This is a genomic window from Serratia sp. Je.1.23.a, assembly GCF_051129805.1.
In the GTDB taxonomy this organism is placed as follows: Bacteria; Pseudomonadota; Gammaproteobacteria; order Enterobacterales; family Enterobacteriaceae; genus Serratia; species Serratia liquefaciens.
In genome coordinates this window covers 167,229-224,899 of sequence record NZ_JBCPSR010000008.1, presented here as the reverse complement: position 1 = coordinate 224,899, position 57,671 = coordinate 167,229, and the positions used below count along the sequence as shown (strand labels likewise).

Below are 57,671 nucleotides of genomic sequence, written 5' to 3'. Positions count from 1 at the left end.
ACGCCCAACTGCTGCGTGCGCTGCACCACCTGTTCCACCGGCTGTTTGCCCCACAGCAAATCCTCGTCATCCAGCGTCAGGAAGGCGATATCGGTGCAGGCCAGCACTTCGCGATAAGCCTGCTGCGTTTCTTCCCGGTTTTGCCACAGCCGCGGGCGATAGTTGTTATCGAAAATGACTTTGCCACCGTTGGCGCGGCACTGGCGCAGTAATGCCAGCAGCTTGGTGCGGCTGGCCGCGTCGAGGATCGCCACGCTGATGCCGCTAAGGTATAGATAATCGAAGTGGGCCAGTTGTTCGCATAACGTCTCCGCCTGTGGGCTGGTCAGCCAGTAACGGGCGGCGGCGTCATTGCGCCAGTAATAGAAAGTGCGTTCGCCGGCCTCATCGGTTTCGATCACGTACAGGCCCGGCAGCTTGTTTTCCAGCCGTTGAACCAGGCGCGTATTGACCTTCTCCTGTTGCCAGGCGTGCAGCATCTCATCGCTGAAACTGTCGGTGCCGAGCGCGGTAACGTAATGCACCTGCAGCGTGCTTTCTGCCACCTGGCGGGCGATGTATACGGCAGTATTTAGCGTATCGCCGCCAAAGCCGCGGCTAAGGTCCGCGCCTTTTTGCGACAGTTCAATCATGCATTCGCCGATCACGGCAAGATTCTGGGTGGTCATAGTCAACGAGCCCTGGCTGAAAGAAGAAGGTGAATGAATGCGAAACCCATCCAGTCTCAAGGCAAGGGGCGAGGGAGTCAACGAAAATAAAACAACGTTTTAATTTAATTATGACAAAGATCGGGAAACTGAAAAATTTCCCGATCCGCAGACAAGAGTCCGCCGTTATTTAGCGGCTGCGCGCAGCTCGGTGACGCATTTGCCGCCGATGCCCCAGTTGTCGGTTTCTACTTCATCGATGACGACCACGGTGGTGGCCGGATTCTTCCCCAGCGTATCCACCAGCAGTTGTGTCACGCCGGCGATCAGCTGTTTCTTTTGCTCCGCTGTCGCACCTTCACGGGTAATTTTGATATTTACGTAGGGCATGTTTTTTTCCTTGGTTTTTTGTTATCGCTATTCACTGTAGAAGGCTTTTGCCGCCGCTTAAAGTTTTATCGCCTGCTGCCGATAAACCCAGGGAAGCAATCACGCAGACTGAGCGTTTTCATGTCCCTTCGATGGCGATAGTCCCAATGACAACCAAGATGATTTCTGGTCTGCTGGCGCCATTCCTTGCCGTATGCACACATATAAAAGCACAGCATTTTTGGCGGCAATGCCGGCGGCAGTATACTTTTCAGCCGATCTACCGCACCTGTGGCACTCTGCTGGCACTCGAACTGCTGACGGCGGTGTCTCATCCTGACGCACCGGACAAACCGCTGTCGCCGGAGCACTATTTTGCTGCCCTTGACGTGCGCAAGCGCCTGCAGATCATTCAGGAACAGCTGACGCTGCTCCAGCACTGGCAGCCGTTGTTGACCCGTCACGCGTTGATGGTGTCGGTCAATATCGACGGCATTGCATTGCAGGCGCTTCAGCGGCACGACGTGTTGCAACGACAGATTGCCAGCATGCCTTATCTGCGCTTCGAGCTGGTGGAGCACGCGGGAATGGCGTTGAACGGCCCGTTGCAGCAAATTGCCGGGGCCGAGCGGCTGTGGTTGGATGACTTCGGTAGCGGGTTGGCGAATTTCTCCGCCGTCAGTACCTGGCGCTATCAATACATCAAGGTGGCGCGTGAATTGTTCACCCTGCTTAAGCAGACGGAGGATGGCATTCAACTGCTCTCCACGCTGGTCAGAATAATGAATCAGCACAGCGAAGGAGTGATTGTAGAAGGAGTGGAAACCGAGCAGGAATGGCTGCTGGTACAGCGCTCTGGTGCCCTGGCGGCGCAGGGGTACTACCTTTCCCGTCCGGCCCATTTCGACACTCTGCAAACCTTGCCCAGATTGTTTTCCGCGCCGACTGCCTGATCCTCGTCCCCTAAAGCGTGAACTCTGGCCTATCCTCGGCTAGGCTTGATAACAGTTGCTTATCAATTGTTGGCAAGTTTCGCGTTCAGGGAGCCATTATGACAAAAACAGGAAAGGCGTTCACTTGGGTGGGCGGTATTGTGCTGCTGATCATCGTCGCGTTGGTGATCTTTGCGCTGGCCTTCGACTGGAATCGCCTCAAACCGACCATTAATGACAAGGTGTCTGCCGAATTGCACCGTCCGTTCGCTATCCGTGGCGACTTGGGTGTGGCCTGGACGCGCGACAAAGATGAAGGCGGTTGGCGTGCCTGGGTGCCATGGCCGCGTATTCATGCCGAAGATATCGTGCTGGGTAACCCGGAAAATATCCCGGGCGACACTATGGTCCAGTTGCAGCGCGTCGAAGCCAGCATCTCGCCACTGGCGTTATTGGGTAAAGAGGTGCTGATCCCGCGTATTTGGCTGAAGCAGCCGAACGCGAGCCTGCGGCGTCTGGCCAATGGTGAGAATAACTGGACCTTTAACCTGGCCGGCGATCCCAATCAGCCCCCGTCCGACTGGACGGTGAACGTTCATGACATCGTATTCGATAAGGGTCAGATTGCTTTCAAAGACGCCACGCTGAAGGCCGATTTCCGCGCTGAGATTGACCCGCTCGGCAAACCTTTGCCGTTCAGCGAAGTGACGGGCAGAAAAGACGCCAGCAAAGCCACCACGCCTGACTATGTTTTCGGTTGGAAGGTGAAGGGGACCTATAACGGTGAGCCGCTGGCGGGCAGCGGCAAGATCGGCGGTATGCTGTCGTTACAAAGTGCCGACTCGCCATTCCCGCTGCAGGCAGATGTGCGTTCCGGCTCAACCCGGGTGGTGGTAGCAGGTACGCTGTCCGACCCGATGAACCTCGGCGGGCTGGACTTGCAGCTTAAATTCTCCGGTGACAGCCTGGGGAATCTGTATGGCCTTACCGGCGTGCTGCTGCCGAATACTCCGCCTTACTCCACCGATGGTCACCTGAGTGCTCGCCTGCACGAGAAAGGCGGAGCCGTATTCCAGTACCAAAAATTCGACGGCAAAATCGGCGACAGCGATATTCACGGTGATTTGACCTATGTCGCCAGCAAACCCCGGCCGAAGCTAAGCGGTGAGGTATTGTCGAAACAGCTGCGCTTCGCCGATCTGGCACCGTTGATTGGCGCGGACTCCAACACCGAAAAAGCCGGACGCGGCGAAAAAAGCCGTCAGCCGGCCGGCAAGGTGCTGCCGGTAGAAAAGTTTGAAACCCAAAGCTGGAAGGTGATGGATGCGGACGTCAAATTCACCGCCAAGCGCATTGAGCACGGCAGCTCGCTGCCGCTGAGCGACCTCTATACCCATCTGCAGTTGAACAACGGCGCCATCCTGATGGATCCGCTGCGGTTCGGCGTGGCGGGCGGTAACCTCAACGCCACCCTGCGCCTCGACGGCAGCAAGAATCCGATGCAGGGTCGGGTGGATATGCACGCGCGGAAATTCCAGCTCAAGCAACTGTTGCCGAACGTGGGATCGATGAAACGTAGCCTGGGGCAACTGAACGGCGATGCCAAACTCACCGGCACGGGCAACTCGGTGGCGGACTTGCTGGCGACCAGCAGCGGCGATCTGCGGATGGTGATTAACAATGGGGTTATCAGCCGTAGCCTGATGGAAATTCTCGGGCTCAACGTCGGTAACTATCTGGTAGCGCAGCTCTTTGGCGACGACGTCGTGGGCATTAACTGTGCGGCGGCGGACATCGGGATCAGCACCGGCGTGGCGGCACCGCGGCTGTTTGTGTTCGATACCGAGAACGCGATTATCAATATCAGCGGCAATACCAATCTGGCCACGGAGCGGCTGGACCTGTCCATCGATCCGGAAAGTAAGGGGATGCGCGTGCTGACGCTGCGTTCGCCGCTGTATGTGAAAGGCACCTTCGCACATCCGGACGCTGGGGTGAAGGCTGGTCCGCTGATTGCGCGCGGTGCTGCGGCAGTGGCGCTGGGCGTGGTACTGACGCCGGCAGCGGCATTGTTGGCGCTGGTTTCGCCGAGCGAAGGCGGTGAGGAAAACCAGTGCGGACAAATTCTGCAGCAGATGAAGAAGAAAAAATGATCGCTAATGGCCCGCACTGCGGGCCATTTTTATTGCAGAACCCGGCAGTCGTGATCCTGAATTTCTTCCGCCGAGGCCAGGGTAAACGGCAGCAGGCTGCGCTCGGTGGCCAGCAGCAGGAAGTCGCCGCCCGGCAATGCGGTCATTGCCAGGCCAAAACTGCCCATACGGCCTTTGGATCGTGGTACCCCTTTCGCCAGCAGGCGGAAAGCCCCCTGTTTTTTCAGATCATTAGCGGTGACCTTGCGCACCAGATAGTCATGCCCCAGTAAACCGCCGGGCATGGGTTCCCACTGTTCACTGTATTCTGTCGCATATCGCGCCAACTGCGTTTTTACCGCCGGTAACAGGCAGGAGATATGAATATGCAACTGATTCTGCGTTCGGCCATATTGCGAGTTAATCGCCAGCGAAATATCGGCGTCATCAATCTCTTTGCCGTATTTATCCGCCATAAAATGCCGCGCTGCCCAGGCTTGCTCAAAGAAGTTTGGGGTGGTGGCTTCCAGCACCTGCGGGCTTTCAATGCCGGTGATTTTGGCCGTTGGCATCAGTAAATACTGCAGTGGCCCGTTGCGATCCTTAAACACCACAAAACCGGCCTGTGGGTCGACCTGCGCGCAGGGGGCAGGGTTGTTATGCGTTTGTTGGTTGGGCAGGCACTGTTGGCTGACGATACGCCATAGCGCGTTTGAATTGGAGGGTATTAGCCAGAACCAGCCAGCCAGCGCAATGGCGATCACCACCAATGGCACAACGTACCAAAACAGTCTGCGGCGCAGAGACATTATTGATTTCCATTTCTGTCAAAGAGGAAGGGTTCAGCATAGTCCGATTTTATGACAGGAGACAATACGGGAAGTGCGGCCCGTCTGATGGGGGCCGCGTAAGCAGAGCAGGGTTACAGTGACTTGTCTCGGGTCTCTTTCATCAACAGCAGGGCAATCAGCGTCAGGCTGGCCATGGCCGCCAGGTACAGACCGACATAGAACAGGCCGTAGTGCGTTGCCAGCCAGGTGGCGATATAAGGCGCTACCGCAGCCCCGAGGATTGACGCGACGTTATAGGAGAAGGATGCGCCGGTATAGCGAACCTCCGTCGGGAACAGCTCCGGCAGCAGCGCGCCCATCGGGCCGAAGGTCAGCCCCATGATGCTCAGGCCGCACAGCAGGAAGCCCATCACCAGCGCCTGGTTTCCGGAACCCAGCATGCTCGGGAACAGGAAGGCGAAGGCGATCATCAGCAGAGTAATGACGATCATGGTCTTGCGACGGCCAAAGGCGTCAGCCAGCAGACCGGCAATCGGTACCATAACGCCAAAGCCGATCACCGCCACCATCAGCATCCACAGGAAGCTGTTGCGCGAATAGCCCAACCCCAGCGGCTGCGGCGTGGTGCCGTAGGTCATCGAGTAGACCGTCATCAGGTAGAACAGCGTATAGGTTGCCAGCATGATGAAGGTGCCGAGGATCGTCACTTTCAGGTGCTTGCTGAGCAGGGTGCCGAGCGGAATTTTCACCTGCTTGCCGGCTTTTGCCACCTTGGCGAATACCGGTGTTTCATGCAGTGACACTCGTACGTACAGCCCGATCAGCACCAGCGCGGCGGACAGAATAAACGGCACGCGCCAGCCCCATTCCATAAACTGCTGGTCAGTCAGCAACCAGGAGAGCAGCAGGAAGGTCCCGTTGGCGAAGAAGAAGCCGATAGGCGCGCCCAGCTGCGGGAAGGAACCGTACAGCGCCCGTTTTCTGGCCGGGGCATTCTCGGTGGCCAGCAAGGCTGCGCCGCCCCATTCCCCGCCCAGGCCCAGACCCTGACCGAAGCGCGCCAGCGCCAGCAGGATTGGCGCGAAGATACCAATGGTTTCGTAGCTTGGCAGCAGGCCGATCAGCACGGTGGAAATCCCCATGGTCAGCAGTGAGGCGACCAGGGTCACCTTACGCCCAACGCGATCGCCGAAGTGGCCGAACAGCGCCGAACCAATAGGGCGCGCAACGAAAGCGACGGCGAAAGTGGCCAGCGACTGCAGCGTGGCGGTCGTGGGATCGCCCTGTGGGAAGAAGATATGCGGGAAAACGATCACCGCAGCGGTGGCGTAAATGTAAAAATCGAAAAACTCGATAGCGGTCCCGACCAGCGAGGCGACAATCACTTTTCCGCGTGAGTTAACCGGTGTTGACGCGTCGTCGGCGTCCAGAGTTGGTGCGATGGAGGCTTGCATAATATTTCTTATATTTTGAATTTGTAAAAATCCATCTTAGTCACAGCAAAATGCCTTTTCAATGACGAAACTTTGTACAATGCGGCGATTAACCGGTTAAAAAGCTTAATGTTTCATCACTGCGTTTCCGCATAGATTTTAACGTTGCCAAATGAATGATTCGCAGACTGAACATCTGTAAAAGGCGAAAAGAAAAGTTAGGCTGTAGTTTGTTATGCTGGTTTTGGCAGGTGATCGGGTTTCTTATTGGTTTTATATGCTGGTTTAATTGCTTGAATGCAAAATAAAAAACCGGCCACAGGAAAGTGGCCGGTATGATTGCGTTGATTTACGGCGCGGATTGTTCTGAGGTTGGCAGGGTTTTATCCTCTTTATATTGCGCGGTGGCGATCCAGGCGGCGCAAAACAGCGTCAGACGGGCGAAGAAATAGAAAAACGCCATCAGCCCAATCACCGAACCAAAGGCTGCCCCGGAAGGGGATTTAGCCACCTGTGGCAGCGTCATGGTCATCACAAACTTAATCACTTCGAAACCGATAGCGGCAAGCAGCGTGCCCCGCAGCAACGCCTTTTTCTTCGGCTTATGCCGTGGCAGCATCCAGAAGATCCACAGAAACAGCAGGTAGTTGGCAAAGATGGAGATCGACAGCGCAATCAGCGTCATGGCCGGTCGCAGCCATTCTATGCCTTCCAGACCCAGCGCCTGCACGATCGCCGCCTGCGCCGAACCGGCAATGGAGGTCAACGTCAGGGTGATAATCAGCGCCACCACCAGACCGGTGAGCGAGATAAAATCGCGGGTGTATTTGAAATAGATTTTTTCCTGATCCTGCGGATTGCGCTCCCAGACGTCACGCGACTGTGCACGGATCGCCTCTCGCAGGTTGCCCATCCAACTGATCCCCGAATACAGCGCCAGCGCCAGGCCGGTCAGCCCCACGGTGGTACGTTGCTGAATGGCGGTATTGACGGTGTTTTTCAGCGTGCCTGCCAGGGTCGGATCGCTGATGCTGCCGACGATTTTATTGATCAGCCCGGTTAGCAGGTCCGGATTGGATGCCAACACAAAACCGACGGCGGCAAATGACACCATCAGAATCGGGATCAGCGAAAGAAACGAGAAATAGGTGATGGCAGCGCCGAATTGGCTGCCCAGGCGATCGTTAAAGCGCTCGGTGGCGCGCAGCAGGTGAGCGATGCTTGGCCAGGCCTTGATGCGTTCGACCAGGCGTGAAAATCCGGAAATGCGCCGGTCAAGGGTCTGGTGGCCGGTCTTGATGTCGATCAGCGGTTTTTGCGGCGCTTCACTGTTGGGCTGACGGGGGTCTTTATCTGATCCTGTAGGCATTACGTCACGATATCCTTAACGATAAATAGGCTGTCTCAATGTTGATTATAGCCAAAAGGCTCGCCGTTTTGGCCGCCGGGGCTGGTAACCGGCTAATTTGTGAGCTTAGCGCGTTCACTCCCCCGGTGAAATGTTACAGCCTGCCGATAGGTAAAATTCTTATGTCAGCCGCGTTCCAGCGCGGTTTTTTTCATTCTCCGACCTTCAATTTTTATCTGTTTCATCACTAAGAAAGCGTTTACTCATGATGTGGCGCGACGGTTTACCAGTCGCCGCGCAACTGCAGCCGTAGGGGCTGGAACGGTTTCAACTGTTAACACGAGAGAAAATGGAAGGTCATATGAAATTACTTAATCACCCCACCTGTCGCCCGTTTACCGAAGCGGGCAATTTGACCCAGATATCCGCCTACTATGAGGAGGAACGGCACATCATGTGGATGCTGCTGCGTGCTGAACCGCGCCCTTGCTTCAATCAGGCGTTAATCGAAGACATCATGACGCTGGCGCAGGCAGCAAAAGAGTCTTCATTGCAGTTTGATTTTTGGGTCACCGGATCGCTGGTGCCCAATATGTTCAACGTCGGTGGCGATCTGCAGTTCTTTGCCGAGGCCATTAAAAACCGCAAGCGCGAGGCGATGATGGCTTACGCACGTGCCTGCATTGACTGCGTGCATGCGGCGGCGCGCGGGTTTGATACCGGTGCGGTCAGCATTGCGATGGTGGAGGGCAGCGCCCTGGGGGGCGGCTTCGAAGCGGCGTTGGCGCACCATTTCGTGTTGGCACAGAACAACGCGCGGATGGGTTTTCCGGAAATTGCGTTCAACCTGTTCCCCGGCATGGGGGGATATTCGCTGGTGGCACGCAAGGCAGGTATGCGCCTGGCGGAAGAGCTGATCTGGGGGGGCGAGTCGCACACCGCGGAATGGTTTGAAAGCCGTGGCCTGGTCGATCAGTTGTTCCAGCCCGGCGATGCTTATGTGGCGACCCGCACCTTCATCGATACCATCCGGCCAAAATTGAACGGGATGCGCGCCATGCTACGCGCCCGTCAGCGGGTATTGCAGCTCACGCGTTCGGAGCTGATGGATATTACCGAGGATTGGGTGCATTCGGCCTTCACCATCGAGGAGAAAGATCGTGCCTATATCGAGCGTCTGGTTATGCTACAAGACCGCCACACGCTAAACCTGCGTCGTGCAGGCTAAAATTACCCGGCCCGCATCAGGCTGAGGAGGGATGCGGGCAATAAGATTGCAGCCAATGTTCCAACTGGTCCGGGAGCATTGGCCGCGCAAACAGAAATCCTTGTTTCTCATCCACACCGACTTCATCCAGAAACTGATTTTCGCTTTCGGTCTCTACACCTTCGGCAATCACCCGGAACCTGAGCGCTTCGGCCGCCGCGACGATGGCCCGCACCAGCGACTGCGAAACCGGATTGCAATTCACCCCACGCACGAAGCTTTTATCCAGCTTGATGGCATCCAGCGGAATGCGTGCCAACTGGGCCAAAGAAGAGTAGCCGGTGCCAAAATCATCGAGATGCACCTGCGCTCCCAGATCGCGTAACCGCGTGATCACTTCGCGGGCACGTTTTTCATCCTCAATCAGGCTGCTTTCCGTGAGTTCGAAGTCGAGCAGGCAGGGGGCCAGGTGATTGCACTGCAATACCTGAGCGAGATCTTCAACGATGGAATCATCAACCAACTGCCGTGCGGAAAGATTCACTGCCACCCGCAGATTCAAGCCTTGTCGCTGCCACTGTGCGGCCTGTCTGGCGGCGGTTTGCAGCACCCAGCGCCCGAGTGGGCCTATCAGACCGGATTCTTCGGCATAAGAGATAAACTGCAACGGTGGGATCAGGCCGCGCTCGGGTGAATCCCAACGCACCAAAGCTTCTACGCTGCACACCTTGCCGCTGAGCGCCTCGATTTTGGGCTGGTAGTACACCACCAGTTGATCTTGTTCCAACCCCTTTCGCAGGTTGGTATCCAGCCACATGTATTCCGCGACGCGTTTGTTCATTTCCGGCGAGAACACGGTATAGGTGCGTTTGCCGTGCTCTTTGGCGACGTACATGGCGGTATCAGCACTGCGGATCAGGCTGTCGAGATCGTTGCCATGTTCGGGGCATAGCGCAATGCCAATCGAACAGCCGGTATAGACCTCGATAAGGCCGATACGAAAGGGGGTCTTCAAGCGGTCGATAATGCGCTGTGCCAGCCGTTGCAGCATCTCGCGGTCGGCCTGCTGGGCAAGCACCAGAAACTCATCGCCCCCCAGGCGAGCCAGGGTTTGGTCTGGCGCGAGACAGCCAAGCACCGCCAACGACACCTCCACCAATAAACGGTCGCCGAACATATGGCCGTAGGCGTCATTCACTTTTTTAAAGTTGTCGAGATCGAGATACACCAGACCGACATGATTGCCGTCGCGTGCGGCGATTGCCTGGGTGATTTTGTCCTGAATGGCATTGCGATTGGGCAGGCCGGTAATAATGTCGGTATTGGCCAACACCCGCAGTCGTTCCTGAGCGCGACGCTCTTCGGTGATGTCGGTGCCGGAGCAAATCAGGAACACCTCATTTTTACCGCTGCCGCTGTGGACGAACTTGTTGCGAAACAAGAACAGCCGTTCCCCCTTCACCGTTTTGATCCAACGTTCCACCTCATAGGATGATCCGTTGCGAAAAAAACCGGCGATGTTTCGCCGCGATGCCGCCGCTTCTTCCGGGCTCATAAACAGCTGAAAGACGTTTTTACCAATAACATCATGTTCGTGCAGGCCGGTGTACTCTTCGCTCAGTCGGTTAAAGCGCTGAATACGACCATGTTGGTCAACAATCACAATCACCGAATTGGCTTCTGACACCACCTGTTCGGCAAAAGACAGGCCGTGTACCAGATCGCGGGCGACCGATTGGGTGTCGCTGAAGGCCGAGGCGGTACCCGCCCATTCCTGATTATTGATCCTGCGCCCGACCAGATGCAGATGTATCGGCTCACCCCCCAGCGTGATGGTGATATCAAGGCTGGCGGTAATGCCGGTCAGACGGCGGATTTTGGCTGCCTGCATGGCGCTGAGCGCCACGGCCATATGGGTTTTGCCTTTCACTGCCGACAGCGCCAGGGCATTGCTGTCAAACGCCAACCGCCAATATGGGCTGTTGGTGCCGAAGTGGGCATTAAGAAGCATAGGGCCTTGGTCTGCGAACATGATGATTCCTCAAAATGGCACGACAGCCAGCCTGTGCGATGGGCACAGCAGCAAATTCTGGCTCGGTAGTGGCCGTAGTGCACGTATCTCCATCATATAACACGTTTTTCACGGGCAGAGGATGAAACTATTATATAACCAATAATTAGTTTTGCAGTGTAAACGTCGCGTTGCCGCCGCTGCAGAAGGCTGCGTTGCGCAGCGGATCCTGACGATCTCACTGGGGGTGGATACAATCTTAAGTGTAAGTGAGAACCTGCGCTTTCGAGAGATTCGTACGATTGCTGCTTTCGATGCCGTCGTCATCTTGTTGCAGGACGGTTGCAGTGGATAAGCCTAAATTATAATAAAGACGGGCTTTGACAGGAATAACCCCATCGGGGGGAAAGCAAAATCAGGTGATCGTCAGGCCAGGGGAAACCAAAATTTCCAGATAATAAACAACATCTCCATAATTCATTCATTATTGTCGAATAAACCTGTTTCGGGCTTTAATAAATTTACACACCATCGCATTACTATATGTTTATCGGCCTATTATTATCTCCGACGAAAGATGAGCCTGTTCACGTACAGCGCTCCTGATGAAGAATAATTTTAAGGAAATGATCATGCGTAAACTGACCGCTTTATTTGTCGCTTCTACTCTGGCTCTGGGTTCTGCTTCCATGGCTTTCGCTGCAGATACGACAGCGGCACCTGCGACGACAGATGCCACTCCGATGAAAATGATGCACCACAAGGGCGAGGGTAAAGGCGGGCCATTCGCCGGTCTGAGCCTGACTGAACAGCAGCGCCAACAAATGCGCGATATCATGAAAGAGTCGCATCAGAAACGCGGTGCGGGCATGAAAGAGGAGCGTCAGGCCTTGCATAGCCTGGTCGCCTCCGACAGCTTCGATGAAGCCAAAGCGAAAGCCCAAATTGACGCCATCAGCAAAACTCAGTCCGAGCATATGCTGGAGCGCGCCAAAGCTGAAAATAAAATGTACAACCTGCTGACCCCAGAGCAGAAAAAACAATACAATGAGAATTATCAGAAACGCGAACAGAAAATGATGGACCACATGAATAACATGAAGTCGAAAATGACGACTGAACAGAAATAATTTCATGCGGTAAGTAAAAAGGGCCAGATTAATTCTCTGGCCCTTTTTTTGGATTAAAGAACCTTTCCGTTGATAAGGCCCGTGGAAGAAACTCATTCGGCACGCCAGTAACCGAGCGGAATTGTTCGATCACGATCTGGGCAAAACGCGGGTCATTAATATGATAAGCGGTTTTTACCAACACATCTTTTGCTGGTGGGCCGCACAGTGGCTCCCGAAACGGCTGCCGCGGCGCGTCCAATGTGGGTACACCGCAAGCCGGGATCATGAAGCGCACTTCGCCTGTGCAGGCATTTATTACTGGCGAAAGCCATTTTTCCGCAAGGTGAAGAAGATGCGATGAACAGCAAAAAACCGTTAGCATGATAATCCAATTTTCAATGGTCTGCTCCGTGTAAACCAGCATATTTCACTGAGTGAATATTGATAATTCTTATAATTAAAAGAAATAATAAACGCATTTTATGCTTTTTTTTAATGGTCGACGGAGGCGAGTTTGTCGGCTTTTGTTATTTGATTTATTTCTATTTATCATTTAATTAGCTTTTCATCTCGCCAAGATGGGCTCATTCTTCTCGCCCGTTTTCGGTCATTCAAAATCCTTATGTCTTTCCTTCCTTTTTTCTAACAATGACGTTCCCCCGTTAGGCGTTTGCCTTATTGACCCATAAGGCGCGCTTGAGATTGTTGTGCTTTATTTATTTGGTGTTACGAAACTGTTACACAAAAAACCAATAAAACATTTGCAAACAACAATGGACGGTATCTGGGATGGAAAATAAACGTAGAGGAGTCAAGCCTGTTCAGGCGGCCTTCGGCTGGCCTGAAATTGGCGTTAGCCGCGCCCAGTGGAGCGCGATGCTTTTTTGCCTGGCAACCATCGGTGGGGCGCAGGCTGCGCCCTATGTAGAGAGCGGAAAGCAGGGCGATCCCGCCAGTTGGCGCAGTAAGGAATTTAATGCCGAATGGGGCCTGGGGGCCATCCACGCCGATCAGGCCTACGCCGCCGGTTATACCGGAAAAGGCGTTAAGCTCGGTATTTTCGATCAGCCGGTATATGCCAAACACCCGGAGTTCGGCAGTCAGGACAAAGTGATCAACCTGGTCACGACGGGGATTCGCGAATATACCGACCCCTATATCCCGGTGAAGAAAGGCGATGCATTTCGCTATGACGGCACGCCAAGCGTGGATTCCGACGGCACTCTCGGCTCGCACGGGACCCACGTAGGCGGCATCGCCGCCGGTAACCGCGACGGCGGCGAGATGCACGGTGTGGCGTTTAACGCGCAAATCATCAGTGCGGAGAACGGGGATCCGGGGCCGGAAGACGGCATCATTCTCGGCAACGATGGCGCGGTATATCAGGCAGGTTGGAACGCATTGATCGCCAGCGGTGCACGCATCATCAACAACAGCTGGGGTATCGGCATTACCGAGAAATTTGATCAGGGTGGCAAGGATCCAGCCTATCCGCATTTCACCCTTGCCGACGCGCAGAAACAGTTCGACCAAATCAAACAGATCCTCGGTACTAAAGCCGGTGGTGCTTATCAGGGGGCGATCGATGCGGCGCGCAGCGGCATTGTCACCATCTTTGCCGCCGGTAACGATTACAACCTGAATAACCCGGACGCGATGGCCGGTTTGGCCTATTTCGTGCCGGAGATCGCGCCGAATTGGCTGTCGGTCGCCAGCCTGCAGGATCCGAATAACACCGGTGATTACAGCATCAGCAGCTTCTCCTCCCGCTGTGGCTATACCGCCAGCTTCTGTGTTTCCGCTCCGGGCAGCAAGGTGTACAGCTCGATTATCGAAGGCAACAGCGTAGATAACCTGACCACCGGCTATGCCAAATACAGCGGAACCTCAATGGCCGCACCGCACGTGGCAGGCAGCATTGCAGTGCTGATGGAACGCTTCCCCTATATGACCGGCGCACAGGTGGCTTCGGTGTTGAAGACCACCACGGTTGATATGGGCGCGCCGGGCATCGATGCGCTTTACGGCTGGGGGATGATTGATTTGGGCAAAGCGATCCACGGCCCGGGGATGTTTGTCACCGAACAGGATATCCCGGAGGAGTTCCGCGTGAGCGGTGCCTACGGCCCGGAGCAATTTGTGGTGAATCTGCCAGGCATCGGTGCAGTACTGGACAAAGGCAAACCTACCGAGCGTGTGTGTGACGATATTCATTGCGGGTTGGATGTCTGGAGCAACGATATTTCCGGCCATGGCGGCCTGACCAAATTGGGCATCGGCACACTGGTGCTGACCGGCAATAACCGCTACGCAGGGCCAACCCTGGTCAATCAAGGCCTGCTGGCGGTAAATGGTTCGGTGACTTCGGACGTGACGGTGCAAAGCGCCGGCGTGCTGGGCGGTTCCGGTACGCTAGGGTCGTTAACTGCCCGTAGCGGCGGTACCGTGGCGCCGGGCAATTCGATCGGCACGCTGAACGTGACTCGTGACGTCAGCTTCGAACCAGGCTCCCGTTACGCGGTGGAAGTGGCAGCGAACGGCCAGAGCGATCGGATCCAAAGTAACGGATCGGCAACGATCGGCGGCGGTGAGGTGGCGGTGTTGCAAGAAAAAAACGTCAATCTGCTTTCGCAGGGCAACGCAGGCAGTCTGATCGGCCGGCAGTTCAACATTCTCACCGCCCAGCAGGGTATCAGTGGGCAGTTTACCTCCACATCTACCTTCTCTCCCTTCCTGGGGGCCGAACTGACCTACCAGCCGAATCAGGTAACGCTCAACGTCGGCCGTAATGACACCAGTTTCGCCAGCGTGGCAGCAACGCAGAACGAGCGGGCGGTGGCGGCAGCGGCAGATGCGCTGGCGGCGGGTAATCCGGTGTTTGAAAGCATCCTCAACGCCGGTTCGACGGGGGAAGCGCGGCAGGCGTTCCGCCAGCTGTCGGGGCAGATCCACGCGGATATCGCTTCGGCACAGGTCAACGACAGCCGCTACCTGCGCGACGCGCTGAACGGCCGTTTGCGTCAGGCGGAAGGGCTGGCGACCTCGCCGGACATCAAGGCTGACGATGACGGTGGCGCCTGGGCGCAGCTGTTGGGGGCCTGGGACCACGCGTCGGGCGATGCCAACGCCACGGGCTATCAGGCATCCACCTACGGCGTGCTGGTGGGGCTGGACTCGGCGCTGGTGGACGAATGGCGGTTAGGGGTCGCGACCGGTTATACCCGCACCTCGCTGGACGGCGGTTATGGCTCGAATGCTGACAGCGACAACTACCACCTGGCGGTGTACGGCGGCAAACAGTTTGGTGAACTGGCGCTGCGTGCCGGTGGGGGTTACACCTGGCACCGTTTCGATACCTCACGCTCGGTGAACTACGGCATGCAGTCAGATCGCGAAACCGCGAAGTACAGTGCGCGCACCGAGCAGGTGTTCGCCGAAGCGGGATACAGCATAAAAGCGGCCTGGGTGAATCTGGAGCCGTTTGCCAACCTGGCGTACATCAACTTCCAGAACAACGGCATCGCGGAAGATGGTGGGGCAGCGGCGCTGCACGGTGACAAACAACACACCGACGCGACGGTCTCGACGCTGGGGCTGCGTGCGGACACCGAGTGGCAGGCGAGCAAAACCACTGCGGTGGCGCTGCGCAGCGAGCTGGGTTGGCAGCATCAGTACGGCGATCTGGATCGCGGTACCGGGCTGAAGTTCAACGGCGGCAGCTCACCGTTCGTGGTGAACAGCGTGTCGGCGTCGCGTGACGGTGCGGTGCTGAAAGCCAGTGCGGAAGTGGCGGTGAACAAGAATGCCACGCTGTCGCTGGGCTACGGCGGGCTGCTGTCGCAAAACTACCAGGACAACAGCGTTAACGCCGGTTTTACCTGGCATTTCTGATCTTAAAAAACAAACGCAACAACCGTCCCGCTGGGGCGGTTTTTACCAAAAACAACAAGGGATAAGGGAATGAAGCAATCTGCAGGAAACAACAAACCGGCATTGGCGCCGACATGGAAACTGAACGCCCTGTTATGCGCGTTGTTGGCCGCCGGTGGTGCACAGGCCGCGACCTATACCGAAGGGGGGAAGAGCGGCGATCCGGCCAGTTGGCGCAGCAATGAATTCAATGCTAACTGGGGGTTGGGGGCTATCCATGCCGACGAGGCTTACGCGGCAGGTTATACCGGCAAAGGGCAAAAGGTGGGGATCTTCGATACCCCGGTGAACCAGCATCCGGAATTTGCCGGTGACGGCAAGCTGACTAACGTTGTCACCGAAGGCTATCGCGCCTATACCGATCCGCATCGTGAGGGGATTAAGGCCGGCGATCGTTTTTACTTTGACGGTACTTTCCATTTTTACAGTGGTTCACAGGGGCAGTTAAGTAACCACGGCGTCCACGTTGCCGGTATCAGCGGTGCCAACCGTGACGGCACCGGCATGCACGGCGTCGCCTTTGATTCGCAAATCATCAGCGTCGATAACGACAATGACGGCCCGGCCTACGGTGAGTTCCTCGGGCTGGATGGCAGCGTGACCAACGCGGGCTGGCAGGCGATGATCAACAACGGCGTGCGGGTGATCAACAACAGTTGGGGCGTCAGCATTCCGGATTTTCTTTCGGATAATGGCAAGAAACCCGATGCGCTGCATTTCGAGCTGAAGGACGTGCAGGAACAGTTTGATCAGGTGAAACCCTTGCTGGGCAGCCTGGCGGGGGCGGGTTATCAGGGGGCTATCGATGCGGCACGTAAAAATATTCTGGTGCTGTTCGCCGCCGGTAACGACGGTAACTACAACCAACCGGATGTGATCAGCGGCCTGGCCTATTTTGTGCCGGATATTGCGCCTAACTGGCTGTCGGTTGCCAGCGTCGCGCAGGATGACGCCTCCACCAACAGCGTGCTTTATACCATCAGCAGCTTCTCTTCGCGTTGCGGCTATACCGCCAGCTTCTGCGTCTCCTCGCCGGGCAGTAAAATCTACAGCACCGTAGCCAACGGTTCAGATCCGAACCAGTTGGTCTCCGACTATGGCAATAAAAACGGTACCTCAATGGCGACGCCGCACGTGACCGGCGCAGTCGCCGTATTGCTGCAGCGTTTCCCATACATGACGTCGGCGCAAATTGCCGATGTGCTTAAAACGACCGCGACCGATATGGGGGCTCCGGGCATCGATGCCTTGTATGGCTGGGGGATGATCAATCTGGGCAAGGCGATTAACGGTCCGGGCATGTTCTATACCGTCGATGATATCCCCGAGGAGTTTCGTATTCCGGACCCGACGGGCGTGGCTTACGGCTCGTCGCAATTTGTCGCCAACATTCCTGGCATGGGGGCAATCATCGATGAGGGTACGTTGCATGCCAGAGTCTGCGATGACTACCACTGCTCGCTTGAAGTGTATTCCAACGATATTTCCGGCCATGGCGGCCTGACCAAAGAGGGCCAGGGGGCGTTGGTACTGACCGGTAACAACACCTACTCCGGCCCGACGTGGGTCAATACCGGCCTGCTGGCGGTAAATGGTTCGGTGACTTCGGACGTGACGGTACAAAGCGCCGGCGTGCTGGGCGGTTCCGGTACGCTAGGGTCGTTAACTGCCCGCAGCGGCGGTACCGTGGCGCCGGGCAATTCGATCGGCACGCTGAACGTGACTCGTGACGTCAGCTTCGAACCAGGCTCCCGTTACGCGGTGGAAGTGGCACCGAACGGCCAGAGCGATCGGATCCAAAGTAACGGATCGGCGACGATCGGCGGCGGTGAGGTGACGGTATCGCTGGAAAACAGCAGCAACCTGCTGTCGCAAAACGAGGTTCGCAGCCTGCTGGGTCAGCAGTACAACATTCTGACCGCCCAGCAGGGTATCCGTGGGCAGTTTGACTCTGTGGCGCCGAACTACCTGTTCCTGGGCACCGGCCTGACCTATCAGCCAAATCAGGTAACGCTCAACGTCGGCCGTAATGACACCAGTTTCGCCAGCGTGGCGGCAACGCAGAACGAGCGGGCAGTGGCGGCGGCGGCAGATGCGCTGGCGGCGGGCAATCCGGTGTTTGAAAGCATCCTCAACGCCGGTTCGGCGGGGGAAGCGCGGCAGGCGTTCCGCCAGCTGTCGGGGCAGATCCACGCGGATATCGCTTCGGCACAGGTCAACGACAGCCGCTACCTGCGCGACGCGCTGAACGGCCGTTTGCGTCAGGCGGAAGGGCTGGCGACCTCGCCGGACATCAAGGCTGACGATGACGGTGGCGCCTGGGCGCAGCTGTTGGGGGCCTGGGACCACGCGTCGGGTGATGCCAATGCCACGGGCTATCAGGCATCCACCTACGGCGTGCTGGTGGGGCTGGACTCTGCGCTGGCGGACGAATGGCGGTTAGGGGTCGCGACCGGTTATACCCGCACTTCGCTGGACGGCGGTTATGGCTCGAATGCTGACAGCGACAACTACCACCTGGCGGTGTACGGCGGCAAACAGTTCGGTGAACTGGCTCTGCGTGCCGGTGGGGGTTACACCTGGCACCGTTTCGATACCTCACGCTCGGTGAACTACGGCATGCAGTCAGATCGCGAAACCGCGAAGTACAGTGCGCGCACCGAGCAGGTGTTCGCCGAAGCGGGATACAGCATAAAAGCGGCCTGGGTGAATCTGGAGCCGTTCGCCAACCTGGCGTACATCAACTTCCAGAACAACGGCATCGCGGAAGACGGTGGGGCGGCGGCGCTGCACGGTGACAAGCAACACACCGACGCGACGGTCTCGACGCTGGGGCTGCGTGCGGACACCGAGTGGCAGGCGAGCAAAACCACTGCGGTGGCGCTGCGCAGCGAGCTGGGTTGGCAGCATCAGTACGGCGATCTGGATCGCGGTACCGGGCTGAAGTTCAACGGCGGCAGCTCACCGTTCGCGGTGAACAGCGTGTCGGCGTCGCGTGACGGTGCGGTGCTGAAAGCCAGTGCGGAAGTGGCGGTGAACAAGAACGCCACGCTGTCGCTGGGCTACGGCGGGCTGCTGTCGCAAAACTACCAGGACAACAGCGTCAACGCCGGTTTTATCTGGAAGTTCTGATCCAACACATTTCATTTTCGGGATTTAAACCCACAGGGCCAGCTTGCTGGCCCTATTTTTTTGCATGGTTTCCCCGCAGGCGGCGGTGTGGAGCGGCAGGGTTAAGGTAAAAATAAGGCAAGAAAAAACCGAGACCCTTGCGGATCTCGGTTCAAATGCGGGTAAAACAGATTAGCGCTACGGCTCAAGTTTCGGTGAGGGTCTGTTGCATACATTCTCTCAGTACAGCAACCGAAATGAGCTTTCCCTGGTGTTATTGTGATTATTGGTGATGCGATTTCACTATTGTTATATTTTTATTGTGGTGTTGCTGTGTGTCTCTTCTGATACCATGTTTGACTATATAATGTGGTATGTCAAGCAATGTTTAGATAATACATTGTACCATATACCAGTTTTAGATCGCTTTTTTGCACGGCAAGTATGAAAACGACTGAAAAAACAGCAAAAAAAATCGAAGGAAAAAATGGATAACAATCATCAGAAATTCGATTCACAGTCGATTGCAAACCGGGTCAGGGAACTGTTTGTACATTATGGGATTGGTAAGCGGCAGCATGCCAAGGAGCTCAGCCGTATTCTGGATCTGAGTTTTTCGCATGCGCATCGCAAGCTGAAAGGGCAAAGTCCCTGGACTCTGGAGCAGATTAACGACGTCGCGGCGGCATTAGGGGAAACGCCGGCTGCGATCGTAGATACCGGTGCTGAACATGACGTCTCCGCGCAAACTATTGCACGTGATGCCATCTTTTACGTGGGCGGGGTGGAATTAGCCTGCGTCGGTTATATCGGCCATGAGCTGATTGGCGGGCGGACTGCGGAATATGTCGCACTGCAGCAGGCTGGGCAATGGGGCATTTATCGCGCGGATGATGCACCGCAAGGGCAACGCTATTGTGTGGAACTGATAGAGGTTCGCCCCGCAGCCGTCGAAGACGAGCGTTTGAGCATTGCGGTGCTCGATGATTCGCATCTGGCGGCCGATGAGTTGACCAAATACCTAAACGGGCGCGGTTTCCATGCCGTGGCATTTTACGACGTCAGCAGCTTTTGTCAGGCACTGCAGCAAAGTCTGTTCGATGGTTACGTGGTCGACTGGTTGATCGGTCAGGAAACGGCAGATCGCTGTATTGAAACCATCCGCGCGTCGGATAACCCTGACGCGCCGGTTTTAGTGCTTACCGGTCAGTTGGGTACCGACCAGCGGGAGTCTGAAATCGCCAGGGCGATGCGTGACTATGATGTGCTGGGCCCTTATGAAAAACCCGTGCGGCTCCACGTTATCGAAGCCGCACTGTTGCGGTGCTTCAACCTTTAGCAGCGAGCAGTGAAGCCAGTGCGGATGACAAGGCGTCCAGCCGAACCGGTTTCATTAAATAGTTGTCGAACAGCGCCCGCTGTTCGACAGACAGTTGCTCAGGGGTGTAAGCGCTGATGCCGATAATCGGGATATGGCGGTTGGGGCCACGTTGGTCACGCAGTTTTTTAGCCAGTGCGGCCCCATTGATTCCCGGCATTTGCAGATCCAGCAGCAACGCGTCGTAAGGACGCCGTAGCAGTTTTTGCAGCGCTCTTTCAGACGAGTTGCACAGCTCATGCTGATAGCCGAGCTTGTCCAGCAGCGCCGAGAAGGCGTCACTCACCGATTTATTGTCATCGACGACCAAGATATGCTGCTGTTTCTGCGGCAAACTTTGCTGGTGGAGCGGTGTTTCACCCAACTCCTCCTCGTTACTGACTTCTACCGGAATGCTGACGATAAAGGTGCTGCCTTTTTTGATCTCGCTGTAGACGGTAATGGTGCCGTTGAGCAGCGTCACCAGCCCGTGCACAATCGCCAACCCCATGCCGACGCCGCCATACTGGCGGGTATGTGATTGATCAAGCTGGGTGAAGGGCCGGAATATCTGATCCAGCATTCCCTTTTCGATACCAATCCCGGTGTCGGTGACCTCAATAATCAGCGAACTGCCGGTAGCCTGGCTGCGCAAGCAACTATGCAGCGTGATGGTGCCGCTTTCGGTATATTTGAACGCATTGGTCAGCAGATTGACGATAATTTGCCGGATGCGCAGCGGATCGGAATGTATCTGCAGATGGCCGCATTCCACTTCACACAGCAAAGTGACCTGATCTTTCTGGCGCAGCGTTTTGATTTCATTCGCCGTTTCTTCAACCAGCCGCTGGGCATCGAAGGGAGCGATACGCAGTTCCATCATACCGCTGTCGAGATGGGCGTAATCGGTCAGGTCTTTCATCTGACTTTCAATTTGCTGTGCGGCGGTTTCCAGCCTTTGGAAAGTGTCCGCGTGCTCGGCCGATACCTGGGTATTCACCAGCACATCAATGGCGGACATGATGCTCTGTAGCGAGGTGCGTAGCTCGTGACCGATGGCGCCCAGAAAGGCATTTTTGGTGCGGGTGGCTTTTTCCGCCTCAATCGCCTTGGCCTGCTGGCGGATAGTCAGGCGCTGCTGACGCAGCACAATCAGCGTGATGGCGATCAGCGCGATCACTGAAAACATCACGATCACCAGACCATAGAAAATGATGTGTCGTTTCTCGATATAGTCTTCGTAGGCCGCGGTGCGCTGCTTCACTTCGGCATGATCGGTCAGGTTAGCCATCTCAATCGCATAGGGCTTGATTTGCTTCATCGCCTGCGAAATCAGAGAGAAATCAATTTTCGGGCTGTTCAGCAAATTATCAATCTGATCCATTTTCTCGCGCATGTGCGTGACCACTTCGGGATAACCCGGTTCGGCATACAGCGGCTGGGTGGATTCGGAGACCGTTTCCAGCACGTAAAAACGCGAATAAAGGATTTCAAATTTGAGCCGAAGGTCTTCGCTATCCACCTGCGGTGCGTTTTTCAACTGTTCGACCAGCGTGTCGAATTCCGCCAGCTTGATCGAGAATTTGGCGATCGACCAGGAGTAATTTTCCTGCGTGCCGGCGATAGCATACAACCCTTTTTTCGACAGGGTCGCGCTGTAGTAATACAGCGTCACCGTAGAGGCAACCAGAAACAGTGCGGCAAAGATAGCCGGGATCGCCAGCCTGCTGCCGCTTTTAAACCCTGTGAGCTTCATTTGATTACGATCCTGTCCACTTGCCAGATGAAGCGCGAGTTGTAGAGCGGAGAATTTAACTCAGGCCCGGCGGCATCCCTCGGGTAAACCAAAAACAGCGGGCCGAAGTTTCTGATCTTCAGCATGACGCCGTCCATTTTGTAAGCCAAAATCATGTTGTATTTTTCGACATCGGACAGCGGCACGTCGATGTAATAATCGTTCAGCGCATAAAATGTCAGCGTGCTGCCTTTGGCGCCGACGCGCGCCAAAATGTCCGCCACGCCAATCCCCTCGAACTTTCTTTGCGGCGTCCAGGAGGTAGAGGTGGTGATGCTGCGCACCGGCATTGCCAACAGTTGTTTATCGGTAAACAGATAGCTTTTCTTTACCGGATCGGTGGTGTTTTCGATGTTTCCCGCGACTTCCAGGGTGAAACTTAGCGCGCTGGTTTGAAGGATGGCCAGCGCAAAAAATGCCCACAGCGTGTTTTTAAACAGATTGAACAGCATCAATGTTCTCCAGAGTCGCGGATGCTTGCATGAGCCTTGCCCATATATCAGGCAAAATAATGGCAGAAAATAGAGGGTGGTGTCGAAGTAAAGGGTAAAGAGGACCAAAAGAAAAGGCCAGGGGGTTAACCTGGCCTGAGTTTTAGCGGGTGCCCATGCTTAGCGCATGGTCACAAACTCTTCTGCGGCGGTCGGGTGGATCGCCACGGTGTTGTCGAAGTCTTTCTTGGTCGCACCCATTTTAATGGCTACGGCAAAGCCCTGCAGGATCTCGTCCATGCCGAAACCGATGCCGTGCAGGCCGACGATTTTCTCTTCTTTACCCACGCAGACCAGCTTCATGCGGCACGGTTGACGGTGCTGCGTCACGGCGCTGTACATGGCGGTGAAGGAAGATTTGTACACTTTCACGTTGTCCGCACCGAATTTCTCAATCGCTTCCGGTTCGGTCAGGCCAATGGTGCCGATCGGCGGGTGGCTGAACACCACGGTGGCGATGTTGCTGTAATCCAGGTGCTCTTCCGGCTTGTTGTTGAACAGGCGTTCGGACAGGCGACGGCCTGCGGCTACGGCAACCGGAGTCAGTTCGACGGCGCCGGTGTTGTCGCCTACGGCGTAAATCCCTTTTACGTTGGTGTTTTGGTATTTATCGACGTCGATGTAGCCTTTTTCGTTGGTTTTCACCCCGGTAACGGCCAGGTTCAGGTTATCGGTTGCCGGTTCGCGGCCAATCGCCCACACCAGGCTGTCGACGGTGAATTCCTTGCCGTTTTCCAACTGCAACGTCAGGCTGCCGTCGGCGTTTTTGACGATGGCTTTTGGCACGGATTCCGTGTGCAGGCTTGGCCCTTCGGTGTTCATCACTTCCACCAGGGTCTCGACAACCATCGGGTCGAAAGTCCGCAGTGGCGCGTGTTTACGCACGAACAGGTGGGTTTCAGCCCCCAGCGCGTTCAGCACGCCAGCGATTTCTACAGCGATATAACCAGCACCCACCACCGCAACGCGTTTTGGCATGGCGTCCAGATCGAAGAAACCGTCTGAATCGATGCCGTATTCTGCACCCGGAATGTCAGGGTGGCTTGGACGGCCGCCGGTGGCGATCAGGATATGGTCGGCAGTGATTTTTTCACCGTTCACTTCCACCGTGTGGGCGTCGACAAAGCGCGCGAAGCCTTTGATCACGTCGACTTTGTTTTTACCCAGCACGTTGTCGTAGGAATTATGAATGCGGTCGATATAAGCGGTGCGGTTGGCGACCAGCTTCTTCCAGTCAAACGCGTTGACGGTGGTATCGAAACCGTAATCCGGGCCGTACAGGTGGATGGCCTCGGCGATTTGTGCCGCATGCCACATAACTTTTTTCGGTACACAACCCACGTTTACGCAGGTGCCGCCCAGTTCTTTGGCTTCAATCAGTGCGCATTTCTGGCCGTACATGGCTGCCCGGTTGATCGATGCGATGCCGCCGCTGCCGCCGCCAATTGCTAGATAATCGTAATGTTTGGTCATCTGGGATTTCCATGAATTGTGTGAATCGAAGAGCGTAAGAGTTTAACGCCTGATGCAGGTTTGTCGCAAAGATTGCGTCAATGGCTGTGATAGGTGGGGTAAAGGCGCGGCAGGCCGCGCCCCGGAAGCTTATTCCGGCACTACCCAGTTCACCAAATGGTGGCCATTACCTGATGGCACCAGGGTTTTGTGCAGCCATGGCAGCACGTTTTTCATCTGTTGTTCCAGCTTCCACGGCGGGTTAATCACAATCATGCCTGAGGCGGTCATGCCGCGTTGGTCGCTGTCGGGTCTTACCGCCAGTTCGATCTGCAGAATATTGCGGATGCCGGTGGCTTCCAGGTCTTTCAGCATGCGCTTGATTTGCTGGCGCATCACCACCGGGTACCACAGCGCGTAGGTGCCGGTGGCAAAGCGCTTGTAGCCTTCCTGCAGGCCTTTTACCACGTCCTGGTAATCGGTTTTCATTTCGTACGGCGGGTCCATCAGGATCAGCCCGCGGCGCGACAGCGGCGGCAGTTGGGATTTCAACTGCTGGTAGCCATCGGCGCGTTGCACCTTGGCACGCTCGTCCTTCTGGAACTCACTGCGCAGCAACGGGAAGTCGCTCGGGTGCAGTTCGGTCAGGTGAATTTTATCCTGCGGACGCAGCAGCTGACGGGCAATCAGTGGCGAGCCAGGGTAGTAACGCAGCCTTTCGGTGCGGTTAAAGTTGTGCACTACGCTCATGTAGGCTGCCAGCTCTTGCGGCAGGTCATCACGTTGCCACAGCAGACCGATGCCTTCCAGGTATTCCCCGGTGCGCTCGGCGTGTTCACCGCTCAGCTGATAGCGACCTGCGCCGGAGTGGGTATCCAGGTACAGGAACGGCTTCTCTTTTTCTTTCAGCGATTCGATGATCAGGCTTTGAACGGTGTGCTTAAGCACGTCGGCGTGGTTGCCGGCGTGGAAACTGTGGCGGTAACTTAACATGGCTTGTGGTAATTCCTTGTGCTCCCGACGGAGCCTGCTGAACAGAATAAAGGCTTATATTCTGCACAGTATAAACTGTCTGGGCGGGAAAAAGTGAAATGCGTGACCTCAGCCCTTCAATCAAGGAGAAAGGCGATGACTAAAGCGGCCATTTTGGCTAAATACCCTGGCGCGTCTCGCTGGGCGTTCGGCGACAGCCCCATGCTGGCGGACGAGCTGTTGCAACGGGTGCTTGAGGGGCAAAAAACCGCCACCTGCTGTTCTTATCTTGCATATCGGCAAGAGCAAGAGCCGATGCTCGGGGATTACAACGTCGTGCTTGACGGCCGCGGCGAACCGGCCTGCGTCATCAGGATCCTGTCATTGAAGCTGATTCGCTATTGCGACGTTACGGCCGAGATGGCGGCACAGGAAGGTGAGGGGGATAAGAGCCTGGCGTTCTGGCGGCAGGGGCACCAGGATTTTTTTACGCGTGAAGGCACGTTCTCGCCCCAGATGTGGCTGGTGTTTCAACAGTTTGAGCTGGTTGACGTTTTACAGTGATGTCGACGGGGCCTCCAGGGCGTTGACCACCTGCTCACGCAACCAGCCATGGGCCGGATCCAGGTGCGAGCGTTCATGCCACACCATTACCATGTCATAGCCGGGTATTGCCAAGGGGGCCGGCCAGGTGCGCAGGTCGCCAAGCAGTTCGCCCAGCATGCGTGAAGGCAGCATCGCGACCATATCGGATCTCGCCAGCAGTGCGGGGATGAACAGGAAGTGCGGCAGCGACATCACTACACGCCGCGCTAATCCCTGCGCTTCCAACAGCGTGTCAATCAGGGTGCGAAAACCGCCGCCGTCTTGCGAAACCATCACGAACTCCAACTGACAAAACTGCTCCAGCGAAGGGGGGCTTTGCAACAACGGATGGTCACGGCGGCCTACCAGCAGATACTCCTCGCGAAACAACTGCCGGTGGCGCAGCTCGGCGGGGGCTTCTTCCCGGGACAAAAAACCGAGGTCGATCACGCCATCCGCCAGATCGCGACTCATGTGTTTCGGCGATGCTTCGCGGATCGCCAGGCGGGATTGGGGTGCTGCCTGCCGCAGTTTGGGCAGCATCGGCAGCAGGATGGCATATTCGGCGGCGTCGGCGGCGGCCAGTTGCCAGGTCATTTCGGCCAGCAGCGGATCAAAGGGGTGTTCCGGCGCCAGCAGGCGGCCGAGGTCGGCCAGCGTCTGGCGCAGAGGCGTCAACAGGCTTAGCGCGCGCGCCGTGGGCAACATCCCTCGTGGGCCGGGCAGCAGCAGGGGATCATGGTAAATCTCGCGCAGTTTGGCCAGTTGAATGCTGACCGACGGCTGGCTCAGATTGAGGCGTGCCGCCGCCCGCGTCACGTTGCGTTCGCTGAGCAGCGCTTCCAGCGTGACCAGCAAGTTGAGATCGACCCTCTTTAAATTGTTGATAACTATTCCTCGTATTAAATCTATCAATTTCAACTATAGCGCCAATCCTCCTACCGTGGAACGGACGTCGGAAAAGCCGGCGAAACCATAACGGATGAAGGAAGAGACGATGAAACTGAGCGAGTACGTTAGCTACGACGCGCTGGGGTTGGCAGCATTGGTACAGGCGGGTGAAGTCAGTGCGCAAGAGCTGCAGCAAACGGCGAGGGCTGCGGTTGAGGCGGTAAACCCGGCGATCAACGCGGTGGTGGAGCATTGGCCACAACCTCAGTGGGAGAGGCGCGGCCCGCTGTCAGGCGTTCCCTTTCTGATCAAGGATATCGCCATCAGCATGGCCGGCAAGCGTCTTGAATTGGGGAGCCGGTTGGCGCAGGGGCAGATTGCCACGGAAGACAGTTATCTGATGCGCAATATCCATCGCGCGGGGCTGGTGACCTTTGGCCGAACCACCACGCCGGAGATGGCGTTCAGCACCACCACCGAAGCGGTGCTTTACGGTGCTACGCGCAATCCATGGAACCTTGATTTCAGCGCGGGCGGTTCCAGCGGCGGTGCTGGTGCGGCGGTTGCTGCCGGGGTCGTGCCTATGGCGCATGCCACTGATGCTGCAGGTTCTATTCGCGTGCCTGCTTCGTCCAATGGGTTGTTCGGCCTTAAACCGACGCGCGGCCGGGTATCACATGGCCCGGCGATGGATGAAGTGTTCAACGGCTTCGGCGTTCAATTGGGGCTGAGTCGCACGGTACGCGACAGTGCCGCTTTACTGGATGCGCTACAACATCCCCATCCCGGCGAACCTTATTACACGGCACCGCAGCCAGAAAGCTGGCTGTCACAGGTCACCCGCGAGCCTGGTCGGTTGCGTATTGGCATGATGACTCAGGCGTGGAATGGCGGGAAAACTGCACCGCAAATCGTTCAGGCCACCAACGACACCGCAGTGCTGCTGAGCGAGCTGGGCCATCAGGTCACTGAGGCGGAGATGCCGATCGGCGTCAGCTGGCAGGAACTGGTATTCGCCAATGCGCAGATCTGGTGCGCCAATCTGGTCGGTTGGGTTGAGGGGTTGAGCCAAACCACCGGACGCGCGATTTCAACTGACATGCTAGAGCCGGAAACGCTGGCCTGTTACCACTACGGGTTGGCCGCCAGGGCGGTGGATATGGTTGCGGCGCTTGAGGTGCGTAACCGGGTGACTCGTGCCGTGGTCACCTATTTCCAGCAGTACGATCTGTTGTTGACCCCGACCATACCTGACTTGCCCTGGCGCATTGGTCGCTACGGTACCGGAACGGCGGATATGAGTGGCCTGGAGTGGACCGCGCATTTATTTGATCATTCACCGTTCACGCCGGTGTTTAATGTGGCAGGCGTGCCGGCGATGTCGGTGCCGCTGGCGCATGATGCGCAGCATAATCTGCCGATAGGCATGCAATTTGTTGCCGGTTTTGGCCGCGAAGATCAACTGCTGCGGTTGGCAGGGCAGCTTGAACGGGCAGCGCCCTGGCATCAACGGCGTCCGGCTGTTTGGGTGGGAAATGCAGGGGAATAGCAGTCAAAAGGCAAAATATCCGCTATGTTGCTGAAAGGCTTTTTGCGGCGGGCTCTTGGCTCGCCGTCCCATTCAGGAGGAGACGATGAGCTGCATCTTTTGCGAAATGGTGGCGGGCAGAGTGCCGTGCCATAAAATTTGGGAAGACGAGAGTCATATGGCGTTCCTTTCCATTTATCCGAATACCGAGGGTTTCAGCGTAGTGATCCCCAAGGCGCACTATGAGAGCTATGCCTTTGCGTTGCCGGACGAGGTACTCAGCGAGCTGATGTTGGCGACCAAGCGGGTAGCGCAGTTGCTCGACCGGGCGTTTGACGACGTGGGCCGCTGCGGCATGGTGTTCGAAGGTTTTGGCGTCGACCATGTGCATGCCAAGCTGATCCCGATGCACGGTACCGCTGCGCTGGAACAGTGGCAGCCTATCGAATCGACCTCGGCGAAATTCTTCGACCGCTATGAGGGTTACCTTTCGTCCCACGACGCGGCGCGCGCTGACGACGAGCATCTGGCCGTGCTGGCCGCGAAGATCCGTCAGAGTGCGGTTTAAGGCACTATCTATCAACGCCGGGCCATTGATTTTCCTGCCGCTTGGCACCATGTTAGATATTCATACGCATTTTAAGGCCTGCCCGTCGTGGCGGGCCCCAACGCTAATCAGGACTGCCCTATGACAAATCCGTTGCTGACTCCGTTTTCCCTGCCGCCGTTTTCCGCCATTCGCCCAGAAGATATCGTGCCTGCGGTTCAATCCGCCTTGGACGACTGTCGCGCTGCGGTAGAGCGCGTTGTCGCGCAGCCGGGGCCATTTACCTGGGATAACCTGTGTCAGCCGCTGGCGGAGTCTGACGATCGCCTGTCGCGCATCTGGTCGCCGGTCGGCCATCTGAACTCGGTGAAAAACAGCCCGGAACTGCGAGCCGCCTATGAGCAGGCGCTGCCGTTGCTGTCTGAGTACGGTACCTGGGTAGGGCAACACGAAGGGCTATACCAGGCTTACCGTAGCCTGAAAGAAGGCGAAGCCTTCAATCAACTGACAGTGCCGCAGCGCAAGTCGGTAGAAAACGCGCTGCGTGATTTCGAACTGTCGGGCATTGGCCTGTCGCCGGAAAAACAGCGTCGTTATGGCGAGATTGTCGCTCGCCTTTCCGAACTGGGTTCCACTTACAGCAATAACGTGCTCGACGCCACCATGGGCTGGAGCAAGTTGATCACCGATCAAGCCGAACTGAGCGGCCTGCCGGAAAGCGCCCTGGCTCAGGCTCAGGCGATGGCGCAGGCCAAAGAGCAGGAAGGCTGGTTGCTGACGCTGGATATGCCAAGCTATCTGCCGGTGCTGACCTATGGCGATAACCGCGCGCTGCGTGAAGAAATGTATCGTGCTTTCGCTACCCGCGCCTCCGATCAGGGGCCAAATGCCGGCAAATGGGACAACAGTGAAGTGATGGCGGAAACGCTGGCGTTGCGTCACGAATTGGCCCAGTTGCTGGGCTTTGACAGCTATGCCGACAAGTCGCTGGCGACCAAAATGGCGGAAAACCCGGAGCAGGTACTGGGTTTCCTGAGTGATTTGGCCAAACGCGCCCGTCCGCAGGCCGAGCAGGAACTGGCGCAGCTGCGTGCCTTTGCCAAACAGCATTACGGTGTGGATGAGCTGGAAGCCTGGGACATCACCTATTACGGCGAAAAACAAAAACAGCACCTGTTCTCGATCAGCGACGAGCAACTGCGCCCCTACTTCCCGGAACAACGTGTGGTACAAGGCCTGTTCGAAGTGGTGAAACGCATTTATGGCATCACTGCCAAAGAGCGTAAGGATGTGGATACCTGGCATCCAGAAGTGCGCTTCTTTGATCTGTTCGACGCTAACGGTGAGCTGCGCGGCAGCTTCTACCTCGACCTGTATGCCCGCGAAAACAAGCGCGGCGGGGCCTGGATGGATGACTGTGTCGGTAGCCTGCGCAAGGCCAACGGCGAGCTGCAAAAACCGGTTGCCTATCTGACCTGTAACTTCAACCGTCCGCTGGGCGACAAGCCGGCGCTGTTCACCCATAACGAAGTGACCACGCTGTTCCACGAGTTCGGCCACGGTCTGCATCATATGCTGACCCAAATCGACACCGCCGGTGTTTCCGGTATTAGCGGTGTGCCATGGGATGCGGTCGAACTGCCGAGCCAGTTTATGGAAAACTGGTGCTGGGAGCCGGAAGCGCTGGCGTTTATCTCCGGCCATTATCAAAGCGGTGAGCCGCTGCCGAAGGAGATGTTGGACAAGTTGCTGGCCGCCAAAAACTACCAGGCTGCGCTGTTCATCCTGCGTCAGTTGGAGTTTGGCCTGTTCGACTTCCGCATGCACGCCGAATACAGCCCTGAGAAAGGTGCGCAGATCCTGCCAACGTTGGCAGAAGTGAAAAAAATGGTGGCGGTTGTGCCTTCTCCAAGCTGGGGCCGTTTCCCGCACGCTTTCAGCCACATCTTTGCCGGTGGTTACGCGGCGGGTTACTACAGCTACCTGTGGGCAGAAGTGTTGTCGGCAGATGCCTATTCGCGCTTTGAAGAAGAGGGGATTTTCAACGCCGAAACCGGTAAATCCTTCCTCGACAACATCCTGTCGCGTGGCGGTTCCGAAGAGCCGATGGAACTGTTCAAACGCTTCCGTGGCCGTGAGCCGCAGCTGGATGCTATGCTGCGCCATTATGGCATTAAAGGATAACCCCACCGGTGAGCGTGTGTTTATTGTGTGAAGAAGGCGCCGATCCCGGCGCCTTGTCTATTCTGGCGGAACGCTGGCAGTTGGTTTCGGACGACGACGCGACGATGGCGCTGGTGCTGACGCCGCAACGTCTGGAGTTGCGTAAGCGTGACGAACCCAAGCTGGGGGCGATCTACGTCGATTTCATCTCCGGCACTATGGCGCACCGACGCCGCTTTGGCGGCGGGCGTGGCGAAGCGGTGGCGAAAGCGGTCGGCATCAAGGGAAGCTATCGGCCAAACGTGGTGGATGCTACGGCAGGGCTGGGGCGCGATGCCTTTGTGCTGGCCTCGCTGGGCTGCCGGGTGAGGATGCTGGAGCGTAATCCGGTGGTGGCTGCCTTGCTGGACGATGGACTGCAACGCGGCTATCAGGATGCGGAAATCGGCCCATGGCTGCGCGAGCGCATGACTCTGCTGCACGCCTCCAGTCTGACGGCGTTAGCCGAGCTCGACTCACCCCCCGAGGTGGTGTATCTGGATCCCATGTACCCGCACAAGCAGAAAAGCGCGCTGGTGAAGAAAGAGATGCGGGTGTTCCAGTCGCTGGTGGGCAGCGACGACGATGCCGATGGTCTGCTGGAGCCGGCACGCCGTCTGGCGACCAAGCGCGTGGTGGTTAAACGGCCGGATTATGCTCCACCATTGGCTAACGTGCCCGCGCATGCGGCCTCGACCACCAAAAGTCACCGTTTCGATATTTATATGCCCTATCCCCTTCATACTTGACGCTGTATTTGTGTTGGCTGCATTACTCGGCCCGTCCATGGGCCTCGCCCCTTAACGGGGCCAACGCAAACGTTGTTCAAATCTGTTCCCGACAGATTTGTTGTGCGCCCCAGTCACTTACTTGAGTAAGCTCCTGGGGACTGACAAACTTGCCGCCTTGATCCAACGCCAATTATTTAGGGCATAGAGGGCGAAATAGGGAGGTATTCATTGATCCACCTCCCAATTTTATTTTTTACCTTGCAAAGATACTGGCAAGCTTGTGTTCCAGATCGCATGATTCCTGTTCGTTCCCCTTCCTATAATTAGATGATAATGAAGAAGACACTCCTTGCTGTTTTGCTTTGCCTGGGTACCTCTGCAATGGCTTCTGAACCAGTCAATATCACCATCCTCGGCACGTCCGATCTGCACGGTACCTTTGTGCCCTGGGATTATTCGACCGACACCGAAAACCTGGCCGGCAGCCTGAGCCAAATCGCCACTCAGGTGCAACAGGTACGGGCGAAGCAGCCCAACGTGATCCTGGTCGATGCCGGCGACACTATCCAGGGCAACTTTGTCGAGACTTTTAAAAACGACAAAATCAGCCCGATGATCCTCGGGTTTAACGCGCTGGACTATGACGTCTGGGTGATGGGTAACCATGAATTCGATTTCGGCCTCAAACCGCTTTCCACCTCACTGAACCAGTTCAAGGGCACGGCATTGGCCGGCAATATTCTGTGGGAGAGCGGCAAACCCTACCTGCCGGCGTATAAAATCATTGAACGTCAGGGAGTGAAAATCGGCATTATTGGCATGGATACGCCGATGACCGCAGAGTTCGCCAAAGGCACCGACCGGGTGAAAGGGCTGAATTTTACCGATCCGGTGCAGGCGGTGAAGCAGGTCATTCAGCAAATTCAGGGTGAAGTGGACGCTATCGTGCTGGTGGCGCACATGGGCATCGACAACGAGAACCAGCGCCCTGGCACCGGCGTTGGCGATATCGCTCGTGCGAACCCGGAACTGGCGGCGATCGTCGCCGGGCACATGCACGTCAAAGTCGATAAAGAAGTGATCAACGGCGTGATCGTTACCGAACCGGACAAATATGGCCGTGCGCTGTCGCGCATCGATTTGCAGTTTGAGCAGCATAACGGCAAGTACGTGCTGATCAACAAAGACAGCTATACCTATCCAATCAAAGGCATCGCGTCGGATAAAAAGCTGGAAGAGATTTATCAGCCTTATCACAAGATTTTGCGCGCCAACGCCAACCGGCCGATTGCCCAGCTCAGCGGCCAGGATCTGGTGCCGCCGGATGCGGTGAAGGGGATCCCGCAGGTACACGTGCAGGATACCGGCATCAGCAAACTGTATCAGGAAGCCAGCCGTTACTATGCGCCGAAGGCGCAGGTGATCGCGCTGCAGATTGATAATGACCGGCCGAAATTAAACGTCGGCACCATCACGGCCAAAGATATCGCCTTCAATTATCAATATGCCGGCGGCGAGATCACCGTGTACCAACTCAGTGGCAAAGAGCTGAAGAAGTACATGGAATGGTCGGCGGGCTACTTCAATCAGCTGCAGGACGGCGATGTCACCTACAGCTTCAACCCGCAGCGCCGCGCGTCCAAGTATTCCACCAATGATTTCTTCGATGGCGTGACCTATAAAATCGACCTGCGCCAACCGGTCGGGCAGCGTATCCGTGATTTGCGCATGGCCGACGGCACGCCGGTGACTGACAGCACGCCGATCCGTCTGGGCATGAACAGCTATCGCATGGGGCACCTGACGCAAAAAGGCGGCGCACTGGAAGGTATGCAGTTCCCGGTATTGTCGGACAGCAAGGCTGAATATGGCGAAGAGGCCGGAACCATCCGCAACCTGACTATCCGTTATCTGACCGAAGTGAAAAAAGGCCAGTATCAGGGACAGGCGGTGCAGCGCTGGCAGTTGGTTGGGTTGGAAGGCTACGAACGTGAGCGTAAAATCGTCGAAAAACTGCTGAACGACGGCAAAATCAGCGTACCTACCAGTGAAGATGGGCGTTACGGTAATGTCGCGTCGTTCAACGTGAAGCCACTGCTGATCGGCGAGCCGAAGGCCCGTCAGCAGCAACAGGCGGCATTGAAGGCAGAAATGGCCGCCGCCAGCGACCCGGTGGCGAAAAAACGCCTGAGCGATCGGTTAGTGATTCTCGAGGCGATTAACAAAGCCTGATAGAGATAATGGGCTCGGCGTAGGTATGCTGAGCCCTACCAACACCCGTGGATTACTTCCCCTGCAGCAAGCGCTTGCCGACGTCACCGCCTGGGTGTACCGCCAGCAACGTTTCTTTGTCGTAGCCACTGCGTTCCATCAGGCAGGCACAGGCCGCGTCGAAGATTGCCAATACCAGCACGATAGACGTCGTTGCCAGCATATTCAGTGGATCTATCTCATTTTCTACCCCGGTGCGGATCACCAACCGTGCTGCTTTGGCGATCGCCGAATCCGGATTTTCCGTCACGCCGATCAGCGGCACACCCTTGGCCTGCAGCGTTGGCAGCAGGCGGGTCAATTCGTCGGAATTTCCACCGCGCGAAATCAGAATCATCAAATCATCGCTGCGCAAAAAGCCCAGATCGCCGTGTGCTGCATCGGTGGCGTTCAGGTAGATGGCTGGCCGTTCCACGCAGGCCAGCATATGGGCTATCTTGCGTGCTGCGATGCCGGAAGTCCCGACGCCGGTGACCACGATTTTCCCCCGGCACTCGGCCAATGCCGTCAGCAACCGTTGCCAGCTTTGTGCGTCGATGCGCTGGCTCAGCTGTGCCAGTTCCCGGCTGTAGATTGCCCAGGCTTCAGTGGCCTGCTGCCATTCCTGCTGCATCAGGCTTCCTCCTGCATCAGTTGGCGGTATTTCATGTGGTCGTTATACAGCTCATGGAACACGCGGTATTTACGGTCGTAATAGCGTTTGATTTTGTTGGTCTGTGGCGTCACGGTTTTACCGATGCGACTCATGGCGCTCATGGCTTCCGGCAGCGTGTCGTATACCCCGGCCGCCACCGTGCCCATCATCGCTCCCCCCAACAGCATCGCCTCGCTCTCTTCCGGTAACAGCATGGCGCAGCCGGTAGCATTGGCATGTTCCTGCACGAAAATCGGGTTTTTGGTACCGCCGCCGCTGGCCATGATGGTGTCGATGCTGTAGCCACTTTGGTTCATGGTTTCAATAATATGGCGGGTACCCAGCGCAATCGCCTGGATGGTCGCCAGATAATGCAAGGCCATATCTTCCGGGGTACGCGACAGCTTCAGCCCGGTCAGAGTACCGGTCAGCGTCGGGTTGGCACGTGGTGAACGGTTGCCGTGGAAATACGGCAGCATATGAATATCCTGGGTGAGGAAGGCAATCTCCTCCGGCTCACCTGCCATGCGGCGCAGCAGGGCATTCAGCACTTCATAAATCGTCTGTCCCTGGGTTTTTGCCTGTGCCAGCAGCTCCGGGTAACAAGGATGCGACTGGATCACGTGGTCAATCAGCGCACCGGTGGCGGACTGGCCGCCCTCGTTCAGCCAGTATTCCGGCAGGATCGCCGAGTAATACGGCCCCCATACGCCGCCAATAAAACGTGCGGTACGGGACATCGCCATATGGCCGGTGGAAGTACCGCCAATCAGTGCAACGCGGCGGTTAAAATCTGCCACTTCACCGGAAACCCCGGTAGCGCCAAGCGTGCCGAGCGTCCCGGCGTGGGCGTCAATGATCGAGACGCTGACCGCCGTGCCGGCAATCAGGCCCATTTCACTGGCGGCACGCTGGGTGAGGCCGTGGCCGAGCGGTTCGCCCATCATTTTGACGTCGCTGCCAATCTTGGCGGCATCGTGCTCCAGCACGTCTTCCAGTCCAATCTGTTTGAAATAGCTTTTGTCCCAGCGCTGTTCATGGCCGAGATAGGTCCATTTGCACACCGTCGAACACAGTGAACGGGTGGCGTCCTGGGTGGCCCGCCAGGTGAGGAAGTCCGGCAGGTCAAACAGGTAACCGGCATTGGCCCAGGTGGTCGGCATATGCTGTTTCAACCACAGCATTTTGGGGGTCTGCATTTCCGGCGAAATGATGCCGCCGACGAAATCCAGCACCCGGTGTTTGGTGGCGTTGATGCGTTCGGCCTGGGTGATGGCCCGGTGATCCATCCACACGATGATGTTCTGCTCGGTGCGGCCGGACGGGCTGACGGTCAGCGGTTGGCCCTCTTTGTCCAACACCACCAGAGAACAGGTGGCGTCAAAACCCAGTCCTTTAACCTGAATCGGGTTGATGTCGGCCTGGTTGACCGCATCGCGCACCGCGTTGCACACCGCCTGCCAGATATTGTCCGAAGACTGCTCAACGAAGTCCGCTTTCGGACGATACAGGTCGATGGTTCGGCTGGCCTGCCCGACCATGTGACCGTTGAGATCGAATACCCCTGCGCGCGCACTTCCGGTGCCTACATCTACGCCAATAAAATAGCTCGCCATTGTTTTTCTCCAGTCAGGCTTTTCGATTCTGTAATGCGATAAACAGGATCAGCACACCGCCCCACAGGGCCATGGTCAGATAGCTGCTGACGCCCAGCAGGTTGAGGCCGCTTTCCAGCATTTGCAGCACAATCAGCGCCAGCACCAGACCCAGCACCCGGCCAAACCCACCGTCCGGGTTAATGCCGCCCAGCACCGAGGCCAAAATGGTCACCAGCAGATAGGATTCACCGTAACCGGCCTTGGCCGAGTTGAATTTGGCCATCATCAGCAGCGCCGCACCCCAGCCGAGCAGGGCGGACAAAATATAGACCGCAATCTGTACCCGGGCGGTGTTCACGCCGCTAAAACGGGTGGCTTGCTCGTTGGAGCCAATCAGATACAGGCTGCGCCCGAGCGTGGTGTGCTCCAGCAATAGCCACAGGCCAACGGATACCAGCAGGAACAGCAGCAGCGCCACCGGAATGCCGAGCAGACTACCGTTGCCGAGATACTGAATCGCCGCCGGGAAGCCGGAGATCACCGCGCCGTTGGACAGCAGAATATTCAGGCCGGTGATCAGCGTCATGGTGCCGAGCGAAGCGAGGATGGGCGAAACGCCAATCCAGGCGACCAACATGCCGTTAAGCGCGCCAATGGCGACGGCGACCAGCAGCCCGGCCAGCAGTGCCAGCGCCAGAAACAGCGGTTGGTCCGGGTGGCTGACGATAATCGCTGCCATCACCAGCGAGCAGGCGTTGGCACCGGCGATAATCGACAGATTGATGCCGCCGGTCAGCATGGTAATGCCCATACCGAGCGCCAGCATGCCGAGGATAGGAAGCTGCGAGGCGATCGACTGGAAATTGCCAAGGCTGAAGAAGCGCGATCCGAGCAGCCCGGCGAACAGCAGCGCCACGGCGATAATGATCGCGCTCTGCAGGCGGATGATCCGATCGTTGGGGATCAGACGGGTTAACTGGATCATGTCATAGCTCCTTGGCCAGCTTGCGTTTTTCATTCCAGGCGGTGCTGCTGATGCTGATCAAAATGATCGCGCCGCTGAACACCTGGTGCCAATAGGCCGACACGCTGAGCAGCGTCAGGCCGTTTTGCAGGAAGGCCAACAGCACCACGCCCAGCAGCGTGCCGGTCAAGGAGCCGCGCCCACCGGTCATGCTGGTGCCGCCCAGCACCACCGCAGCCAGCACCGTCAGCTCAAAACCGAGCAGGGAGTTGGGGGCTACCGACTGGGTTATCTGCGCCTGCACCACCGCGGCGATACCCGCCAGAATGCCCATGTAGCCGTAAACGTAGAAGTGCAGCCGCAGCAGGTTCAGCCCCAGGCGTGACGCCGCATCGCGGTTGCCGCCCATGGCGAAAATTTGGCGGCCGAGGCGGGTAAAGTTCATCAGTACGCCGGTGACGATAATTACCGCCAGCAGGCACAGCAGCGGCAGCGTCAGGCCGTAGTCATAACCGTCGGCCCCCTGGAACGAGAACCAACTGATGCCATCCATAAACCAGTCGGGGAAACCGTACAGCCAGGTGCCGTTGGTGGCGTAAACCAGTAAGCCGTAGAACAGGTTCAGCGTGGCGATGGTGATGATGATCGCCGGCACCTTCAGCCAATAGACCAGAAAACCGTTCACCAGCCCGAGCAGCAGGCCGACGCCCATTGCCAGTGCGAACGCCAGCGGGAAGCCGCCACCGTGTTGAATGACCCAACTGGCCATCACGTACTGCGCGATGGCGGTGATCGCCGGGAATGAAATGTCGATGCCGCCGGCAATCAGCACCACGAACAGGCCGCAGGCGAGAATGCCGAGAATGGCGTAGCTGGTGGCGACATCCGTCAGGTTACCCAGCGTCAGAAACTCGCTGGTGCTGACGCTCAGGCCTATTGCCAGCAACAACACCAGCAGGCCCAGGTAAAACTCGTGCCGGCCGGCCAGGCGGGCCAATAATGACTTATCCATTCACCACCTCGGCGATCTGTTGTTCGGTGCTGTGGTGCGGCGAAAACTCGGCGATCAGCTCGCCCTTGCGCATCACCATCACCCGATGGCTGTTGTAATAGGCTTCCGGGATTTCGTCGCAGATCATCAGCACCGCCATGCCGAGCGCGGCCAGATCTTTGGCGATCTGATAGATCCCCTCTTTGTTGGCGATATCCACTCCGACGGTAGGTGAGTCAAGGATCAGGATCTTCGGCTGCGTTGCTACCCATTTGGCGATGGCGATACGTTGCGCATTGCCGCCCGACAGGGTTTTTACCGGCAGCGCGCTGTCGGAAACCTTGATGTTCAGATCGCGAATCAGCCGGTTAACCAGCTCGGTCGCTTTGGCATGGTCCAGCAGCCCGAGCGAGGTGTGCAGTTGATCGAAGACCGTGACGATGGTGTTGTCGTAGATCGACTGCTCCATGATCAGCCCTTGCGTAAGACGATCCTCCGACACATAGCCGATACCCTGGCGTACCGCTTCACGGTTGTTGTGCAGTTGGACCGGATGGCCGTCGATACGAATTTCTCCGCTGTCGGGACGGGTCATGCCGAACAGGCTGAGGCACAGCTCGGTACGGCCCGCGCCAAGCAGCCCGACGATCGAGACGATCTCGCCACCGTGCAGTGAAAGATTGATGTCCTGGTATTTTCCGCGCCGGCTGAGATTGCGAACCTCGAGCAGCGGTGCGCTATCGGTGGACGCCAGCGCCGGCAGTTGGCTGTAATGGAAGCGTTGGCCGGTCATCAGGAACGCCAGCTCATGGCTGTCCAACTGGCTGGCGGGATAAGTGCCGACCAGCTTGCCGTCGCGCATCACGCTGATGCGGTCGGCGACCTCCATCACTTCATCCAGTCGGTGGCTGACGAACACCACGCAGATGCCCGCCGCTTTCAGTTCGTTGACCACCCGCAGCAGGCCGTCGACCTCTTGCCGCGTCAGCGAAGCGGTTGGCTCATCCATGATCACCAGCCGTGCGTCGGCGGCAATGGCGCGGCATATGGCCACCAGTTGGCGATCGGCAATCGACAGTTTTTCGACTTTCTTGTCGGGATCGATATGCACGCCGACGCGCGCCATGGCATCCAGCGCCGTCTGGCGCATCACCTGCTTGCGCACCCAGAAATGGCCGCCGGGCAGGTAGCGGTGAATGGCGATATTTTCCGCCACGGTCAGGTTGGGGAATAACGACAGATCCTGATAAATTACCTGAATACCGTAATAGCCGGACAGCTGCGGCGTCAGAGAATGAAAAAGTTTACCCTCAAGCGAAATATTGGCGCCTTTTTCCGGCTGATAAACGCCGGAAATAATTTTAATGATGGTGCTTTTTCCGCAGCCATTTTGCCCGGCCAGGCAATGCACTTCGCCAATATTTAGCGTCAGGTTGATCTGGTCCAAGGCCAGCACGCCTGGGAATCTCTTACTGATATTTTCCAGGGTGATAAATGCGGTGGATGTGGTCATAGCGTTAACCTGTGCAGGTTTTTATTATGGTAGTGACTGAAACTCGGGGCGCAATATATTGCGCCCTTCGTTGTTTCATGACTTTCCCGGTGTGGCGTAATATTACTGAAAATTAAAATCCTAGCGATTTGGCATTATCTTTGGTGACTTCAAGAATTTTATTAAACCGAATCACTTTTTTATCCATGTCGACGTCGGCTTTACCCAAACCTTCGATCGACAAATCTTTGGTCACTTCTTTGCCCTGCAAGAGTTGATCGGCCACCGTCACCAGGGCATAACCGGCGTCTTTCGGGTCCCACAACAGGGCTTTCTTGATGTCACCGCGTGCCAGGTAAGGTGCGGCCTGTGCCGGCATGGCAATACCGACTACGGCTATCTTGTCCTTGGCGCGCTTCTTGGCGACTGCCTGGCCGGCACCGATCGGGCCGAGGGAGCCGAAGCCGATAATGCCTTTCATCTGCGGATAGGTTTTCATCAAATCCAGCGTGGTGGCGTAGGACTTATCGATGCTTTCCGCCACCGGCAGGCGCGAAGTGACTTCGAACATGTCCGGGTATTTGGCTTTCTGGTACTTGATGGCGGAATCCGCCCAGGCGTTGTGCAACGGCACGGTCAGCGAGCCGACATAAATGGCATAGCCGCCTTTGCCGCCCATGTCTTTCGCCAGCTCATCGATGTTGGCCTGCGCATACTTCTCGCTGTCGATGGTTTCAATGTCCCACTGGCCAATCTGCTGGTCCGGGGATTCATGTGTCAGCACCACGATGCCTTTCTCGCGCGCCTTTTTCAGCAGCGGCTCCAGCACCTTGGCGTCGTTAGGCACCACGATGATGGCGTTGACGTTCTTGGCGATCAGGTCTTCAATCACTTTCACCTGTGCGGCCGGGTCTGGGGTGGACGGCCCGGTCTGGTAGGCATTGACGTCGAGCTTTTTGGCCGCGTCGTTAACGCCGACTTCCATACGGTTGAACCAGGGAATGCCGGTCACTTTGGCAACCACGGCAATCTCGTACTTTTCAGCAGCAAAGGCAGGTGTTGTCGATAACATGCACGCAGAAACCACACATGCATTTAATAATGCGAGGTTAAATTTCATTCGCTGTACCTTTTTTATCTGTAGGGGTGGCTGTTTTTCCACCTGAGCAGATTACAAAGGAATGGAAGAGGGGACGTAACGAGAGTTGGGAAATTGTGATCTGTGCACATTGGAGTAAAAATATGACGGTTTTAATGTTAATTAATTGTTGAATAATTCAGTGGTGGTAATTTTACCACAGAAAATCATCATAAAATTAACAATAAAAACCATAATGATTTACATATTTAAAACAAATGAGGCGGGGCAATCGGGTTTTGCAGGGGTAAAAATGCCGGACTGAGCGCCGGCATTGAAGCATTTTAGCAATGTGTGAACAAGATCACCTTATGAACCTGTTACAACACGCCCTGCGCCAGCATGGCGTCGGCTACCTTGACGAATCCGGCGATATTGGCGCCGTGTACGTAGTGGGTTTGCTTACCCTCGCCGCCGTATTCCACGCAGGCGTGATGAATATCCGCCATGATATGTTGTAAACGTACATCCACTTTCTCGGCGCGCCAGCCGATGCGCGCGGCGTTCTGCGCCATCTCCAGCCCGGAGGTAGCAACCCCACCGGCGTTGGCCGCCTTGCCCGGCGCAAACAGCACCCCGGCGTCCAGGAATGCATCGGTCGCCTGAATGGTGGTCGGCATATTTGCGCCTTCCGCCACAGCTTTAACCCCGTTGCGGATCAGCGTCTGTGCGGCAGCCAAATCCAGCTCGTTTTGGGTGGCGCACGGCAGGGCGATATCCACCGGCACGTTCCAGGGCTGCTGGCCGGCCAGATAGGTCAGGCCACGTTCGCGGGCATAATCTTCCACTCGACCATAGCGCTGATTCTTGATCTCCACCAAATGGGCCAGTTTTTCGGTGGTAAAGCCGGCTTCATCGACCAGAGTACCGCCAGAGTCTGATACGGTGATCACGCGCGCATCCAGCTCCAGTGCCTTCTCAATGGTGTATTGAGCCACGTTACCTGAACCAGAAACCGCAACCCGCATGCCTTCAAAACCCAGCCCGTGACGTTGCAGCATGGCGTCGGTGAAATAGACCAGCCCATAGCCGGTGGCCTCTGGACGGATCAGGCTACCGCCGAATGAAAGCCCCTTGCCGGTGAACACGCAGGCGGTGTTGTTGGACAGCTTTTTCATCATGCCGCTCATAAAGCCGACCTCACGACCGCCAACGCCGATATCGCCGGCGGGCACGTCGGTATCCGGCCCGAGGTGACGGTACAGTTCAGTCATCAGCGCCTGGCAGAAACGCATGATCTCCGCCTGGCTTTTCCCCTTGGGATCAAAGTCCGAACCGCCTTTTCCGCCGCCCATCGGCAGGGTGGTCAGGGCGTTTTTAAACGTCTGTTCGAAGCCGAGGAACTTCAGAATCGACAAATTGACCGAAGGATGAAAGCGCATGCCGCCTTTATAAGGCCCGATGGCGGAGTTGAACTGCACGCGCCAGGCGCGGTTGACCTGCACCTGGCCGCGATCGTCGACCCAACTGACGCGGAACTGGATGGTACGCTCGGGCTCTACCAAACGCTCTAGAAGCGCATATTCGCGATAGCGCGGATTACGCTCGATAAAAGGCCACAGCGAAGTGAAGACTTCCCTGACCGCCTGTAAAAATTCCGGCTGGTGGGGATTATGTTGTTGAAGCGAGGACAAGAAAGACTCTACCGATACGGTATTTTCCATGGAAAACTCCTTTATACCCGTCGTCTTTCAAGCTGCAGCGTTGTTGCCCGGCTACAGCCCGAAATTCATAGGGTAATACTATTAATTTCCCCCATTATTTTTATAAATATTGGTATGGATAAAACCTGGGGGAGGATGTTGTGTCTTTAGCGACTATATCACTGGAGGGCGGTTGATTATCAAGCGATTATTGATGTCGGCGGAATGAAAAACGCCCGCAATCGCGGGCGTTGGGCAAGTCTGTTTAGCGGCGCCGACTTAATCTTCGGCTTTTTCGTCTTCGTCACGCAGCGGCACAATCAGCATGTCGATGTGCACGGTGTTGATCAACTGACGTGCGGAGGACATCAGCTTGCTCCAGAAATCCTGATGGTGGCCGCACAGGACCAGGTCCATATCGTATTTCTTGATGGCATCAACCAATACCTGCGCCAAATCGCCGCTGCCGCTCAGGGTTTCGGTGATCGGATAGCCGGCATTCTGCGACAGTTCGGTCAATGCGTGGTGAGTTTCTTCGGAAATGCGTTTTTGCATATCGCCGAGATTAACGTCGATCAGGCCGGTATACAGGTCGGAATAGTTAACATCTACGTGGATCAGGGAAACTTTGGCGTTGTACGGACGCGCCATAGATACGGCTTTCTCCACCAGGATTTTACTTTCCGGGGATAGGTCTACCGCAATCAAAATGTGTTTGTAAGCCATGAGAATACTCCTTCCATATAATGCCGATTAAAAGGTTAGCAGGCATTTAGCGTACCAGCCTGGCGCTTCAGGTTTCATTTTATCATTCAGATAACACAATGATATGTTGAGGCGATCACACTGCACCGCATCAAAAAACTCTCTTTATCTTCCTACCGTCAGTTTTACACCCGCTGGGCAGAAAAGCCTATCGCCCATGATGCGGTTGCTGGGTTGACCGATTGAAATATAAGCATTCTTAAACAGAGTATAGCCCCAAATGCCCTTTAGGGCAGTGGAAAACTCCGGCGGCCTCAGGCAGGGCGGTTATCAGTTATAACCAATAGATGGATGACAAATGGATGGCTTGCGGTAAATTTTATCTACTGCTCAGGCCAGTTTGCGTTTCATTAACCTACAATAATGACTATAGGCCTTATCATTTCTCCTCTGTATCAAACCTGCGCGTGTGCATCTGCATGGCGATGGGGTGTTTCCAGAGGCGGTGGGTTATGCGCGGCCTGTGCTGTGCAAAGGGGATCGGAGCGGTAAGCTCCAGCAGTAATGGGTGATAGAGGTAGGGCAGTTGGACCCGGCGGAGCGCCGTGGATAACAACGCCTTGAGGAGGCAATCATGATCAGTACCGTCGCGCTGTTTTGGGCTCTGTGTGTGGTGTGTGTGTTAAACATGGTGCGGTATTACTCTTCTCTGCGCGCGCTATTGGTGGTTCTGCGCGGCTGTGACCCGCTGCTGTATCAATATGTCGACGGCGGTGGTTTCTTTACCGCTCATGGCCAGCCGAGCAAGCAGATACGGCTGGTGCGCTATATCTTCTCGCAGCGTTATGTCGAGCACCATGATCCGGAGTTTATTCGCCGCTGTGAGCGTGTACGCGGGCAGTTTATGCTGACCTCAGCCCTGTGCGGACTGGTGGTGATCAGCCTGGTTGCGCTGATGATTTGGTATTGAATCCGGCCGATTCTTTCTGCAACAGACAAAGAAAAAGGCGGCCACCAGGGCCGCCTTTCTCATCAGGCAAACTGCTTAGATCACCTTAAGCGCCAACCAGTACAGCGAACCGGAAAGCAGAATCGAGATTGGCAGGGTTAACAACCAGGCCAACAGGATGTTCTTCACGGTTTTGCTTTGCACACCGCCGCCGTCCACGATCATCGTCCCGGCTACCGCCGAAGAGAGTACGTGGGTGGTGGAAACCGGCATGCCGGTATAGCTGGCAACGCCAATCGACAAGGCAGCGGTCATCTGAGCCGACACGCCCTGAGAGTAGGTCATGCCCTTCTTACCGATTTTCTCGCCGATGGTGGTGGCGACGCGACGCCAGCCGACCATGGTGCCGAGTGACAACGCCAGAGCAACCGAGACGATAATCCAGATCGGTGCATACTCAACGGTTTGCAGCAGATCCTGACGCAGGTTTTTCAGGAAACGTTGGTCCTGGGCCGAGGTTTCCGGCAGCTTGGCGATCTTGTCTGCGGTATCCGTTACGCACATCAGCAGGCGGCGCAGATGACTACGCTGTTCTACCGTCAGTTGATCGTAACTTTGCAGATTGTTCAGCAAGCCCTGGGTCAGCTCAATCGCCGGCATGGCGCGCGCGCTGTCACAGTGGAACTCGATAGGTTTATCCGGCGAGACGTCCTCATCCGGGCTTGGCACCAGTGGGGTCAGAGTGACCACGTGCGCCAAGGCGTCGCTGTGCTGCTGGTAATATTGCTGCAGGTGGGTCACGGCATCACGCGTACGGGTGATGTCATAGCCAGTTGCATTCATATTGACCACGAAGCCGGCCGGCGCAACGCCGATCAGCACCAGCATGATCAAGCCGATGCCTTTCTGACCATCGTTGGCGCCGTGCGAGAAGCTAACGCCGATAGCAGACAGGATCAGTGCGATACGGGTCCAGAACGGCGGCTTGCGTTTGCCGTCGACCTTTTCACGTTCCGCAGGGGTCATGTGCATACGCTGGCGTTTCTTGGTGCCACTCCAATAGCGGCGCAAGGCAAACACCATCAACCCGGCGACCATCATGCCGACCAGCGGCGAGATGAGTAATGACAGGAAAATACCGATCATTTTCGGGACGTTAAGCGCATCCACCACCGAAGTGTGGGTCATCAGTGCGTTGGTTAAACCCACACCGATAATTGCGCCAATCAGCGTATGAGAGCTGGAGGCCGGCAGACCGAAATACCAGGTGCCGAGGTTCCAGATGATAGCCGCCAGCAGCATGGAGAACACCATGGCTAATCCGTGCGCTGAACTGACGTTCAACAACAGATCGGTTGGCAGCAGATGAACAATGGCGTAAGCAACACTCAAACCACCGAGCATAACGCCAAGAAAGTTGAACAAGCCAGCCATCACAACCGCAAGTTGCGAACGCATGGCACGGGTATAAATTACAGTAGCAACCGCATTGGCCGTGTCATGAAAACCGTTAATGGCTTCATAAAACAACACGAACAACAATGCGAGAATTAACATCAGGCCGGTATGGAAATCCAGGCCAGCGAACAAATGCAGCATAAGCGTTACGCCAGTTTGTGGACATGAACGCCGCGCATTATCAGTGACAACCGGGGCCGGGGAAAAGGAAAATATGACGTTTTTTTGATTTCGATATGACGAAATGATGGCGTTGGTATGACAAATACATGAAATATCAGCGCGTTATGCTGAATGTCTCGCTGTAATATTTTCTTACTATGGCGTTGAGGGCTGCATGGCTTTACAATCTGCCGCCGTAAAGTTGTCGGTTACCGGTAGCGATACGGCGTAAAATAGCGGCCTTTTGTCGCGATTGTGGTTTTTATTCAGAGAGGCGCAGGTGGAACAGTTTGATGTCGTGGTAATAGGTGCGGGCGCAGCGGGCATGTTTTGCGCGGCGCAGGCAGGGCAACTCGGCTGCCGGGTGCTGCTGCTCGACAACGGCAAAAAACCGGGGCGCAAAATCCTGATGTCCGGCGGCGGACGCTGTAACTTTACTAACATGTACACGGAGCCTGCTGCTTACCTGTCGAATAACCCGCATTTCTGCAAATCTGCGCTGGCACGCTACACCCAGTGGGACTTTATCGATCTGATCAACCGTCATGGCATCGCCTACCACGAGAAAACCCTGGGGCAACTGTTTTGCGACGACTCGGCGCAGCAGGTGGTCGAACTCCTGGTGAAAGAGTGCGAGCAGGGTCAGGTGACGACACGCCTGCGCAGCGAAGTGCTGGGCGTAGAAAAAACCGCAGAAGGCTTCGAACTGGCGCTGAATGGTGAGAAAGTGAGCGCTCGCTCACTTGTGGTGGCCAGCGGTGGATTGTCGATGCCGGGCCTGGGCGCGACGCCGTTCGGCTATAAGCTGGCGGAGCAGTTTGGCCTGAAGGTATTGCCAACGCGCGCCGCGCTGGTGCCTTTTACGCTGCATAAACCGCTGTTGGAGCATTTGCAGACCCTGTCTGGCGTCTCTGTGCCGGCAGTGATCACCGCAGAAAACGGCGTCAGCTTCCGCGAAAGCATATTGTTTACCCATCGTGGCCTGTCCGGGCCGGCGGTATTGCAACTTTCCAGCTACTGGCAGCCCGGTGAGTTTGTGAGTGTTAACTTACTTCCTACGCTTGATCTGGCGGGCTTCCTCAATGAGCAACGTCAGGCACACCCTAATCAAAGCCTGAAAAATACCCTGGCGCTGCACCTGCCGAAGCGGTTGGTGGAATGTTTGCAGACCTTGGGCCAACTGCCGGAAGCGACATTAAAGCAACTGAACCCGACGCAGCAGACAGCGTTGGTGGAAACCTTGCAGAATTGGCGCGTACAACCCAACGGTACCGAAGGCTACCGCACGGCGGAAGTGACGCTCGGCGGCGTCGACACCAAAGAGCTGTCCTCCAAGACCATGGAGGCCGCCAAGGTGCCGGGCCTGTACTTTATTGGCGAAGTGGTGGATGTGACAGGGTGGCTGGGGGGGTATAACTTCCAGTGGGCCTGGAGTTCTGCCTGGGCTTGCGCTCAGGCGCTGGCGGCTCAAAAGCAATAATTTCCGCCGGGGTGATGTAAAAGCCGGCATTTGCTGCGTCGGGCGGAACCGACGCAGCAAATAAAATTATGGTTTAAGACCGATAAATAAATAATGCGTACCGCACGAAACAGAGTAATCCGTCGATATTCAATTTATTGTATTTAGCGGTATTTAAATTATTTGTAAATCAAGTTTTTTGGTATTATTTTTAGTTTAATTATTCTATCTAAATTTATTTAATTAATGGTGGATAACCTGATTTTTATTATTTACAGCGAGTGAAAAACCTCATCTATAATTATTTTTCATGTTTTCGAGTGAGAAATTATTATGAATGGCGTTTTCTTTGTTCGGCAAATACCTATTACCCCAGAACTTCAGGTTACAGAATTAAAAAACCACGCCAATGGTTTCCTGCGCTATAACAATATCAACGATCTGGCACACAGTGGTCCAGAAGCCCTGACCTGGTTCCTGAACCGCGCCAATGCGCTGTTTAAAAGCAATTATCCTTCTGCGCTGCCCACTGCCTCATTGCAATTGTCGTATTTGTCGGTTTTTTGCCGTGCGGAACATGAAGTGGATAGCCAGGCATTACCTGTTTACGATTTCCTCAAAATCGATATTCAACCCACAGGAAAAAGCGGCTACGGCGTAATGTTCTCTTCGCAGATGCGCGAGTATTATCGCGATCGGCTTGAAAATGGCATGGATACGTCGGAAATTCCGGTCGATCAGGCGTTCTTCAACTCTATTTTCAAGCAAGACTCGCCCAAGACCGGCGTACTGGAAAGCTATCCGGTGATCATGATCCCCCGTAGCGCAAATGAGCAAGCTCCTTCGCTTACGCATACCTATCTCAGCAGCCTGGGGCTGGATTCCCGGCATGTCCAGCCGCCTGCGTCGGCTTATCCTTTCCGGTTTTACTTCAAACAGGATCTTGCCACGCAGGATCCCGAAGTCATCGCGGCAATCTCAGCCTGCGGGCAGGCGATGTTTGAAATCGTACGCCCGCACCTTTATCCGTTGGATCAGCAGGATATGCCGCGTTTTGACATGGCGCACCTGACGGACATCAAGTGGGAGCAGCACAATACGGCGCGCAGGTGGGTGGCTGAGCATCAGCCCTGCGTCGAGGCGCTGATGGCGCTGCACGGTATCAGGCACTAGGGTTAAGCCGGCGACGGGAACCAATCATTCAATACTGCGGAATATCCTTGCGACGCTACGCCGCTGGGCCTTTCAGCTCCACGCGATTGCCGTCTGGATCGGTGAAATAGAGAGACGGCCCGTCGCCCTCTGCGCCAAATCGGGATTCGGGGGGATCAACGCTGATCCCCTGCGATCGCAAATATGCTAACAGTTCGCCCTCGTTGAAAGGATCGATGCGCAAACAGAAATGATCGACATTCTGCTGGCGAGCGTCGGGATACTGGCCGCCTTTTTTCCCCAGCACGCCCTCGACGTCGACCAGATCAAGCATGGAAACGCCGACGCGCAGATGTACCAGCCCCAGATCGGGACGCCGTCTGGCGATTTCACATCCCAGTATCTGGGTATAAAATTGAAGGCTTTTTTCCAGGTCGGTGACGCGCAGTACCAGGTGATCGATTTTCTTCAGGCTGAATGGGCGCACGCTGATGTCCTCAGATCGACGGATAATTAATCAGTATAATATACCCGTCGCCTTTCACGTTGCAGCGTCGTTACCTGCATAAGTTACGTGGCCTTACCTGAATTTGTCAGTGCCCGTCATTGCCGGCAAGGGTTGTCACTATGGCTTCCAGCGCGGCATGCGGCGCGGCTGCGAGTGTAGAGCCCGCCTGCGCATTTTCCGCCAGCAGCCGCTGCAGCCCGACCAGCCAGTCGTAGATATAGAAGGCGGCATTTTTCGCCGGCGTGGGCGCCAGTTTGGTCAAGCGCTGCTGATTGCCCCAGTCGACCGCGGGCTGCGGTGGTGGGGTAAAGATTGGCTGGCCGGGATTGATGCGGCTGGCGGGGCGTAAAGCCGCCTCACGCTGCTGGAAGCCCAGCCAGGCAACGAAATCGCTCAATACCGTCAGCGCCTGGCTGACCTGACGATCCTCCCCCTGTTCCGGCAGGGCGCCTGCGGCCAATGCGCGCTCCAGCGTTGCGTCAATCTCCAGACGGCAGGCGGCGCTAATCAGCGCATCGACCAGCAGTTCCAGCTGCGGTTTTTCGACGCCCAACAGGGTCAGCAGTTGGGCATTGTCCGGCAGGCAACGCAGATGATTAACCCAGTCGGCGAATACCTTTTGGGCAAAGGAAGAACGCCCATGTTCCACCGAGCTGGTCACGGCGCTATCTTCCTCACCAAACAGGTCGATCTCCATATCGAACGGCGGTGCGGCGACAGTCGGTGCCGGTGAAGCATGCTGTTGCTGCACGAAGAGTTGGCGCAGCCTGTCGCGCTGCGGCAACAGCCATTCCAGCAATTCACCATGCGCCCCAGCCTGCGCCTGCAAGGCTCGCAGCAGTTGTTGGCTGCGCTGTTGCACACGCTGCGGATCCGCTGCGGCAAGCCAGTTGCCGAGCAGGCTTTCACTCAGCTCACGCCGCAATTCTTGTTGCAGTTCCTGAATGCGCGCTTGTTTCAATGCCGGGCGCGCCTGCGCCATCAGATAGTCCGTCATGCGGCGGCAGTCGCGTTCATCCATGGCCAGCAGGGTGGCCCAACTGTCGCCGGGCTCACCGACGTAGCGCTGAACGGCGTCGTCGGGGCGGGCTTTCCCTTCGCGCGACGCGTCGAACGGCGTGATTGCCCAGATTAAACCGGGCTTACGACGGCTGCGTACCGCAGCACTTTCCCCCTGAGTGCGTTTAACCCAGTAGGCCAGCGCATGGCCGGTTCGACTGGCCTCCTGTGGCGTGCCGGCGGCATCGCTGACCAGCAACAGACTGGTCTGTAGATTATCGGCGTAGTGGGTCAGCAGATTGGCGCGTTTGGCCTGTTGCATACGCCATGTCAGATCGCCGTCTGAGCGACGGAGGCTGGCTGGAATGTCGAGAAGCTCAGCGTCGACGGGCAGCCCAGCGGGCAGAGGTGTTGTCACTTCGGCAGCTAACCACGCGAGATCGGCCTGCGCGACATCCACGACGGCGCCGTTTTCTGTCATTACAGAAAGTTTCACCTCGGCTGGCGTGGTGACCGCGTGGGCATGCTGAATACCCGTATCGGGATCCAAAGCTTGTAGAGCGGCCTGTACGCGTTCGCAGCAGCCCAGCGTCTGGAGGCTATGCGCCAACTGACGATAGAGCATGGTCAGCGCCGGGTCTTCACCCCACAGCGGTGCGAACAGGCGGGCCCGGTCGTCAATGCTCAGATAGGGGGCCAATGAGACGGCCTGCGGCCAGAAGTGGCGGTCCAGCGCCTGTTGCCATTTGCCGCCGTGGTGACGAAGAGTGTCCCACAGCGCCACGATGGCATTGCTGTCCATGCCGCCAATCGCCATGGGCTGGCGATGGCGTTCCAATGTATTCAGGTGTGCGGCAATAGCTCGTGCGTCTCCATCCGGGCGAAAGCCGTTCATCAACGCTGCACTGGCCGTCATGGCGAGCAACTGCGCGTTATCCAGCAAGGTGATGGTCACCGGATAAGCTGGGGATGTTACGACGGCGGGCGCGCAGTAGCGTACTGCCAACGGGCAATCCTCTGAAAGCAGCGCGGCGCCGGGGGCCAATGCCGCCAAGAGGTGGGCTTTGGCAGCCGCGTTATGACCATAAAGGCCGATGGCGACGCGGTGAGGTGTGGCGGTGTCCAACTTCCGCGCCTGATTGTAGCTGCGGCGCAAACGGATCGTCAGGTTATCGGCTTCCCGGTCCAGGCGAGCCGACTGTTGCCGTGCGCCGGCGACCCAGTCAATGGCCTGGATAATTCCGTCGCTGAGGCGGTTTATCGGGTCTGAAGTGATAGGTTTCATCGTTGATAAATGCTCCCGCTGTCGATCCAGTAATGGGTTGCACCAGAGGCGCTGGCAGCCAGGGTATTGAGTTTAAGCTGTAGCTGATGTGCGTGAACCGGGCTGCCGTCGGCCAGCATGGCCTGGGCAATTTTAACGCCCTCGGCACCTTGCGCTTCACTGCCGGTAATGGCCAACCGCAGGCTGATGACCGCATCGCCAGCCAGCTTGCGTGCCAACAGGGGATCGGTGATGGTCAGCGTATATAACGGCGATGCCGGCCAGCGCGGGTTGTCCAACTGACGGAACCCAAGGCGCAAAGGACCGCGCAGCTGAAAGCAGCCGGCGGGATCCAGCGCAAAATCGGCGCGATCCAGATCGATATCGCGATAGTAGACGTTATCGTCCGCCAGCATGTTATTGCCGTCCAGCATGCCCAGATGGCGAACGGTGGAATAGGGCTGGAAATCCCCAACGTTGAAGTAAAAACTCTCGAGGCGCAGGTCGATGGCCAGCAGGCACAGCATCGCTCCCACGGCGGCGGTGGATTTGGGGTTATCGATACGCCCACGCTTGTTAAATGGATACCAACTGCGGGTGTGATAGCCCTCGAGCGGCAAGATGCGGCTGGCGGGCAGCGGCTGCAGATGGCGCAGCAGGGCCTGGACGCCGGGGAAACGTGCCGGGCGGCCGGTCAGCAGCAACACATCGCAGGCGTACAGCGCCACCACTTCACACAGCAGCCGCAGGCAGCGGCCAATGCCGATCCGGTCAGACAAGAAGGCGCTGTGCAAGTCACCCAGGCGGACGACCAGCGGCGTGTGCAAAATATCGAAAGAAGAAGTGCCGGTTTCGCGCTGGATCTCGCCGTTGATAAACGCCAGCACTTGCGGGGTTGGGGCTTGAGGCAACAGTTCGTCCAGGCTGGCGGCCACTTCGGCCTGGGCATCCAGCGGGTCGTAATCCTCATAAGCTGCCAACAACGCACGCCCGACAGGCATGAAAATCTGTAGCGCGGCCTGTTGGCGCAGGGTGGAAAATCCGTCCATGCGGCCTTCATTGCCGAAAAGCTTATCCATCACGGCCACCGGGGCCGCGACCCCAGCGTCCTCGATAGCCTGCTGCACGGCGGGCAAGATAAACAGCTGGATCACGTCCAGCAAAATATCGTCACCGGCGACTTTAAAGCCTTCGCGGAACAGCAGGCGAGGGTTGATCTTGATGTTATTGCCTACGCCATCGTCCAGCCTGTACTGGGTGATTGCCAGATCGGTGGTGCCGCCGCCGATATCGATGGAGGCGATACGCAGCGTTTTTCCTGCCGGTTCATCGGCTGCCAAAGGGCGATCCGGTCGGGCCATGCTGGCAAAAAAGGCGTCGGTACGGCCGGCGAAGTTCACCTGGGTTTCGTTGTACAGATAAACCATCTGGCCGCAGGTCGCCTCGTCCCATTCCATGTGCACCTGCGGAACGGGGAAGCGGGTTTGCTTGCCGTCGAACGGTGCGTCCAGCGGGTGCCAGCCCATGGCTTTCCACACCAGGCCAATCGCCTCCTGCATGCGGCGGCGGAAAATTTCCCGTTCCGGTTTCGGCATCGCCGAAGGCAATGTCAGGATGATAGTTCGCAGGCGGCGCGGGGCGGTGGCATTCGGCATTTTTGCCCGTTGGGCGACGCTGTTGATCTGCATCAGCGCCTGCGTCAGCAACTCGGTCAGCATCAGCGTCATAACCGCGCTGCGGCTGTAATGGGCGGCGAATACCGGTAGCCGTTCCGCTAACGGCAGCGCAGAAAGCGGAACGCCTTCATCGTTTAACAGGGTGGTCAAGGGAGCTGCGGTGGCCATCGGCTCCTGCTTGCCGTTAAAACGCCAGCCAGGCGCATAGCGTTCTTCGTCCCACAGGTAGCGGCGGGGGCTGGAAATACCGGTGGTGCCTTCACTACCCTGCCGTTGTTGCGCCAGCTGTGCGGCCTCGCGGCCCACGCGGGTGATGGAAGGCCAGACAAAGGCGTCGTCGCGCCCGCTCTGGAACGAGAGGCCGGGTTTGCCGAACGAAACCTGAGAAAACTCGACCCGGCTTTCGAACAGTTCGTTGTACACGCAGTGCGGCGCGCTGAGCGAGCGTAGCTGCAGTTCATAGGTCTGCTTCAGGCCGTTGCTTTCTTCCGGATGGTCTTCGACCAGCACGCCACAGGTGTGGGAGTTGCCGACGTCCAGAATCACGTCCACGTTGACCGCGGGCTGCTGCAGCGTGGCCGCGATGATCTTTATCTGCGGCACCGCCAGTTGGTCGCCGAGCATGTTCAACACGTTGAGGTAGTGCGCCTGATATTCGAAAGTTTTCAACCCGGTGTAGATCTGAGCTTCGGCACGTTGTTCCAACGTGGTGGCGCCTTCGGTAAAGACTTCGCGCAGCCAACCGTCCACCCAGGTCAGATCGAGAAACTCGCCCAGATCGTGATTGCGGTGGGCCAGCGCGAAGCTTAGTCCGGTGTCGAGATCGCTTTCACTCGGGGCTAACGCCTCCTGGCCTGGCGTCGCGATACGGGTATCGAATGCCAGCACCACCCGCAGCGAGTTGCCGTCCTGATCGGGGGTATCCAACTGAAGGATCTGCATGCGTGCCCAGTTGTCCGGCCCGGCCAGAAACGCCCCGGAAGGGGTGTAGCGAAAGAACGGTAGTGGCAGCCAGGTCTTATCCAACAGCCGCAAAGATTGCTGCAGGGGATAACTGAATTCAGGGCGCACCACTTCATCGACCTGCCCCGGCTGCGCGGGCAGCAGGTATTTGCCGCTGTCGGCATGCCACTGCAGGCGTAAAAGTGGGCCACTCGCCGTCTGGCGGACAAACTTGCCCGGAAAATCGGCATCCAAAACCGGCGTCAGGGCAAAGTCCAGAAATTGGATGCCGCTGTCCTGAATCAGCGTAATGGCGTTTTTATAGTCCGTAAGGGGGGCCAGCATCATTTACTCTCGCGCTTTAACGTCATGGGATAAACCGTGTCCGCAGCGTAACGGCCGGTGCATTCCGCCGGGCCGGTCTCATTTTGCCTGCAGACGATTTCCGGTAGTGGGTAGCGGCTGCCGTCGCTGCAACGCGCTTTGGTGCGGCTGTTGATCACCAGATTGCCTGACTGCATCAGCCCGGCCTCTATCGGCGCCCGGCAGGTGATGGCATCGCCGTAGGTGATGCTGGCGGTGCCTTTTCCGTTATTGAGACGGTATTGCAGGCTGGGCCGTTTGCCGGTCAGCGGATCTTTCAACGCCACCGTCGCGCGCCATCTGCCGTTGAGAAAACGGGTGGAGCCGGCCTTGACCGCTGCGGCTGGCAGTACCAGCGAATTTTTGTCCGCCGGCGGCAACACCACCGGGACGGGCGGCGGCGGCATTAGCGTGGCGTGTGCCAATGGCAGATGCAGCTTGGGGATCGGCTTGGCGACACCGACAGGCGAAGGTGATGGTGCCAGCACCGCCGGAGATGTGGCTGGTGGGGGATTCGTTTGGCTCAGCCAACCCGCCAGCAAGGCCATGATCGCTATCACTGGCGCCATCCACACGTAGCGGCGCCACGGCCTGCGCACCGGCGCGGGGATAATTTCTGGCGTCAGGGCTTCGGGTTCCGCAACAGGTTGAGGCTCGGGGGCCACCTCTACGCGCGGAGTGGCGGCAATTGGCGTCGGTTTTTCTGCCGGCTCTTCGGCTGAGCGCAGGCAGGCCAGCGGATCGTCCTGACACTGTGCCTGTGGCCTGATAAAGCCCCAAAAGGTCAGCACCGGTTTATCGTCGACCAGATAAACATGGTTGGGATCTGGTATTTGCATCGCCTTGCTTAACAAGGCGCCGAAAAGGCGTTGGCTGGGATGGTCGGTCGTCTGTGTCTCGGCGATCAGGGCGTTGAAGGTTGCCAGGCTGCGCTCCAACAGGTGCACGGCCTGAGCGCGTTGAGCCTCGTTCGCTGCCAACCAGGAGGTGACTTTTCCAGGGAAAGGCGAGTACCAGTCAATGTGAGTGCCCGCCTCGTTAGGTTGCGGGATAGCCAGACAATCAGCGGCCGGCTGCTGTTGACGAATGCGCAGAGTTTCCCGCAGCTGCAACGCGCAGGCGTAAACCGGCTGTCCATTCTCGCCCAATGCAAGCACATCATCCAAACGGCCACTGCGTAAAAAGGGTTTTCCCACTGCCAAGCACCTTGTCCTGTTACCGATAAACGCATAAACGGTCATGGTAACCCGCGAACTAAAGCGGCAAACGGCCAAGGACAGGCGTAAAAAGGCACCTCTTGCTTTAATGGGCGAGGCAGAAAACGCATAAAGCCTGTTTATCGTGGCAATACCGCAGCCTGTTTCCTGATGCCGTGAGGCGAAAACCGACTCATAGGCTAAGCTGGCTTGAAGAGAGTTTTTCATTAGGTGACCCGCATGCAGATCATTCTGGCCCCGACCAATCTGGGGCTGCGCCCTCTGTGGCCCAGCCATATCCCCGGTACCTGGCGAGCGCCACAGGCGCTGATGGCACAGGGGTTGGCTCAACGGCTGGCGGCGGAGGCCATCCATGAGTTAGTGTCGCCGACCTATTCGCCGCTGGCCCCCTCGGGCACCCGCATACGGAATGGCCATGCCATTCGCGCTTTCAATTTAGAGCTGGCTGCAGAGGTGGCCGCGGTGCAAGCGCGTGGTGACTTCCCGCTGGTGATTGGCGGTGACTGCTCAATTTTGTTGGGCGCGCTGGCGGGCGGGCGCCGCGCAGGGCCGCTTTCGCTGGTGCACATTGATGGGCACAGCGACTTTCGTCATCCCGGCAACTACGATCCTCAGCAGATGTTGGGCGCGGTGGCGGGGATGGATCTGGCATTGGCAACCGGCCGCGGGGAGGCATTGTTGACCGAATGGCCCGATGTGGCAGGGCCGCTGGTACCGGATTGCCAGATTTTACAATTGGGTGAGCGAGAGTGCCGCGACGTGGATTTCGCCTGGCCGGATATCAATCAGACTGCCATCACGCGTATCGATGTTTTTGCCGCGAACCTGATGGGCAGGGCGGAAATTATACGGCATATCGACCAGATGCTGGCCGCCGAGCCAGAGTGGCGATTTTGGTTGCACCTTGATGTGGACGTGCTGGATCAGGCCGTGATGCCGGCGGTGGATTCCCCCGGCAGCCCCGGTATCGATCGTCTTTGGCTGGAAAATATCGGGGCTAAGCTGCTGCAAAATCCGCTGTGCTGCGGCATGACGGTATCGGTATTCGACCCGGATCTGGATCCCGATAACCGCTACGCGGCATTGATCGTGGAAATGCTCGCGGCGATGTTCCATCGGCACAAACCTTAAGTCAGGCCTTGTGTGTCGACAGCAGGATGCTGGTTTCGGTGCTGGAAATGCCGGCAATGCGCCGAATTCTCCCCAGGATTTTGTCGAAGTTCTCCAGGCTGTCGGTGCGGATCTCCACCAAAATATCCCACTTGCCGTTGGTGGTGTGCAGGGTAAACACCGCGGGCTCGCCGCGCAGCTGTTGCAACACGCTTTGCGCCTTGGTGCCTTCGACCGCCACGGACATCCAGGCGCGGATGCGGTTATGTTCCACCCCCGGTTTTACACGGATGGTGTAGCCGGTAATGATCCCTTGCGCCTCCAGCGCCTCAATTCTTTTTTGCACCGTAGCGCGTGATACCCGGACCTTATTGGCCAGTTCGGTCACCGAGCTACGGGCATTTTCGCGCAGCAGCGCGAGGATTTGGCGGTCGGTATCGTTCATGGTGGCAAAGTGTCGGTTTGAAGTGGCGATTTGTAAAAATATAGAGCAATTTAGCCAGTTATCACACTGTTTGGCGTCAAATTGATTTTCCATAATAGGGCGGCGTCGCTATCCCGAACCCTGTGAGAAACATCATGCAAACCACCCAATCCGTTTTTATGGTGCGGCCATTCGGCTTCGCCGCCAATCGAGAAACCCGGCACAGCAACTTCTTTCAAAAAATCACGGAACATAATGAAAATCAGGCAACGTTGGCATTAACTGCCTTCAATGATTACGTCGACGCACTGACGCAAGCCGGTATCGACGTTACGGTGATAGAGGATACTGGCGGGCAGGAAACGCCGGATGCGTTATTTCCCAATAACTGGATTGCTCTGCTGGGGGACGGCAGCCTGTTCACCTTTCCGATGGAAGCGAAGAACCGACGACGGGAGCGCCGCCAGGACATTATCACGCAGCTCGCCAATGATTTTGTGGTTGAACGGCAAATTGATCTTTCCGCCCACGAACTGGCGGGGCGCTTTCTGGAGGGTACCGGATCGCTGATCCTGGATCACCGGCATAAGCTGGCTTACGCCTGCCGGTCTTCACGCAGTTCGCCGGAGGTAGGCCGCGAATTTGAACGACACTCCGGCTACCAGATTGTCTGGTTCGAGGCTGCAGACCGCCATAATCGGCCCATCTATCACACCAACGTGATGCTGAGCGTCGGTACGGAATATGCCATTGTTTGCCTTGAAAGCATCCGCAACGAAACGCAAAAAAGTGCGCTGATCGCTTCGCTCACACGCAGCGGAAAAACCATTATCGATGTCAGTTTTGCCCAGATGGAGGCCTTTGCGTGCAACGTGCTGGAACTGCGCGCCAAAGACGGCCACCCGGTTTACGCCATGTCCACCCGGGCCTGGGCTCATTTCACCCCGAAGCAGCAAACGCTGCTCGGCAGCTATGCGC

General features: G+C 56.8%; 43 protein-coding genes and 1 pseudogene (2 of these 44 cut by a window edge). 18 read left to right on the top strand and 26 right to left on the bottom strand.

Annotated elements, in window-relative coordinates; translation table 11 throughout:
• Both AAZT04_RS23115 and AAZT04_RS23110 read right to left on the bottom strand, forming a co-directional pair.
• Positions 1–668 carry the 5' portion of a sugar kinase gene (locus tag AAZT04_RS23115; protein ID WP_176984704.1) on the bottom strand. The gene continues 265 nt to the left of window position 1, outside the view, so 668 of the gene's 933 nt are visible here — the first part of the coding sequence; its start codon is at positions 666–668; the stop codon falls past the left edge of the window.
• 165 nt (positions 669–833) lie between these two features.
• Positions 834–1,037, bottom strand: a complete 204-nt coding sequence (locus AAZT04_RS23110) for a 2-hydroxymuconate tautomerase family protein (protein WP_020837477.1) — start codon at positions 1,035–1,037, stop codon at positions 834–836.
• Positions 1,038–1,183: 146 nt separating this feature from the next.
• Here AAZT04_RS23110 and pdeH point away from each other — a divergent pair, with 146 nt between their 5' ends.
• The gene (gene pdeH / locus AAZT04_RS23105) at positions 1,184–1,969 is read left to right on the top strand and encodes a cyclic-guanylate-specific phosphodiesterase (protein WP_115060802.1); all 786 of its coding nucleotides are present in this window, start codon (positions 1,184–1,186) and stop codon (positions 1,967–1,969) included.
• Positions 1,970–2,067: 98 nt separating this feature from the next.
• Positions 2,068–4,101 (top strand): AsmA family protein, encoded by a 2,034-nt coding sequence (locus AAZT04_RS23100; protein WP_434681925.1) that lies wholly within the window; start codon positions 2,068–2,070, stop codon positions 4,099–4,101.
• Positions 4,102–4,130: 29 nt separating this feature from the next.
• Here AAZT04_RS23100 and AAZT04_RS23095 read toward each other — a convergent pair.
• The 3 genes and pseudogenes from AAZT04_RS23095 to yhjD all read right to left on the bottom strand — a co-directional run.
• A pseudogene (locus tag AAZT04_RS23095) lies at positions 4,131–4,898 on the bottom strand (CDP-diacylglycerol diphosphatase); the annotation flags it as partial.
• 104 nt (positions 4,899–5,002) lie between these two features.
• Positions 5,003–6,325, bottom strand: coding sequence for an MFS transporter (locus AAZT04_RS23090; protein ID WP_020837472.1), 1,323 nt, complete (start codon positions 6,323–6,325; stop codon positions 5,003–5,005).
• A 328-nt stretch (positions 6,326–6,653) separates the two neighbouring features.
• The gene (gene yhjD, locus AAZT04_RS23085; protein ID WP_020837471.1) at positions 6,654–7,673 is read right to left on the bottom strand and encodes an inner membrane protein YhjD; all 1,020 of its coding nucleotides are present in this window, start codon (positions 7,671–7,673) and stop codon (positions 6,654–6,656) included.
• 340 nt (positions 7,674–8,013) lie between these two features.
• Here yhjD and AAZT04_RS23080 point away from each other — a divergent pair, with 340 nt between their 5' ends.
• Positions 8,014–8,880 carry a crotonase/enoyl-CoA hydratase family protein gene (locus AAZT04_RS23080; protein ID WP_020837470.1) on the top strand — a complete coding sequence of 289 codons (867 nt, stop codon included), beginning with the start codon at positions 8,014–8,016 and terminating at the stop codon, positions 8,878–8,880.
• Positions 8,881–8,896: 16 nt separating this feature from the next.
• Here the strand turns inward: AAZT04_RS23080 and pdeR are convergent, their stop codons facing one another.
• Positions 8,897–10,891 (bottom strand): cyclic di-GMP phosphodiesterase, encoded by a 1,995-nt coding sequence (gene pdeR / locus AAZT04_RS23075; RefSeq protein ID WP_046374906.1) that lies wholly within the window; start codon positions 10,889–10,891, stop codon positions 8,897–8,899.
• 611 nt (positions 10,892–11,502) lie between these two features.
• Between pdeR and spy the strand changes: the two genes are divergently transcribed.
• Positions 11,503–12,000, top strand: a complete 498-nt coding sequence (spy, locus tag AAZT04_RS23070) for an ATP-independent periplasmic protein-refolding chaperone Spy (RefSeq protein WP_262033668.1) — start codon at positions 11,503–11,505, stop codon at positions 11,998–12,000.
• 28 nt (positions 12,001–12,028) lie between these two features.
• Here the strand turns inward: spy and AAZT04_RS23065 are convergent, their stop codons facing one another.
• Positions 12,029–12,406, bottom strand: a complete 378-nt coding sequence (locus AAZT04_RS23065; protein WP_197821656.1) for a Tm-1-like ATP-binding domain-containing protein — start codon at positions 12,404–12,406, stop codon at positions 12,029–12,031.
• A 452-nt stretch (positions 12,407–12,858) separates the two neighbouring features.
• Between AAZT04_RS23065 and AAZT04_RS23060 the strand changes: the two genes are divergently transcribed.
• The 3 genes from AAZT04_RS23060 (at position 12,859) to AAZT04_RS23050 (ending at position 20,362) form a co-directional block, all read left to right on the top strand.
• Positions 12,859–15,873, top strand: coding sequence for an autotransporter outer membrane beta-barrel domain-containing protein (locus tag AAZT04_RS23060; protein ID WP_401527878.1), 3,015 nt, complete (start codon positions 12,859–12,861; stop codon positions 15,871–15,873).
• A gap of 69 nt (positions 15,874–15,942) precedes the next feature.
• Positions 15,943–19,044 carry an autotransporter outer membrane beta-barrel domain-containing protein gene (locus AAZT04_RS23055; protein WP_434681921.1) on the top strand — a complete coding sequence of 1,034 codons (3,102 nt, stop codon included), beginning with the start codon at positions 15,943–15,945 and terminating at the stop codon, positions 19,042–19,044.
• Between the two features lie 466 nt (positions 19,045–19,510).
• Complete coding sequence (locus tag AAZT04_RS23050; protein ID WP_044554851.1) at positions 19,511–20,362, top strand: helix-turn-helix domain-containing protein; 852 nt, start codon at positions 19,511–19,513, stop codon at positions 20,360–20,362.
• Here AAZT04_RS23050 and AAZT04_RS23045 read toward each other — a convergent pair.
• The 4 genes from AAZT04_RS23045 to AAZT04_RS23030 all read right to left on the bottom strand — a co-directional run bounded on the left by AAZT04_RS23045 (position 20,352) and on the right by AAZT04_RS23030 (position 25,111).
• A complete protein-coding gene (locus tag AAZT04_RS23045) occupies positions 20,352–22,136 on the bottom strand; it encodes an ATP-binding response regulator (RefSeq protein WP_434681919.1) in 1,785 nt (594 codons plus the stop codon). The two genes, AAZT04_RS23050 and AAZT04_RS23045, sit on opposite strands and share 11 nt — an antisense overlap.
• The gene (locus tag AAZT04_RS23040) at positions 22,133–22,627 is read right to left on the bottom strand and encodes a molybdopterin-dependent oxidoreductase (RefSeq protein ID WP_020837458.1); all 495 of its coding nucleotides are present in this window, start codon (positions 22,625–22,627) and stop codon (positions 22,133–22,135) included. Before AAZT04_RS23040 ends, AAZT04_RS23045 begins: the two co-directional genes overlap by 4 nt.
• A gap of 159 nt (positions 22,628–22,786) precedes the next feature.
• Positions 22,787–24,139 (bottom strand): glutathione-disulfide reductase, encoded by a 1,353-nt coding sequence (gorA, locus tag AAZT04_RS23035; protein ID WP_046374911.1) that lies wholly within the window; start codon positions 24,137–24,139, stop codon positions 22,787–22,789.
• Between the two features lie 129 nt (positions 24,140–24,268).
• Positions 24,269–25,111, bottom strand: coding sequence for a 23S rRNA (adenine(2030)-N(6))-methyltransferase RlmJ (locus tag AAZT04_RS23030; RefSeq protein ID WP_020837454.1), 843 nt, complete (start codon positions 25,109–25,111; stop codon positions 24,269–24,271).
• Positions 25,112–25,246: 135 nt separating this feature from the next.
• Between AAZT04_RS23030 and AAZT04_RS23025 the strand changes: the two genes are divergently transcribed.
• The gene (locus AAZT04_RS23025; protein ID WP_020837453.1) at positions 25,247–25,654 is read left to right on the top strand and encodes an ASCH domain-containing protein; all 408 of its coding nucleotides are present in this window, start codon (positions 25,247–25,249) and stop codon (positions 25,652–25,654) included.
• On the opposite strand, the gene AAZT04_RS23020 is transcribed toward AAZT04_RS23025, so the two are convergent.
• The gene (locus AAZT04_RS23020; RefSeq protein ID WP_041415740.1) at positions 25,646–26,563 is read right to left on the bottom strand and encodes a LysR family transcriptional regulator; all 918 of its coding nucleotides are present in this window, start codon (positions 26,561–26,563) and stop codon (positions 25,646–25,648) included. The two genes, AAZT04_RS23025 and AAZT04_RS23020, sit on opposite strands and share 9 nt — an antisense overlap.
• A 109-nt stretch (positions 26,564–26,672) precedes the next feature.
• Between AAZT04_RS23020 and AAZT04_RS23015 the strand changes: the two genes are divergently transcribed.
• From AAZT04_RS23015 to AAZT04_RS22995, 5 genes are all read left to right on the top strand, one after another.
• Positions 26,673–28,115, top strand: a complete 1,443-nt coding sequence (locus AAZT04_RS23015) for an amidase (protein WP_262033475.1) — start codon at positions 26,673–26,675, stop codon at positions 28,113–28,115.
• A gap of 85 nt (positions 28,116–28,200) precedes the next feature.
• The gene (locus AAZT04_RS23010) at positions 28,201–28,662 is read left to right on the top strand and encodes an HIT family protein (RefSeq protein WP_046374935.1); all 462 of its coding nucleotides are present in this window, start codon (positions 28,201–28,203) and stop codon (positions 28,660–28,662) included.
• A gap of 120 nt (positions 28,663–28,782) precedes the next feature.
• Entirely contained in the window at positions 28,783–30,825 is a 2,043-nt protein-coding gene (gene prlC, locus AAZT04_RS23005; protein WP_046374936.1) for an oligopeptidase A, read from the top strand.
• Between the two features lie 8 nt (positions 30,826–30,833).
• Complete coding sequence (rsmJ, locus tag AAZT04_RS23000) at positions 30,834–31,592, top strand: 16S rRNA (guanine(1516)-N(2))-methyltransferase RsmJ (RefSeq protein WP_128865301.1); 759 nt, start codon at positions 30,834–30,836, stop codon at positions 31,590–31,592.
• A gap of 315 nt (positions 31,593–31,907) precedes the next feature.
• Positions 31,908–33,806, top strand: a complete 1,899-nt coding sequence (locus tag AAZT04_RS22995; RefSeq protein WP_116691617.1) for a bifunctional metallophosphatase/5'-nucleotidase — start codon at positions 31,908–31,910, stop codon at positions 33,804–33,806.
• Between the two features lie 52 nt (positions 33,807–33,858).
• On the opposite strand, the gene AAZT04_RS22990 is transcribed toward AAZT04_RS22995, so the two are convergent.
• From AAZT04_RS22990 to uspA, 8 genes are all read right to left on the bottom strand, one after another.
• A complete protein-coding gene (locus AAZT04_RS22990) occupies positions 33,859–34,458 on the bottom strand; it encodes a KpsF/GutQ family sugar-phosphate isomerase (RefSeq protein ID WP_334647814.1) in 600 nt (199 codons plus the stop codon).
• The gene (locus AAZT04_RS22985; RefSeq protein ID WP_020837444.1) at positions 34,458–36,095 is read right to left on the bottom strand and encodes an FGGY-family carbohydrate kinase; all 1,638 of its coding nucleotides are present in this window, start codon (positions 36,093–36,095) and stop codon (positions 34,458–34,460) included. The genes AAZT04_RS22990 and AAZT04_RS22985 overlap by 1 nt, the downstream gene beginning before the upstream one ends.
• Before the next feature lie 13 nt (positions 36,096–36,108).
• On the bottom strand, positions 36,109–37,062 hold the full coding sequence (locus AAZT04_RS22980; protein ID WP_048760437.1) for an ABC transporter permease: 954 nt from the start codon (positions 37,060–37,062) through the stop codon (positions 36,109–36,111).
• 1 nt (position 37,063) lies between these two features.
• Positions 37,064–38,053 carry an ABC transporter permease gene (locus AAZT04_RS22975; protein ID WP_046374939.1) on the bottom strand — a complete coding sequence of 330 codons (990 nt, stop codon included), beginning with the start codon at positions 38,051–38,053 and terminating at the stop codon, positions 37,064–37,066.
• Positions 38,046–39,545, bottom strand: coding sequence for a sugar ABC transporter ATP-binding protein (locus AAZT04_RS22970; RefSeq protein ID WP_046374940.1), 1,500 nt, complete (start codon positions 39,543–39,545; stop codon positions 38,046–38,048). The genes AAZT04_RS22975 and AAZT04_RS22970 overlap by 8 nt, the downstream gene beginning before the upstream one ends.
• A gap of 112 nt (positions 39,546–39,657) precedes the next feature.
• Positions 39,658–40,644, bottom strand: a complete 987-nt coding sequence (locus AAZT04_RS22965) for an autoinducer 2 ABC transporter substrate-binding protein (protein WP_434681912.1) — start codon at positions 40,642–40,644, stop codon at positions 39,658–39,660.
• A 338-nt stretch (positions 40,645–40,982) separates the two neighbouring features.
• A complete protein-coding gene (gdhA, locus tag AAZT04_RS22960; RefSeq protein WP_020837438.1) occupies positions 40,983–42,326 on the bottom strand; it encodes an NADP-specific glutamate dehydrogenase in 1,344 nt (447 codons plus the stop codon).
• A 258-nt stretch (positions 42,327–42,584) separates the two neighbouring features.
• Positions 42,585–43,031, bottom strand: a complete 447-nt coding sequence (gene uspA, locus AAZT04_RS22955; RefSeq protein WP_012147365.1) for a universal stress protein UspA — start codon at positions 43,029–43,031, stop codon at positions 42,585–42,587.
• Positions 43,032–43,644: 613 nt separating this feature from the next.
• Here uspA and uspB point away from each other — a divergent pair.
• Positions 43,645–43,980, top strand: a complete 336-nt coding sequence (gene uspB / locus AAZT04_RS22950) for a universal stress protein UspB (protein ID WP_020837437.1) — start codon at positions 43,645–43,647, stop codon at positions 43,978–43,980.
• Positions 43,981–44,055: 75 nt separating this feature from the next.
• Here uspB and pitA read toward each other — a convergent pair whose 3' ends face one another.
• On the bottom strand, positions 44,056–45,558 hold the full coding sequence (pitA, locus tag AAZT04_RS22945) for an inorganic phosphate transporter PitA (protein ID WP_020837436.1): 1,503 nt from the start codon (positions 45,556–45,558) through the stop codon (positions 44,056–44,058).
• Between the two features lie 301 nt (positions 45,559–45,859).
• Between pitA and AAZT04_RS22940 the strand changes: the two genes are divergently transcribed.
• Together AAZT04_RS22940 and AAZT04_RS22935 are read left to right on the top strand one after the other, a co-directional pair.
• Entirely contained in the window at positions 45,860–47,059 is a 1,200-nt protein-coding gene (locus AAZT04_RS22940) for an NAD(P)/FAD-dependent oxidoreductase (RefSeq protein ID WP_048760547.1), read from the top strand.
• 312 nt (positions 47,060–47,371) lie between these two features.
• Entirely contained in the window at positions 47,372–48,211 is an 840-nt protein-coding gene (locus AAZT04_RS22935) for a putative oxygenase MesX (protein WP_129941709.1), read from the top strand.
• 55 nt (positions 48,212–48,266) lie between these two features.
• Here the strand turns inward: AAZT04_RS22935 and AAZT04_RS22930 are convergent, their stop codons facing one another.
• The 4 genes from AAZT04_RS22930 to AAZT04_RS22915 form a co-directional block, all read right to left on the bottom strand.
• Positions 48,267–48,677, bottom strand: coding sequence for a VOC family protein (locus AAZT04_RS22930; RefSeq protein WP_048760442.1), 411 nt, complete (start codon positions 48,675–48,677; stop codon positions 48,267–48,269).
• Between the two features lie 106 nt (positions 48,678–48,783).
• Positions 48,784–50,982, bottom strand: coding sequence for a virulence factor SrfC family protein (locus AAZT04_RS22925; protein WP_434681907.1), 2,199 nt, complete (start codon positions 50,980–50,982; stop codon positions 48,784–48,786).
• Entirely contained in the window at positions 50,979–53,924 is a 2,946-nt protein-coding gene (locus AAZT04_RS22920) for a virulence factor SrfB (protein WP_434681948.1), read from the bottom strand. Before AAZT04_RS22920 ends, AAZT04_RS22925 begins: the two co-directional genes overlap by 4 nt.
• Positions 53,924–55,138: an SrfA family protein gene (locus AAZT04_RS22915; RefSeq protein ID WP_434681905.1), complete on the bottom strand. Its 1,215-nt coding sequence runs from the start codon at positions 55,136–55,138 to the stop codon at positions 53,924–53,926. The genes AAZT04_RS22920 and AAZT04_RS22915 overlap by 1 nt, the downstream gene beginning before the upstream one ends.
• A 240-nt stretch (positions 55,139–55,378) precedes the next feature.
• Here AAZT04_RS22915 and AAZT04_RS22910 point away from each other — a divergent pair, with 240 nt between their 5' ends.
• A complete protein-coding gene (locus AAZT04_RS22910) occupies positions 55,379–56,290 on the top strand; it encodes an arginase family protein (protein ID WP_434681903.1) in 912 nt (303 codons plus the stop codon).
• 1 nt (position 56,291) lies between these two features.
• On the opposite strand, the gene AAZT04_RS22905 is transcribed toward AAZT04_RS22910, so the two are convergent.
• Positions 56,292–56,807, bottom strand: coding sequence for an Lrp/AsnC family transcriptional regulator (locus AAZT04_RS22905; RefSeq protein WP_232103496.1), 516 nt, complete (start codon positions 56,805–56,807; stop codon positions 56,292–56,294).
• A gap of 41 nt (positions 56,808–56,848) precedes the next feature.
• Between AAZT04_RS22905 and ctlX the strand changes: the two genes are divergently transcribed.
• Positions 56,849–57,671 carry the 5' portion of a citrulline utilization hydrolase CtlX gene (gene ctlX / locus AAZT04_RS22900; RefSeq protein WP_048760450.1) on the top strand. The gene runs 104 nt beyond the window's last position, so only the first 823 of its 927 coding nucleotides appear in the window; it begins with the start codon at positions 56,849–56,851; its stop codon lies off the right edge, out of view.

What these genes read in the sequence shown, in the direction of transcription:
- AAZT04_RS23110 (WP_020837477.1), bottom strand. Translation starts at nt 1,037, where the DNA reads ATGCCCTACGTAAATATCAAAATTACCCGTGAAGGTGCGACAGCGGAG.
- pdeH (WP_115060802.1), top strand. Translation starts at nt 1,184, where the DNA reads ATGACAACCAAGATGATTTCTGGTCTGCTGGCGCCATTCCTTGCCGTA.
- AAZT04_RS23100 (WP_434681925.1), top strand. Translation starts at nt 2,068, where the DNA reads ATGACAAAAACAGGAAAGGCGTTCACTTGGGTGGGCGGTATTGTGCTG.
- AAZT04_RS23090 (WP_020837472.1), bottom strand. Translation starts at nt 6,325, where the DNA reads ATGCAAGCCTCCATCGCACCAACTCTGGACGCCGACGACGCGTCAACA.
- yhjD (WP_020837471.1), bottom strand. Translation starts at nt 7,673, where the DNA reads ATGCCTACAGGATCAGATAAAGACCCCCGTCAGCCCAACAGTGAAGCG.
- AAZT04_RS23080 (WP_020837470.1), top strand. Translation starts at nt 8,014, where the DNA reads ATGAAATTACTTAATCACCCCACCTGTCGCCCGTTTACCGAAGCGGGC.
- pdeR (WP_046374906.1), bottom strand. Translation starts at nt 10,891, where the DNA reads ATGTTCGCAGACCAAGGCCCTATGCTTCTTAATGCCCACTTCGGCACC.
- spy (WP_262033668.1), top strand. Translation starts at nt 11,503, where the DNA reads ATGCGTAAACTGACCGCTTTATTTGTCGCTTCTACTCTGGCTCTGGGT.
- AAZT04_RS23065 (WP_197821656.1), bottom strand. Translation starts at nt 12,406, where the DNA reads ATGCTGGTTTACACGGAGCAGACCATTGAAAATTGGATTATCATGCTA.
- AAZT04_RS23060 (WP_401527878.1), top strand. Translation starts at nt 12,859, where the DNA reads ATGCTTTTTTGCCTGGCAACCATCGGTGGGGCGCAGGCTGCGCCCTAT.
- AAZT04_RS23055 (WP_434681921.1), top strand. Translation starts at nt 15,943, where the DNA reads ATGAAGCAATCTGCAGGAAACAACAAACCGGCATTGGCGCCGACATGG.
- AAZT04_RS23050 (WP_044554851.1), top strand. Translation starts at nt 19,511, where the DNA reads ATGGATAACAATCATCAGAAATTCGATTCACAGTCGATTGCAAACCGG.
- AAZT04_RS23045 (WP_434681919.1), bottom strand. Translation starts at nt 22,136, where the DNA reads ATGAAGCTCACAGGGTTTAAAAGCGGCAGCAGGCTGGCGATCCCGGCT.
- AAZT04_RS23040 (WP_020837458.1), bottom strand. Translation starts at nt 22,627, where the DNA reads ATGCTGTTCAATCTGTTTAAAAACACGCTGTGGGCATTTTTTGCGCTG.
- gorA (WP_046374911.1), bottom strand. Translation starts at nt 24,139, where the DNA reads ATGACCAAACATTACGATTATCTAGCAATTGGCGGCGGCAGCGGCGGC.
- AAZT04_RS23030 (WP_020837454.1), bottom strand. Translation starts at nt 25,111, where the DNA reads ATGTTAAGTTACCGCCACAGTTTCCACGCCGGCAACCACGCCGACGTG.
- AAZT04_RS23025 (WP_020837453.1), top strand. Translation starts at nt 25,247, where the DNA reads ATGACTAAAGCGGCCATTTTGGCTAAATACCCTGGCGCGTCTCGCTGG.
- AAZT04_RS23015 (WP_262033475.1), top strand. Translation starts at nt 26,673, where the DNA reads ATGAAACTGAGCGAGTACGTTAGCTACGACGCGCTGGGGTTGGCAGCA.
- AAZT04_RS23010 (WP_046374935.1), top strand. Translation starts at nt 28,201, where the DNA reads ATGAGCTGCATCTTTTGCGAAATGGTGGCGGGCAGAGTGCCGTGCCAT.
- prlC (WP_046374936.1), top strand. Translation starts at nt 28,783, where the DNA reads ATGACAAATCCGTTGCTGACTCCGTTTTCCCTGCCGCCGTTTTCCGCC.
- AAZT04_RS22995 (WP_116691617.1), top strand. Translation starts at nt 31,908, where the DNA reads ATGAAGAAGACACTCCTTGCTGTTTTGCTTTGCCTGGGTACCTCTGCA.
- AAZT04_RS22990 (WP_334647814.1), bottom strand. Translation starts at nt 34,458, where the DNA reads ATGCAGCAGGAATGGCAGCAGGCCACTGAAGCCTGGGCAATCTACAGC.
- AAZT04_RS22985 (WP_020837444.1), bottom strand. Translation starts at nt 36,095, where the DNA reads ATGGCGAGCTATTTTATTGGCGTAGATGTAGGCACCGGAAGTGCGCGC.
- AAZT04_RS22980 (WP_048760437.1), bottom strand. Translation starts at nt 37,062, where the DNA reads ATGATCCAGTTAACCCGTCTGATCCCCAACGATCGGATCATCCGCCTG.
- AAZT04_RS22975 (WP_046374939.1), bottom strand. Translation starts at nt 38,053, where the DNA reads ATGGATAAGTCATTATTGGCCCGCCTGGCCGGCCGGCACGAGTTTTAC.
- AAZT04_RS22970 (WP_046374940.1), bottom strand. Translation starts at nt 39,545, where the DNA reads ATGACCACATCCACCGCATTTATCACCCTGGAAAATATCAGTAAGAGA.
- AAZT04_RS22965 (WP_434681912.1), bottom strand. Translation starts at nt 40,644, where the DNA reads ATGAAATTTAACCTCGCATTATTAAATGCATGTGTGGTTTCTGCGTGC.
- gdhA (WP_020837438.1), bottom strand. Translation starts at nt 42,326, where the DNA reads ATGGAAAATACCGTATCGGTAGAGTCTTTCTTGTCCTCGCTTCAACAA.
- uspA (WP_012147365.1), bottom strand. Translation starts at nt 43,031, where the DNA reads ATGGCTTACAAACACATTTTGATTGCGGTAGACCTATCCCCGGAAAGT.
- uspB (WP_020837437.1), top strand. Translation starts at nt 43,645, where the DNA reads ATGATCAGTACCGTCGCGCTGTTTTGGGCTCTGTGTGTGGTGTGTGTG.
- pitA (WP_020837436.1), bottom strand. Translation starts at nt 45,558, where the DNA reads ATGCTGCATTTGTTCGCTGGCCTGGATTTCCATACCGGCCTGATGTTA.
- AAZT04_RS22935 (WP_129941709.1), top strand. Translation starts at nt 47,372, where the DNA reads ATGAATGGCGTTTTCTTTGTTCGGCAAATACCTATTACCCCAGAACTT.
- AAZT04_RS22925 (WP_434681907.1), bottom strand. Translation starts at nt 50,982, where the DNA reads ATGAAACCTATCACTTCAGACCCGATAAACCGCCTCAGCGACGGAATT.
- AAZT04_RS22920 (WP_434681948.1), bottom strand. Translation starts at nt 53,924, where the DNA reads ATGCTGGCCCCCCTTACGGACTATAAAAACGCCATTACGCTGATTCAG.
- AAZT04_RS22910 (WP_434681903.1), top strand. Translation starts at nt 55,379, where the DNA reads ATGCAGATCATTCTGGCCCCGACCAATCTGGGGCTGCGCCCTCTGTGG.
- AAZT04_RS22905 (WP_232103496.1), bottom strand. Translation starts at nt 56,807, where the DNA reads ATGGAAAATCAATTTGACGCCAAACAGTGTGATAACTGGCTAAATTGC.